General features: G+C 64.6%; 39 protein-coding genes and 2 pseudogenes. 17 read left to right on the top strand and 24 right to left on the bottom strand.

The features are described 5' to 3' along the window. From ACN0S5_RS20915 to ACN0S5_RS20890, 6 genes and pseudogenes are all read right to left on the bottom strand, one after another. Positions 1–282 (bottom strand): annotated as a pseudogene (locus ACN0S5_RS20915) (HNH endonuclease); the annotation flags it as partial. A gap of 210 nt (positions 283–492) precedes the next feature. After that, positions 493–1,008 (bottom strand): peptidylprolyl isomerase, encoded by a 516-nt coding sequence (locus ACN0S5_RS20910; protein ID WP_417210940.1) that lies wholly within the window; start codon positions 1,006–1,008, stop codon positions 493–495. Positions 1,009–1,254: 246 nt separating this feature from the next. After that, positions 1,255–1,938, bottom strand: a pseudogene (locus tag ACN0S5_RS20905) (trypsin-like serine peptidase); the annotation flags it as partial. Between the two features lie 249 nt (positions 1,939–2,187). Continuing rightward, positions 2,188–2,853, bottom strand: a complete 666-nt coding sequence (locus tag ACN0S5_RS20900) for an alpha/beta hydrolase (protein WP_417210937.1) — start codon at positions 2,851–2,853, stop codon at positions 2,188–2,190. Then, positions 2,850–3,497, bottom strand: coding sequence for a DNA-3-methyladenine glycosylase family protein (locus ACN0S5_RS20895; RefSeq protein ID WP_417210935.1), 648 nt, complete (start codon positions 3,495–3,497; stop codon positions 2,850–2,852). The genes ACN0S5_RS20900 and ACN0S5_RS20895 overlap by 4 nt, the downstream gene beginning before the upstream one ends. Then, positions 3,464–4,174: a precorrin-6A/cobalt-precorrin-6A reductase gene (locus ACN0S5_RS20890; protein ID WP_417210934.1), complete on the bottom strand. Its 711-nt coding sequence runs from the start codon at positions 4,172–4,174 to the stop codon at positions 3,464–3,466. Before ACN0S5_RS20890 ends, ACN0S5_RS20895 begins: the two co-directional genes overlap by 34 nt. Before the next feature lie 188 nt (positions 4,175–4,362). On the opposite strand from ACN0S5_RS20890, the gene ACN0S5_RS20885 reads away from it, so the two are divergent. Then, positions 4,363–5,577 (top strand): MFS transporter, encoded by a 1,215-nt coding sequence (locus tag ACN0S5_RS20885; protein WP_417210932.1) that lies wholly within the window; start codon positions 4,363–4,365, stop codon positions 5,575–5,577. Positions 5,578–5,581: 4 nt separating this feature from the next. On the opposite strand, the gene ACN0S5_RS20880 is transcribed toward ACN0S5_RS20885, so the two are convergent. The 5 genes from ACN0S5_RS20880 to ACN0S5_RS20860 form a co-directional block, all read right to left on the bottom strand. Beyond that, positions 5,582–6,358 carry a squalene/phytoene synthase family protein gene (locus ACN0S5_RS20880; protein ID WP_417210931.1) on the bottom strand — a complete coding sequence of 259 codons (777 nt, stop codon included), beginning with the start codon at positions 6,356–6,358 and terminating at the stop codon, positions 5,582–5,584. After that, the gene (locus tag ACN0S5_RS20875) at positions 6,355–7,080 is read right to left on the bottom strand and encodes a class I SAM-dependent methyltransferase (RefSeq protein ID WP_417210930.1); all 726 of its coding nucleotides are present in this window, start codon (positions 7,078–7,080) and stop codon (positions 6,355–6,357) included. The genes ACN0S5_RS20880 and ACN0S5_RS20875 overlap by 4 nt, the downstream gene beginning before the upstream one ends. Next, on the bottom strand, positions 7,080–8,705 hold the full coding sequence (gene cimA / locus ACN0S5_RS20870) for a citramalate synthase (protein WP_417210927.1): 1,626 nt from the start codon (positions 8,703–8,705) through the stop codon (positions 7,080–7,082). The genes ACN0S5_RS20875 and cimA overlap by 1 nt, the downstream gene beginning before the upstream one ends. Positions 8,706–8,793: 88 nt before the next feature. Then, positions 8,794–10,203, bottom strand: a complete 1,410-nt coding sequence (cysS, locus tag ACN0S5_RS20865; protein WP_417210924.1) for a cysteine--tRNA ligase — start codon at positions 10,201–10,203, stop codon at positions 8,794–8,796. A 202-nt stretch (positions 10,204–10,405) separates the two neighbouring features. Next, a complete protein-coding gene (locus ACN0S5_RS20860) occupies positions 10,406–10,783 on the bottom strand; it encodes a VOC family protein (protein WP_417210923.1) in 378 nt (125 codons plus the stop codon). Positions 10,784–10,877: 94 nt separating this feature from the next. Here ACN0S5_RS20860 and soxR point away from each other — a divergent pair, with 94 nt between their 5' ends. Beyond that, positions 10,878–11,342 carry a redox-sensitive transcriptional activator SoxR gene (gene soxR, locus ACN0S5_RS20855; protein WP_417210921.1) on the top strand — a complete coding sequence of 155 codons (465 nt, stop codon included), beginning with the start codon at positions 10,878–10,880 and terminating at the stop codon, positions 11,340–11,342. A gap of 517 nt (positions 11,343–11,859) precedes the next feature. On the opposite strand, the gene mltG is transcribed toward soxR, so the two are convergent. The 3 genes from mltG to ACN0S5_RS20840 all read right to left on the bottom strand — a co-directional run bounded on the left by mltG (position 11,860) and on the right by ACN0S5_RS20840 (position 15,297). Further along, positions 11,860–13,020 carry an endolytic transglycosylase MltG gene (gene mltG, locus ACN0S5_RS20850; protein ID WP_417210920.1) on the bottom strand — a complete coding sequence of 387 codons (1,161 nt, stop codon included), beginning with the start codon at positions 13,018–13,020 and terminating at the stop codon, positions 11,860–11,862. A gap of 6 nt (positions 13,021–13,026) precedes the next feature. Continuing rightward, the gene (gene fabF, locus ACN0S5_RS20845; protein WP_417210919.1) at positions 13,027–14,289 is read right to left on the bottom strand and encodes a beta-ketoacyl-ACP synthase II; all 1,263 of its coding nucleotides are present in this window, start codon (positions 14,287–14,289) and stop codon (positions 13,027–13,029) included. Between the two features lie 210 nt (positions 14,290–14,499). After that, positions 14,500–15,297, bottom strand: a complete 798-nt coding sequence (locus tag ACN0S5_RS20840; protein ID WP_417210918.1) for a glycosyl transferase — start codon at positions 15,295–15,297, stop codon at positions 14,500–14,502. Between the two features lie 236 nt (positions 15,298–15,533). Here ACN0S5_RS20840 and rsgA point away from each other — a divergent pair, with 236 nt between their 5' ends. The 4 genes from rsgA to ACN0S5_RS20820 all read left to right on the top strand — a co-directional run bounded on the left by rsgA (position 15,534) and on the right by ACN0S5_RS20820 (position 18,298). Beyond that, complete coding sequence (gene rsgA / locus ACN0S5_RS20835; RefSeq protein WP_417210917.1) at positions 15,534–16,577, top strand: ribosome small subunit-dependent GTPase A; 1,044 nt, start codon at positions 15,534–15,536, stop codon at positions 16,575–16,577. Positions 16,578–16,719: 142 nt separating this feature from the next. Further along, the gene (locus tag ACN0S5_RS20830; protein ID WP_417210914.1) at positions 16,720–16,935 is read left to right on the top strand and encodes a hypothetical protein; all 216 of its coding nucleotides are present in this window, start codon (positions 16,720–16,722) and stop codon (positions 16,933–16,935) included. 10 nt (positions 16,936–16,945) lie between these two features. Then, a complete protein-coding gene (locus tag ACN0S5_RS20825; protein ID WP_417210913.1) occupies positions 16,946–17,941 on the top strand; it encodes a nuclear transport factor 2 family protein in 996 nt (331 codons plus the stop codon). Positions 17,942–18,067: 126 nt separating this feature from the next. Then, positions 18,068–18,298, top strand: coding sequence for a DUF2934 domain-containing protein (locus ACN0S5_RS20820; protein ID WP_417210911.1), 231 nt, complete (start codon positions 18,068–18,070; stop codon positions 18,296–18,298). A gap of 52 nt (positions 18,299–18,350) precedes the next feature. Here the strand turns inward: ACN0S5_RS20820 and ACN0S5_RS20815 are convergent, their stop codons facing one another. From ACN0S5_RS20815 to ACN0S5_RS20790, 6 genes are all read right to left on the bottom strand, one after another. Further along, positions 18,351–19,517, bottom strand: a complete 1,167-nt coding sequence (locus ACN0S5_RS20815; RefSeq protein WP_417210908.1) for a M20 aminoacylase family protein — start codon at positions 19,515–19,517, stop codon at positions 18,351–18,353. 183 nt (positions 19,518–19,700) lie between these two features. Next, a complete protein-coding gene (locus ACN0S5_RS20810; RefSeq protein WP_417210905.1) occupies positions 19,701–21,044 on the bottom strand; it encodes an NAD(P)/FAD-dependent oxidoreductase in 1,344 nt (447 codons plus the stop codon). A gap of 106 nt (positions 21,045–21,150) precedes the next feature. Then, on the bottom strand, positions 21,151–22,311 hold the full coding sequence (argE, locus tag ACN0S5_RS20805; protein WP_417210904.1) for an acetylornithine deacetylase: 1,161 nt from the start codon (positions 22,309–22,311) through the stop codon (positions 21,151–21,153). Positions 22,312–22,351: 40 nt separating this feature from the next. Then, a complete protein-coding gene (locus tag ACN0S5_RS20800) occupies positions 22,352–23,224 on the bottom strand; it encodes an endonuclease/exonuclease/phosphatase family protein (RefSeq protein WP_417210903.1) in 873 nt (290 codons plus the stop codon). A 3-nt stretch (positions 23,225–23,227) separates the two neighbouring features. After that, positions 23,228–23,617 (bottom strand): hypothetical protein, encoded by a 390-nt coding sequence (locus tag ACN0S5_RS20795; protein ID WP_417210901.1) that lies wholly within the window; start codon positions 23,615–23,617, stop codon positions 23,228–23,230. A 15-nt stretch (positions 23,618–23,632) separates the two neighbouring features. Next, entirely contained in the window at positions 23,633–25,477 is a 1,845-nt protein-coding gene (locus tag ACN0S5_RS20790; protein ID WP_417210900.1) for an ABC transporter ATP-binding protein, read from the bottom strand. Between the two features lie 252 nt (positions 25,478–25,729). Between ACN0S5_RS20790 and ACN0S5_RS20785 the strand changes: the two genes are divergently transcribed. The 4 genes from ACN0S5_RS20785 to ACN0S5_RS20770 all read left to right on the top strand — a co-directional run bounded on the left by ACN0S5_RS20785 (position 25,730) and on the right by ACN0S5_RS20770 (position 30,874). Then, the gene (locus ACN0S5_RS20785) at positions 25,730–27,427 is read left to right on the top strand and encodes a peptide ABC transporter substrate-binding protein (RefSeq protein ID WP_417210897.1); all 1,698 of its coding nucleotides are present in this window, start codon (positions 25,730–25,732) and stop codon (positions 27,425–27,427) included. 96 nt (positions 27,428–27,523) lie between these two features. After that, positions 27,524–28,531 carry an ABC transporter permease gene (locus ACN0S5_RS20780; protein ID WP_417210896.1) on the top strand — a complete coding sequence of 336 codons (1,008 nt, stop codon included), beginning with the start codon at positions 27,524–27,526 and terminating at the stop codon, positions 28,529–28,531. Then, positions 28,524–29,528 carry an ABC transporter permease gene (locus tag ACN0S5_RS20775; RefSeq protein WP_417210894.1) on the top strand — a complete coding sequence of 335 codons (1,005 nt, stop codon included), beginning with the start codon at positions 28,524–28,526 and terminating at the stop codon, positions 29,526–29,528. Before ACN0S5_RS20780 ends, ACN0S5_RS20775 begins: the two co-directional genes overlap by 8 nt. Positions 29,529–29,824: 296 nt before the next feature. Next, on the top strand, positions 29,825–30,874 hold the full coding sequence (locus ACN0S5_RS20770) for a YeeE/YedE family protein (RefSeq protein ID WP_417210893.1): 1,050 nt from the start codon (positions 29,825–29,827) through the stop codon (positions 30,872–30,874). 105 nt (positions 30,875–30,979) lie between these two features. Here the strand turns inward: ACN0S5_RS20770 and ACN0S5_RS20765 are convergent, their stop codons facing one another. Both ACN0S5_RS20765 and ACN0S5_RS20760 read right to left on the bottom strand, forming a co-directional pair. After that, positions 30,980–32,287, bottom strand: a complete 1,308-nt coding sequence (locus ACN0S5_RS20765) for a DUF3422 family protein (protein WP_417210891.1) — start codon at positions 32,285–32,287, stop codon at positions 30,980–30,982. A gap of 143 nt (positions 32,288–32,430) precedes the next feature. Beyond that, a complete protein-coding gene (locus ACN0S5_RS20760) occupies positions 32,431–32,940 on the bottom strand; it encodes a DUF6314 family protein (protein WP_417210890.1) in 510 nt (169 codons plus the stop codon). A gap of 48 nt (positions 32,941–32,988) precedes the next feature. Here ACN0S5_RS20760 and purB point away from each other — a divergent pair, with 48 nt between their 5' ends. Both purB and ACN0S5_RS20750 read left to right on the top strand, forming a co-directional pair. Beyond that, the gene (gene purB / locus ACN0S5_RS20755) at positions 32,989–34,293 is read left to right on the top strand and encodes an adenylosuccinate lyase (protein ID WP_417210889.1); all 1,305 of its coding nucleotides are present in this window, start codon (positions 32,989–32,991) and stop codon (positions 34,291–34,293) included. Between the two features lie 131 nt (positions 34,294–34,424). Continuing rightward, positions 34,425–34,580, top strand: coding sequence for an adenylosuccinate lyase (locus ACN0S5_RS20750; protein WP_417210888.1), 156 nt, complete (start codon positions 34,425–34,427; stop codon positions 34,578–34,580). Between the two features lie 117 nt (positions 34,581–34,697). Here ACN0S5_RS20750 and ACN0S5_RS20745 read toward each other — a convergent pair whose 3' ends face one another. Then, positions 34,698–35,336: a response regulator gene (locus ACN0S5_RS20745; protein ID WP_417210885.1), complete on the bottom strand. Its 639-nt coding sequence runs from the start codon at positions 35,334–35,336 to the stop codon at positions 34,698–34,700. Positions 35,337–35,530: 194 nt separating this feature from the next. Between ACN0S5_RS20745 and ACN0S5_RS20740 the strand changes: the two genes are divergently transcribed. After that, positions 35,531–36,586, top strand: coding sequence for a flagellar motor switch protein FliG (locus ACN0S5_RS20740; RefSeq protein ID WP_417210884.1), 1,056 nt, complete (start codon positions 35,531–35,533; stop codon positions 36,584–36,586). Positions 36,587–36,701: 115 nt separating this feature from the next. Further along, positions 36,702–37,640, top strand: a complete 939-nt coding sequence (locus ACN0S5_RS20735) for a lysophospholipid acyltransferase family protein (RefSeq protein WP_417210883.1) — start codon at positions 36,702–36,704, stop codon at positions 37,638–37,640. Here the strand turns inward: ACN0S5_RS20735 and ACN0S5_RS20730 are convergent. Continuing rightward, positions 37,610–38,305, bottom strand: coding sequence for a DUF1223 domain-containing protein (locus ACN0S5_RS20730; protein WP_417210882.1), 696 nt, complete (start codon positions 38,303–38,305; stop codon positions 37,610–37,612). The two genes, ACN0S5_RS20735 and ACN0S5_RS20730, sit on opposite strands and share 31 nt — an antisense overlap. Positions 38,306–38,470: 165 nt before the next feature. Between ACN0S5_RS20730 and ACN0S5_RS20725 the strand changes: the two genes are divergently transcribed. From ACN0S5_RS20725 to ACN0S5_RS20715, 3 genes are all read left to right on the top strand, one after another. Next, positions 38,471–39,730 carry an AAA family ATPase gene (locus ACN0S5_RS20725; protein WP_417210880.1) on the top strand — a complete coding sequence of 420 codons (1,260 nt, stop codon included), beginning with the start codon at positions 38,471–38,473 and terminating at the stop codon, positions 39,728–39,730. Next, on the top strand, positions 39,727–40,566 hold the full coding sequence (locus ACN0S5_RS20720; protein ID WP_417210879.1) for a hypothetical protein: 840 nt from the start codon (positions 39,727–39,729) through the stop codon (positions 40,564–40,566). Before ACN0S5_RS20725 ends, ACN0S5_RS20720 begins: the two co-directional genes overlap by 4 nt. A gap of 124 nt (positions 40,567–40,690) precedes the next feature. After that, the coding region (locus ACN0S5_RS20715) for an aconitase family protein (protein WP_417210878.1) at positions 40,691–41,163 on the top strand (473 nt) is incomplete at its 3' end.

Genomic DNA, 41,163 nt, shown 5'->3' with positions numbered 1-41,163 from the left:
ATTGAAGCGCGTGAAGGCCACGCGCTTCTGCGGTTTGACGAAATCTTTCAGGACCACCACGCTGGGGATCCTGATCGACATACTCGGACTGCGCACCACCTCATCGTATTCCGCGACGATATCCACCCGGTCGAGGAACGAGGCCTTGATCGCGTCCTGCCATGTCCAAAGGCTTAGCGGATAATAGGAAAGTGGCCGATAATCCGCGTTCAGCACCAACGCGGGGTGATGCTTGAGCGCGCCCGGTTCGCGCACGAAATTGGTTCTGAACTCGGTATTCATGAGAGACTCGCCCTCTGCCCTGCCTGCTCGATCATTAAGCACCAGAGCGGGGAACCCGCCCCAGCTTGAAAATACTATATCTCGCGTTTGCGCTCTGGCAAGTCCCGCAAGATGCTGTGGTTGGACAGAGCCCTAGCCTGCCAACGTAATAGGCATGTGACAAAACACACCCGTCGTGACCGCAGCGCCGCGCGGGGGCGGCTGCCCGGCTCAGTCCAGAGCCGTGACCCGCACCATCCGGTCAGGCGTTCCGCGCACCGATCCATTGCTTTGCCGGTCGCCGCGCTTGATCGCGTCGACCACCTCCATACCGTGAATCACCCGCCCGATGGCGGTGTATTGCCCGTTCAGAAAAGGCCCGTCCTCGAACATGATGAAGAACTGCGAATTGGCGCTGTCGGGGTTCTGCGACCGCGCCATGCCAACCAGACCACGCTTGAACGCCACATCCGAAAATTCGGCCTTGAGATCCGCCAGATCCGATCCGCCCATTCCCGCGCGCGCCAGATCAAACGGCCCCGAATCTGTCGCGCCAAACTGCACATCGCCGGTCTGCGCCATGAACCCGTCGATCACCCGGTGAAAAACCACCCCGTCATAGGCCCCGGCGCGCGCCAGTTCGATCAGGCGTTCGGCATGGCCCGGCGCGATGTCCTCGAACAGGTCGATGACCACCGTCCCCTTGGCTTGCCCGGCCACTTCGATCCGCAGCCCCAGATCGCCCACGGCAAGGCCGAACCGACCGTCATCGGTGGCCGGTTTCGGCGCGTCCTTGGCAGTCTCGGCATCGGACCGCAGAAGGGCAAGCTCATCCGCCAGCCGCCTTGCCTCTGCCTCGGCCGCCTCGCGCGCAAGGGTTTCCGCCCGGAGCCGATCCCCCCCACCGTCATCGCCGCTGGCAACCGCAGCCTTAAGAACCGCGCTCTGCGCAAGGATATCCACCATCGGCACGGCAAAATTCACCTCACCCGCGCGCGATCCGGCATGATGCAGCGCAATCACCTGCTGCAATCCCGCGTCGATCACCGGAGAGCCGGAATTGCCCGGCAGGGTGTCGCAGGTATGGCGCAACCGCCCCGAGGCCACCGCCGGGCTGTCGGCCTGACATTTCTCGCGGCTGATGCGCTGCGCCTCGCCCATCGGATGGCCGATCACCCACAGCGGATCGCGGTCCGACGGTGTGGCCGCCGACAATTCCAGCGCGCCGAAGTCGGCATTTGCGTCGCCAATGACCCGCAGCACGGTGTAATCCAGCGCCTCGCTGGTCTCTACCGGCGTCGGATCGACGACAAAGCTTTTGACACCATCCTCGATCCCGTCGCGCACATAGCCCGCCTTGAACTGCACCGCGATGATGCTGTCGGCCCCTTGCGCCTTCATCTGCGGGTTGTTCAGGATTCCGGGCACACAGTGATGGTTTGTCACCAGCAGGTTGCCCTCGACCAGAAAGGCGGTGCAGGGCGCGTGGCCGACGTTGGTCAGAATATCCAGCCGCCCCACCGCGCGCCCGGTGCGGGCAAAGATCGACCTCGCCCCGTAGTTGGAAATGAACTCGTTGTTATACGCGCCGATTTGCGCCTCCAGCCGGGCATCGCCCAGCAGGGACTGGCGCTGAGGCAGCACGGTTTCCCCAAAGCTGGCCCTGTCGAACAGCATCAAATCCTGAGCGGGGGCCGCACCGGCCACGGCAAGCAGAAAAGAGACAGCGGCGGTCAGACGGGGCGCACTCATGAACGGGACTCTCCGGGCGACGGGATTCGCGCCGAAGAGTAACAGATGTGGCGCGCGGTCAGACACCGAATTTTGTCCGCGCCCGTCCGCAAACCTTTACGAAACGTAAAACCGTCTCTGCAACCCCTTGAAAAGATTACGCCGGGATGCGCGCCACATGTGGACAGCCGCAGATCAGAACCCGCATTTGTCCCGCAAAAAGGCCAGCGCCACACCCAGCCCGTCGGGCGCGATGCCATGCCCGGTGCCCTCCATGACGTGGGCAAAAACCTCCTTGAAGCCCGCCTCCTGCAAGGCCTCCGCCGCCTGCGGCAGCGATTGCACCGGCACCACATCGTCCTGATCGCCGTGGATCAACAGGATCGGAGGCTTGCTCTGCACCTCATCCGCCAGCGACTCCGGCGCCAGCAGCCGCCCCGAAAACCCGACGATCCCCGCCAGCTCCTCTTCGCGGCGCGGCCCCACGTGCAGGCTCATCATCGTGCCCTGAGAAAAGCCCAGCAAGGCGACCTGTTCGGGCAGCAGATCCTCATCCACCATCAACGCGTCCAGAAAGGCGTTCAGATCATCCACCGCGCGCGCCATGCCCGCCATCGATTCCTCTTCGGATGAGCCGTCGATCCACGGGATCGGGAACCACTGGAACCCCATCGGCGCCCCGGCGCAGGCCTCGGGCGCGTCGGGCGACACAAACAGCGTGTCAGGCAGATGCTCGCCCAGCGGATCGGCCAGGCCCAACAGGTCCGCCCCGTTTGCGCCATAGCCATGCAGGAAAACCACGCAGGACCGCACATCCCCCGATACCGGCTCTTTCCGCCCTGTCTGCAATACCCGTGTCACGCAATACCCTCCCGGCTTTTTTCAACGTGGTAGTAGGCCCAGAGCGCCCGCGCCGCAACCGATCTCCACGGGCTCCACGCCTCGGCCATCTGGCGCAGCGCCTTTTCCTTGGGGCGCTCGGGCAGATCGAACAGCAGCCGCGCCGCCTCTTGCAGGGCCAGATCGCCGGGGGCAAAGACATCCGCGCGGCCAAGGCTGAACATGGCGTAGATTTCGGCGGTCCAGATGCCGATCCCCTTGACCGCCACCAGAGTCGCGATGACCTGATCGGTGGGCATGTCGCGCAAGCCGTGAAAATCAATCCCCGCCGCGGCCAGCGCCTGCGCATAGGTGGCTTTCTGACGGCTCAGGCCAAGGCCACGCAAGCCGTCATGGTCCGTGGCCCGGATCGCCTCTGGCGTCACCATCCCGGCACCCTCCAGCTTGCCCCAGATCGCCCGCGCCGAGGCGACGCTGACCTGCTGGCTGACAATCGCGCTCAGAAGCTGGCCAAAACCGTCCGCCCGCAGGCGCAGCGGCAAAGGGCCCGTCTGGTCCAACGCCACGGCAAAGCGCGGCTCGCAGGTCACAAGCCACGCCGCCCCTTCGGCCACGCAAGCCTCACCGCGGATTATCCGCCCGACAGCGGGTGCAGGCTCAGCCATGCCATGGCCTCCTTGACGGTTGAAACGCGCGGCCCGCCGGGACGGCGAGGCCGGTCGATCATGGCGACAGGCAGGCGCAAAGCCCGCGCGGCGGCCAGCTTGGGCCAGCCGCCGGTCCCGCCTGCATTGCGCACCAGCAACCAGTCGATCCGTTCCTTGCGCAAAAGACGGATTTCATCGGCAACGGTGAATGGCCCTGCGCCGGTCAGAAAACGGCCCCTGCGCAACGGCAGCGGCTCCGGCGCGTCACCAATGCGGCGCATCAGCACCTCGGCCCGCAGGTTGCGCAAGCGGGGCAGCGCATCGCGCCCGGTGGCGACCAGAACGCGCGCGGCCGCCGGGATCACCGCTGCGGCCTCTTGCGGCTGTCGCAAGGGCACCCAAAGATCGCGGCGCGTGGCCCGCCAAGGCGGGCGCACCAGTTGCAGATGCGGCACCCCGACCGCCCGCGCGGCTCCGGCCACGGCAAAGGCCGTCGCGGCGTCACCGGGATGCGCGGCCTCGACCACCACACGCGCGCAGCGCAACGCCTCGGCGGTGATCGGCCCCACGGACACAGGACAGGGCCAGCGCCGCGTCACCCGCTCGGGCACCGGCAACAGAACCCGCGCGCCGCGCACCGTCTGCGCCAGCCGCATGGCCTCGACCGAGCCGCCGATGATCACAAGTCCATCCATCCCGGAATCCTTAGTTCAGCGCGGACCAAAGCGAAACCTCCCGGCGCGCCCGTGTTTCTTCTGTCCTGAAATATTCCCGGGGGAGTCGACCGCAGGGAGACGGGGGCAGCGCCCCCTTTCCGCCCTAACCCGCCGGGGCGACACAATCGCTCTTGCCCCGCCCCGCGCCGCCGCATACGCATCACATCATGAATACCGAACATGATGCCTCCGCCCGCCGCAACGTAGTGGTTCTTGTCTTCGCCCAGGCGATCCTTGGCGCGCAGATGCCGATGATCTTCACCATCGGCGGGCTGGCGGGCCAGTCGCTGGCCTCCAACGTCTGTTTCGCGACGCTGCCGATCTCGCTGATCGTGCTGGGGTCGATGTTGTCGGCCACGCCGGTCTCGGCGCTGATGCAGCGCTATGGCCGCCGCGCCGGTTTTTTTGTCGGCGCGGGGGCCGGCGCGCTGGGTGGCGCGGTCGGGGCCTACGGGCTCTACATGGCCTCTTTCCCGATCTTCCTGCTAGGGTCTCTGATCACCGGCACCTACATGTCCGCGCAGGGGTTCTACCGTTTTGCCGCCGCCGACACCGCCTCTGACGCATTCCGCCCCAAGGCGATTTCCTACGTCATGGCGGGCGGTCTGGCCTCGGCCATCATCGGTCCGCAACTGGTCAAGGCAACCTCGGACGCCTTTGTGGTGCCGTTCCTCGGCACCTATGCCGCCGTCATCGCGCTCAACCTGCTGGGGGCGCTGCTGTTTTTGTTCCTCAGGATCCCGCGCCCGCCACGCCCGGCCGAGGACGCCCCCAAGGGCCGGAGCAGGCTGGAATTGCTGACCACCCCGCGCATCGCCGTCGCGGTGATCTGCGCCACGGTGTCCTACGCGCTGATGAACCTTGTCATGACCTCAACCCCGCTGGCCGTGGTCGGCTGCGGGTTCGAGACAAACGACGCCGCCAATGTCGTCACCGCCCACGTGCTGGCCATGTTTGCCCCCAGCTTTTTCACCGGCCATCTGATCGCGCGCTTTGGCGTCGAAAAGATCATGGCCACCGGTCTGGTGATCCTCGCCGGTGCCGGGGTTGTCGGCCTGTCGGGCGTCGATCTGGAGCATTTCTTTGTCACGCTGATCCTACTGGGACTGGGCTGGAACTTTGGCTTTATCGGTGCCACCACAATGCTGGCCGGCGCGCATGAGCCGCATGAGCGGGGGCGGATGCAGGGCCTGAACGACCTGATCGTCTTTGGCGGCGTGACCTTTGCCTCGTTGGCCTCGGGCGGGTTGATGAACTGCTCCGGCGGCTCGGCGCAACAGGGCTGGACGGCGGTGAACCTTGCCATGGCCCCCTTCCTTGTGCTGGCGGGCGGGGCGCTGATCTGGCTGCTGCTGCGGCCCCGCGATGAGGTCGAAGCCTGAGATCTTACCCCAGCAGCAGGCGCCAACGCCGCTGGAATTCGCTCAGGCGCAGCCGCCCCTCGGCAACCGCTGCCGGATCCTGTGCGGCCCGTTGCAGCAGCGCCCTGCCTTGCGCGAACTCGCGCAGCGCGGCCCCCGCAGGCCCGTAACGCCGCCGCAGAGACCGCAAGGACGGCACCGCCCGCAAGTCGTCCAGCCGCGCCTTGGCCAGCGCCGCAATCGTCTCGGCCCGACCGTCGGGCAGCGGCAGTTTGCCGTGCGCTTCCAGTGCCGGAACCGCCTGTAGATAGCGCGCAAGTGCGGCGGCCTTTGCGTGGGCGCGCACCTCGGCCTGCCGAACATCGGCGGTACCCAGGGCGGCCATCGCGGCCACAGCCAGATGCCCCGCCGTCTGATCGAGATAGGCCATCAGCGCGCCTTCATCGGCAAAAGGCGCATGTTCAAGATCGGCCTCCCGTGCCTCGATCGCCGCCTGCAAAGGGGCCACGTCCACACCGGCCAATGCCTGCGCCAGAGGTGTCACCACCTCATGTCGGCGCACAAACCCGCCCGAGGTGATTTCCGCCAGCGCGTCCTGCCACCATTGCAGCCGCATCCGGGCGATCATCGGTTCCTGCGTCACCCAAGGGGCGCGCGACACCTCGACGTTGAAGGCATAGAGCGGGAAAAGCACCGTCCGCGCGGACACCGGCGCGGCCATCGCGGCGGCAAACCGCTCTGGATCGCCGCGCTCGACGATCTGCGCGCAGGCATACAGGTCGCTTCCGGGCTCAAAGCTCATGACAGCCGCCGCGCGACGGTCAGCAGATAGCCGGTTTCCGAACGCACCGCGCGCCAGTCCTCGGCCTCTTTGGCGCAGAGGTTCAGCATGTGGGTCAGTCGCGGATCACCGTCGGCCCGCAGCTTCGCAATGCGCGCCTCCATCGGTTGATAATAGGCCTGCCAGCCCGCGTCGGCCACATCGCGCGTGCCGAGGATCTCAAACCCCGCCGCCGAGACCGCCGCCGCAATCCCGGCCCGGTCGCGCGTCGGATACCCCTCCCAAAACGCACAGGCCTTGGGGCTGGGCGTCTCGGTGAAATAACAGGGTTCGGAAAAGGCCAAGACACCGCCCGGTTTCAACGCCCCGCGCAAAACCTCCAACCCGTTGTCCAGCCCGAGGAAATACAGCGCCCCGGCGCACCAGATCATGTCAAAGGGCGCTGTGGGCAGGCTGGCGATCTCTGCCAGATCGGCCTTTTGCACGGTCACATTGGGTGCGCCCGAAAACCGCGCCTGCATCTGCCCGACAAAGCCGTCGTTTTTGTCAAACGCCGACACCCGCGCGCCCGGCACAGACTGCGCCAGAGCCTCGATATCCGCCCCCGGCCCGGCGGCGGCGTCGCAGATCGCCGCCCCCTCGGGCAACCCGGCCAGAGCCGTGGCCCAGACCACATCCCCGGCCGTCCCCGGCCCCTCTCGCGGCAGGTCTTTGTGAACCTCGAAAAAGGCGCTCCAGTCCATCACGCGGCCCCGGTCTCGCCATCGCGGACCAGCTTCCAGCGGACTGCGTCCAGCAGCGCCTCGAACGAGGCATCCACGATATTGGCGCTGACGCCCACGGTGGCCCACCGCCGCCCCTGCCGGTCTTCGCTGTCGATGATGACGCGGGTCACCGCCTCTGTGCCGCCTTGGGTGATGCGCACCTTGAAATCGACCAACCGCATGTCGTCGATCGCCTCTTGGTAGCGGCCCAGATCCTTGGCCAGCGCCTTGGACAGCGCGTTGACCGGGCCACGGTCGTTGCCCGCCTCGTCCATCGATTCCGACACAGACAGCTTTTTCTCGCCATCCACCTTTACAACGACAACCGCCTCGGACAGTGACACCATCTTGTTGTACTTGTTCTTGCGCCGCTCCACCGTCACCCGGTAGCGTTTCACCTCAAAGAACTCGGGCAGCAGTCCCAGTTCGTCCCGCGCCAGCAGCTCAAAACTGGCCTGCGCGGTGTCGTAGGAATAGCCCTCGCTTTCCTGTTCCTTGACGCGGTCAAGGATACGCGCCAGCGCCGGATTGCTGCTGTCGACCTCCAGCCCCATCTCAGCCAACCGCTTGCGCAGATTCGACTGCCCCGCCTGATTGGACATCGGCACCACACGCCGGTTGCCCACCAGCGCGGGGTCGATGTGTTCATAGGTCGTCGGGTCCTTGAGGATCGCGCTGGCATGCAGCCCCGCCTTGTGCGCAAAGGCCGACGCGCCGACATAGGCCACCTGTTTCTGCGGCACCCGGTTCAGGATGTCGTCCAGCATCCGGCTGGTGCGGGTCAACCCGGCCAGCGCCTCATCGGTGACGCCAATCTCAAACATGTCTTTATAGGGCGCTTTCAACAGCAGCGTCGGGATCAAAGCTGTCAGATTGGCGTTGCCACAGCGTTCGCCCAGCCCGTTCAGCGTGCCCTGAACCTGTCGCGCCCCCGCCATGACCGCCGCCAAAGACCCGGCCACCGCGGTTTCGGTATCGTTGTGGGTGTGGATACCCAACCGCTCCCCCGGCACCCCGTTTTCGATCACATCGCGCACGATCTGCCCGATTTCATGCGGCAAAGTCCCGCCGTTGGTGTCACACAGCACGATCCAGCGCGCGCCCGCCTCCAGCGCCGCGCGCAGACAGTCCAGCGCATAAGGCGCATTCGCCTTGTAACCGTCAAAGAAATGCTCGGCATCAAACAGCGCCTCGCGCCCCTGCCCCACAAGATGGGACACAGAGGCCGCGATATTTGCGATGTTCTCCTCCAGCGTGATCCCCAGCGCCGTGGTGACATGGAAATCATGTGTCTTGCCCACCAGACAAACGGCGGATGTGCCCGCGTTCATCACCGCCGCCAGCACCTCGTCGTTCGCGGCAGAGCGCCCGGCCCGTTTGGTCATGCCGAAGGCGGTCATGGTTGCGCGGGTTTTCGGCACCTCGTCGAAAAAGGCACTGTCGGTCGGGTTCGCCCCGGGCCAGCCGCCCTCGATATAGTCAATGCCGAGGTTGTCCAGCGCCGCCGCGATCCGTAGTTTTTCGGCGGTGGAGAACTGGACGCCCTGCGTTTGCTGCCCGTCGCGCAGCGTGGTGTCGTAGAGGAATAGGCGTTCCTTGGTCATCCCCGCACCCCTGCCTTCTTCTGTCCAAAAATATCCCGGGGGTGTGGGGGCTGGCCCCCACGCTGACATCGCCGCCCGCACAGCCCTCTCATTCCAAAGCCTCCAGCTTGGCCGCATCAAAGCCCGCGCCCGGCACCAGTTCCACGCCCGCCTTGGACATGCGCACCTCGACCCCCGCCGCGGTCAACGCGGCTTTCAGCCTGTCGACCTCGGAGAAATCCTTGGTTTGCATGGCCTCGGCTCGCGCAGAGATCAATTGCGATTTCCAATCTTGCAGATCGAAAATAGCTTCGACTTGCCTGAAACGTTCATCCTCCCAATGCTCGCCGAAGCCCAACAAACTTAACCCGGCAAACAGTTGTTCGAGTTTCTTTTCCCTTGCCAATTCATGCAATCGGGCAATTGCGAGCGGCGTATTCAAGTCGTCGGCCAAAGCAGCCCAAACGCCATCGGGTAGCGCTACGGGCCTTGTGTCACTATCAACACCACTCAATAGATCGCGCCACCTGCGCAGGGTCGCCTCCGCCTCACGCGCCTTCTCCGCCGTCCAGTCCATCGGCTTGCGGTAATGCGTCGACAGCATCACAAAGCGGATCACCTCTCCCGGCACGCCCTGCTCCAGCAGATCCCGCACCGTAAAGAAGTTGCCCAAAGACTTGGACATCTTCTTGCCCTCGACCTGCAACATCTCGTTGTGCAGCCAAACGCGCGCGAAATCCCCCTCAGGGTGGGCACATTTCGACTGGGCAATCTCATTCTCATGGTGTGGGAAAGTCAGGTCATTGCCGCCGCCGTGGATGTCAAAACTCTCCCCCAGCAGCGCGTGGCTCATGGCCGAGCATTCGATATGCCACCCCGGACGGCCCCGGCCCCAAGGCGAGTCCCAGCCCGGCAACTCGTCCGTGGACGGTTTCCACAACACAAAATCCATCGGGTTCTTCTTGTAGGGCGCCACCTCGACCCGCGCGCCGGCGATCATGTCCTCGACAGACCGGCCCGACAGCGCGCCATAACCTGCGTAACTCTCGACCGAAAACAGCACATGGCCCTCTGCCGCATAGGCGTGGCCGCTGGCGATCAGTTCCTCGATCATCGCCACCATCTCGGCGATAAAGGCAGTTGCGCGCGGCTCATGCTCCGGTCGCAACGCGCCCAACGCGTCCATATCCGCGTGATACCAGCCGATCGTTTCATCCGACCGCTCGCGTACCAGTTCCTCCAAAGACCCTGCCGCCCCCGCCTCCTTGCGCGCCAGCGCGGTGGCGTTGATCTTGTCATCCACATCGGTGAAGTTGCGCACATAGGTGACGTGACCGGCACCATAGACGTGGCGCAGCACGCGGTAGAGCACATCGAACACCAGCACGGGCCGCGCGTTGCCCAGATGCGCGCGGTCATAGACCGTGGGGCCGCAGAGATACATCCGCACATTCGTCGGGTCGATCGGGACAAAGATGTCCTTCTTCCGGGTCGCAGAGTTGGTAAAGCGAATGTCCATGGCCTCGTCCTTCGCAAATGTTGCGGCGGGCCTAGCAACTCTGATGATGGATTGGAATAGAGGACCGTCCCGCCGTTGGTCGGGGGGACCCGACCGATGTCAGCAGATAATGCAGCAGGGGATATGTGCGGCGGTCGTCATGGCGCGGTGATAGCAGACCGCGGGCGGGACGCCAAGCCCCGCCTCACAGCCCTGTCCGGGGTCAGTCGTAACAGACCATCTCATATTCCACCGCATCCGGCCCGTCGAAATAGAACCGGCGGCCCGGCTCATAGTCGGCGTGGCTATGGGTCTCGAATCCCAGATCACGCACCCGCGCCTCGACCGCGTCCAGATCATCGACGACGATGCCGACATGGTTCAATCCCGCCTCGTTTCCATAGCGCGGAACAGCTGGGTCCACAGCTGTCTTGGGCGAATACAGCGCGAGGTAGCTGTCCTTTTCACCGACGTGAACGGAATACCCCTCGTTCAAAGAGGCCCCTTCCCAGCGGACATGCCAGCCCAGAAGCCGGGACAGAAAAGCCGCCGTCGCCTTGGCGTCGGGGACGGTGATGTTGACGTGTTCCAGTCGTGCCATGGATGGATCTTTCTCTCTTTGTTCAGACTGGCGCCAAGATCGCACCTCAAGTACACTTTAACTCAAGCATAAACTCTCAAGGCTTTTCAGACAGATGAACAAGACAGGCCTGACGATCGGCGAAATCTCGGCGCGCACGGGGCTCGCCCCCTCCGCGATCCGGCACTATGAGAGCGAATCCCTTGTCTTTCCCGACCGCACTGCGGGGGGACAGCGGCGCTACCAACGGGCCGACATACGGCGGCTGTCCTTCGTGATGATCGCGCAGGGGCTGGGTTTCACACTGGGCCAAATCCGGGCCGAACTGGACCGCCTGCCGCGCGACCGCGCGCCCACCAAGGCGGACTGGTCGCGCATCTCCCGCCGCTTCGGGCGGGTGCTGGACGCGCGCATCAAACGCATGACCGCCCTGCGCCAACGACTGGACAGCTGCATCGGCTGCGGCTGCCTGTCCTTGCAGAGCTGCGCGCTCTACAACCCGGAGGACCGCGCCATGCACAGCGGGGCGGGACCGCGTTACCTGCTGGGCGACCGCCCGCCCGACAATGATCCCGCATGAATCCACACGTCCGCAAACCGGCAATCGCATCCTGCCCAGCGCCGCCCCCCCATGTCCACCTCGCTTAGCCGCAGACGGGCCCGATCCTGTCGCACCGAAAGAACCGCGCGACGTGACGGAAACCGCTGACCGGACCGTGCCCGCCCTCACCAAAGGATCCAACGCGCCCGCAACACGGCGTGACCTCGATGGCCCCGCGCGGAGTGTCTGTTTCCCGGAGCCGCCCATCGCTGAGGCCGATCAGAGGCGCGCGGGCCCCCTCTGCAAGGGTGCGCAGCACCGCGCTTGCGCGGCTTGCCCTTGCGGAGGGGGACCGGGGGCCTCAGGCCTCGATCAGCGATGGGCGGATGCGGGAAACAGACACGGGGGGTGTGTCCTGTTTGCTGGTGAGCCTTGAAGCGCGACAAACGCCGTCAGGGCGCGTCCATCGCCCGACCAGAGGCCGCAGGCCGACGGGAGGGTCACCCTGCGCGCGCGCATGCACGCTCCACCGGATCCCCCCGTAGCCAACGAAACTCTACGGGTCGCGCTGCGCCTCCAGCGCCCGATAGGCCGCCACATTGGTGTTATGCTCATCCAGCGTGACCGCAAAGTTGTGCCCATCCGCCGGGTTCAGCGTTTTTGCCACGAAATAGATGTAATCCGTGTTCGCCGGGTCCAGCGCCGCTTCGATGCTGGCGCGGCCGGGGTTGGCGATGGGCGTCGGCGGCAAACCGTTGATCACATAGGTGTTCCACGGCGTTTCCTTGCGCAGTTCGGACTGCCGCAACCCCCGGCCCAGCACGCCCTGGCCCTTGGTGACGCCATAGATCACCGTCGGGTCGGTTTGCAGGCGCATGCCCTTTTCCAGACGGTTCACAAAGACGCTGGCCACCTCGCGCCGCTCCTGCGGGCCGCCGGTTTCCTTTTCGATGATCGAGGCAAGGATCAGCGCCTCTTCCGGGCTGTCCAGCGGCAGGCCAGAGGCGCGGTTCGACCACGCCTGCGCAAGGATCACCTCCTGCGCCTGCTGCATCCGTGCGATGACATCGGCGCGGGTGTCGCCTTTGCCGATTTCATAGCTGTCCGGCGCAAGGCTGCCCTCTGGCGGCACCTCGTCCAGCGCGCCCTCCAGAACGTCGATCTGTTTCAACTCCTCGATCACCTGCCAGCTGGTCACACCTTCGGCCAGCGCCACGCGGTACCGGGTGTCACCGGCCTCCTTGACGCGGGTATACGCCTCGGGGACATCGCCCTCGCCGGGGTCAAAACTGGCGCGCTCCTCATACCTGCCCGTCGCCGGGTCGATCTCGCGCACCTGCACCGTCGCGCGGGTGATCCCGATCCGGTACACCACCTCTGTGCCGCAGGTCGAGGCCCCGCCGCGGGTGACGATATCGGTGATCTCGGACATCGAGGCGTGTTCGGGCACCAGATAGCTGCCCGCCTTCAACGCTTGTGTCTTGTCGGTGTAATCCGCGCCAAGGCGAAAGATCATCGCGCTGGAGACCGCGCCCTGCTTGGACAGATCCTCGGACACCGCGCGCATATTGGTGCCGCGCGGCACCTCAAGGCAGATCGGCGCGTCCAGCGGACCTTCGGCGGAATACTCGGACTGGCCCCAGATCAGGACGCCGCCGAAAAGAAACAGCGCGACAACCAGAAAGGTCAGCGCGTTCGAGGCGATACTGCGCCACATGGGGGATTACTCCGGTTTGCCGAAGATCACGCTGGCGTTGGTGCCGCCAAAGCCGAAAGAGTTCGACAGCGCATAGGTGATCTTGCGTTCACGTTTGGCATTGGGCGCAAGGTCAATCGGAGTCTCGACCGCCGGATTGTCCAGATTGATGGTCGGCGGCGCGACCTGATCGCGGATCGCGAGGATCGAAAAGACCGCCTCGATCGCGCCAGCCGCACCCAGCAGGTGCCCCGTGGCCGACTTGGTCGAGGACATGGTGACCTTGGACGCCGCATCGCCCAGCAGACGCTCTACCGCGCCCAGTTCGATGGTGTCCGCCATGGTCGAGGTGCCATGCGCATTGATGTAATCCAGCGCGTCCGGCGTCAGCCCCGCATCCTTCAGCGCCGCCCGCATCGAGCGTTCGCCGCCCTCACCGTCCGAGGAGGGCGCGGTGATGTGGTAGGCATCGCCCGACAGGCCATAGCCGCAAACCTCGGCATAGATATTGGCGCCGCGCGCCTTGGCGTGCTCGTATTCCTCCAGCACCACAACGCCCGCGCCTTCGCCCATGACAAACCCGTCGCGGTCGATGTCATAGGGGCGGCTGGCGGCCTTGGGGTCGTCGCCGCGTTTGGTCGACAGCGCCTTGCAGGCGTTGAAACCGGCAATGCCGATCTCGCCGATGGCGCCCTCGGCCCCGCCCGCGATCATCACATCCGCGTCGCCGTATTTGATCAGCCGCGCCGCATCGCCGATGGCATGTGCGCCGGTGGAACAGGCGGTCACAACCGCGTGGTTCGGCCCTTTGAATCCATAGCGGATCGACACATTGCCGGAAATCAGGTTGATCAGCGCGCCGGGAATAAAGAAGGGCGACACCCGGCGCGGACCCTTGTCACGGATCAACAGCGCGGTTTCGGCGATGGAATTCAGCCCGCCGATGCCCGACCCGATCATCACGCCGGTGCGCAGGCGGCTGTCCTCATCCTCGGGCGTCCATCCCGCGTCCTGAACCGCCTGTTCGGCCGCCGCGATGCCAAAGCGGATGAACTCATCCACCTTGCGCTGTTCCTTCTTGTCCATGTAGGCGTCAGGATTGAAGGTGCCGTCCGTGCCATCGCCATAGGGCACTTCGCAGGCATAGGTGGTGGCCAGATGGCTTGCATCGAACTTGGTGATCGTGCCCGCGCCGGACTGCCCGTCCAGCAACCGCGACCATGTTTCTTCCACTCCGGAGGCCAGTGGCGTGACCAGCCCCAGCCCGGTGACAACTACGCGACGTGTCATGCGCCTGCCCTTTTCGGTTCGCTCTTTCCTTCGCTCTTACCGCGCCTTGACACACGGGGGCAAGTGCGGCGGCCCGCGTGAGTGCCGCCTGCCCGGCGGTCAAAGCGGGATTTCGCGGACCAATTCCGCGTCCGCTGTCGGCGGGCCTGTGGCCGGGGACGGTGGGCGGGGCGATTTTCGGCATAGCCGAAAGAGCGCCGCAGCCGTCCCTCAGGTCCAGTCCGCGCCAAGATCCGCCCGCGCCCGGTCGACCCAGTGATCCTGCAACCAGCCGCAGGGGCGGGCATAGCGGATCAGCGAGCCGCTGTAGCCTGCGATGGCCTCGGGCATCTTGGGGCGACCGTGAAAACAGACGACGCGGGCATCTTCCGGCAGTCGCGGCGCGCGGAAGTAATTGCCCGGAAACGGGTTGCAGTCATACTTGAACGACACCACCCAAGGATCTGGAATATAGGTGAAAACACCGCGCTCCATCGCCTTGTGCGAGGTATAGCGCTGTTCCGATCCGCGCGCCTCTTCGACTTCGGCATAGGGGTTGGCGGCCAGATCCCCATAGAGAAACCCGTGATGCGCCGGATCAAACCGGAACACCGATCCATGCCCGGTGGGCCGCCCCTTGCGCTTTTCCGTCCAGTCGTGGCGCATCGCCACCGTGCCGGGGGCAAGGTCGTGGATCTCGTCCAGCGATCCGGTGATCACCACATCCAGATCGAAGCCCAGCACCGGCCCGTCGAGGTCGGGCACCAGACCGGGCCGAAAGAGCGAGGTCTTGCGCATCGCCCCCTGCCGGTTCGCCACCGCCAGCGCCGCGTTCATCGGCTCGGCAAAGGGTTCCAGCGGCAGGTCCAGCACCTCGATATCCGGGTGCAGCCCCGCGCCATGTTCGGTCATGCAGAAAAACCGCACCGGGCGCGACAGGTTGCGCCGCACCCCGGAATACAGCCGGTTGACGTATTCGGGACCAAACAGCGTCCCCCATTTGATGCACATGACGTTGATCGGTGACATCGCGCGTCCCTGCCCTTGTTGTTGCGCGGCAGATAGCAACGCCAGCCCCGAAATACCAGCGCTTGCGGCAGAGGCCCGGCCCGTCTAGACATGTGCCAGACCCTACTGGACGGAGGACAAGATGGAGATTGCATCCCCCCTCCGGGCCGCGCGCTGACCAAAAGCCCGCCGCCCGTGCACGCACACCGGGCCGCTTTCGGCGGACCCAATTGCATGTCTGAACGGGACTTACAAAATTGACCGATGACACACTGACCGGCCTTGGATGGTCGGACCATTTTGCGCGACAACTGACACCAGAGGATGCGGCGCTGACCCCCGCCCGCCTTGCCGAGGTTCACCGCGACCGCATGCGCGCGGTAACGCCAACCGGCCAGATCGAGCTGTTGCCGACGGAATCCACCGGGGCCTATGCCGTGGGAGACTGGGTGCTGAGCGACGGCACCCATGCGATCCGCCGGCTGGACCCGACGTCGGACATCACCCGCCGCGCCGCAGGACGTGACGTCCGGATTCAGCGCATCGCGGCGAACGTCGATACGCTTGGCATCGTCACCAGCTGCAACGCGGATTTCAACGTGGCGCGGCTGGAACGCTTTCTGGCGTTGGCGCATTCCGGCGGTTGCCTGCCGCTGATCATCCTGACCAAGGCGGACATGGCCGAGAACGCCGACAACTATCTGAAACAGGCGCAGCGACTGTCGCCGCTTGTCTCCGCGATCAGCCTGAACGCCCGCATTCCCGAAGAAGTCGCGCGCCTGACGCCCTGGTGCAAGAACGGGCAGACGCTGGCGTTGGTCGGGACGTCGGGTGTGGGCAAGACCACGCTGCGGAATGCGCTGACGGGCGAGAACGCCGCCGCAACCGGCAGTATCCGCGAGGATGACGCAAAAGGCAGGCACACCACGACCAATCGCAGCCTGGTGCCGACAAAGGCGGGCGGGTGGCTGATCGACACGCCGGGGATGCGCGAATTGCAGCTTGCCGATGCCGGGGAGGGAATCGAAGCCGTCTTTGACGACATCGAAGAATTGGCCCTGACCTGCCGGTTCCGCAATTGCGCCCATGAGGGCGAACCGGGTTGCGCCGTTCAGGCGTCCATCGCCGCCGGGAATCTGGAGGCTGACCGACTGGCCCGCTGGGACAAGCTGCGCCGCGAAGACCGCCACAACTCCGAGACGGTGGCCGAATCCCGTGCGCGTGGCAAAGCCTTCAACCGCATGGTCAAAGAGGCCATGTCCAAGAGCAAGCGCAAGCGCGACCCCGGCGGCCCCGCCTGACGGGACGCTGAATGGCTACCTTCTGCGGACGGGCAGATCATGCCTGTCCGCAGTTTCTGACCGATGTGGTCACTCCGCATGACAAACCCGCGGCCCCTGATGCGGCATCCTGAACCGGACCAGTCCCGAACAGGAGCGCACCATGGACCCGACACTGACCCTTGCCCGCATCCCGCCCTTGGGCGACCGCGATCACCGCCCGGACAGCCGCGAGATGGATGCGTTTTACCAAATCCACGGCAACGCCGCGCTGGCTGAGGCGCGCATTGGCTGGCGACAGATGGCAGCAGCCTTCGCCCAATTGATAAAGCCGCGCAGACGTGTCGCCGGGTTTGTCGCGTTGCTCCGAAAGGTCTAGACTGATGCGTATGGACTCCGCCCTTCACGCCCTGCCCTCCAGCGACCCGGCTGACGATGACCGCGCGGCCATCGCCGCGACGATCCGGGCCGAGACGCTGGCCTTTCAAAACCGCGACTATGACGCCTGGGCCCGGTGCTTTGTGCAGGATGAGCGCACGCAGGACATCTATGTGACAACCACCTCCGGGCTCTCTGTGCAAAGCGGTTGGGCCGAAGTCTCGACCTACATGAAACATGTGCTGGACAATGGATTGGGCTGTCCCAAAGTGCCGTTCGGACAGGACAACATGCGCATCAGCGTCACCGGGGACAGCGCATGGGTGGTGTTTGACAGCTGGGCCGAAGCACCCGGCGAAGGCCGCACCGAAAGTTTCGAGACCCGCATCCTCCAGCGTGAGCACGGTCAATGGAAGATCGTCTATGCGTCGTTCATGATGCAGCGCGACGCGCCAGAGGGGAACGGGTTGGTTTCTGTCGACAGCGCGGGCCGGTTGCTCTGGGCCGGTCCCGGTATGCTGGAACGCTTGAAGGACCACCCGGTCCTGACCCTTTCGGCGGGGCGTTTGCGCGCGCACCGGCGCGATTGGGACCGCGTCTTGCAAGAGGCATTGCAACGGGCTGCCCAGTTCCACGGACACTTTGAGCTGCACCGCTTTGCGCAGGAAACCGGCGGCCCGTTCCGCTATCCCGCCATCCTTGGCGATACCGACGACGGCGGTCTGGCGATTGTGCATGTGTCCGTGCGCGATTGCGTGACCTACATTCAGATCGACGGCGATGCCCGCATCGACCGCCGCCTTGCCGTGGCGCAGGCGGTCTACGGCCTGTCGGACGGCCAGTTGCGGATCGCCCGCCATATCGCCGATGGCGATGGGCTGAAATCAGCCGCCGCCGCGCTGGGGATCAGCGTCAACACCGCGCGCACACATCTGGCCCGCCTCTACGACAAGACCGGGGTGAACACGCAGACCGCCCTTGTGCGCCTGCTCCTGAGCGTCGGCTGAGACAACGTGCCGGCCGCAGTGATGCGGCAAGGCCACGGGACCGGATCGCTGCAGCGCAGCGTATTGCGCAGTTACAGCATTCTCCGATATCACGTTAGCGCTAACTTGGATACGACCGGAGACCACATGAGCACCCCGCAACCCGACACTGCCAAAATCGCCGAAGCCGCCTTTTACCTCTGGCTGGACGAAGGCCGCCCCCAAGGTCAGGACCGCGACCATTGGTTCCGCGCGACGCAGGCGCTGACCGCCGCCGCCAAACCGGCCCGCAAACCGCGCGCAAAGACCGCCGCCAAACCAAAGGCGGCCGCGAAACCCGCAGCCGCCCGGAAGCCCCGCAAAAAAGCGGAAAGCTGAATGCCTGAAGGGGCGGTTGGCAGACCGTCTACCGTCCCGCCCTTTGTCCCGATCAGGACGCGACCGGCATCCGCCGTTCGACAACCTCTGCCCACCAGGAACATCCCGCCGGGATCGCCTCGTCGTTAAAGTTGTACTCGGGGTGATGGACCATCGCGGTGTCGCCATTGCCCACAAGGATATAAGCGCCGGGCCGCTCTTCGAGCATAAAGGCGAAATCCTCTCCGCCCATGACCAGCGGCGCGTCGTCAACACCACCCGACACCGCACGGGCCACGTCACGCGCAAATTCGGTCTGCTCGGGGTGGTTGACCATCACCGGGTAGCCAAGGTGATAGGTCACCTCGGCGGAGCCGCCAAAGGTTGCGGCCACACCAGCAGAAATCTCCTTGATCCGCTTTTCCGCAAGCGCACGCATCTCGGTCGACTGGGTGCGGACCGTGCCCTTGATATGCACACGCTGCGGAATCACGTTGAACGCCTTGGACGAGGTTTCAAAGCTGGTGACAGAGACCACCACCTGATCCACCGGGTCCGCATTGCGCGACGCGATGGTCTGCAAGGCCAGCACCAGAGTGGACGCCATCACCGTGGTGTCCACCGTCTCATGCGGCTTGGCCGCGTGACCGCCCAGCCCTTCGAGGGCAATCTCGAACTGGTCGGTCGCCGCGAAAAAGGCCCCTTCGCGGATCGCAAAGCTGCCCACCGGTTTGCCCGGCCAGTTGTGCATCCCGTAGACTTCTTGAATGCCCCAGCGGTCCATCATGCCATCGTCGCACATCTCCTTGCCGCCGCCGCCGCCTTCCTCGGCGGGCTGAAAGATCACCACAACCGTGCCGTCGAAATTGCGCGTCTCGGACAGGTATTTCGTCGCGCCCAACAGCATCGCGGTATGGCCGTCGTGACCACAGGCGTGCATAGCACCGTCGGTTTTCGAGGCATAGTCCAGCCCGGTCTGCTCATGAATCGGCAGCGCGTCCATGTCGGCGCGCAGCCCGATCACCTTGCCGGATCCATTGGCGCGCCCCTTGATCACCCCAACGACGCCGGTGCGGCCAATGCCGGTCACCACCTCGTCGCAGCCGAATTCCTTCAGCTTTTCGGCCACCATCGCAGAGGTGCGATGGGTCTCGAACAGGATTTCCGGGTTTTCGTGCAGATCGCGGCGCCAGGCGGTGATCTCATCCTGCAATTCGGCGAAGCGGTTCTTGACGGGCATGGGGTTTCCTTTTCCGGTTTCAGGTCTGGGCCGCAGGCCGCTCTCCCGGATCGGGTGAGACGGCGTTTGCGGAAAACATCGGGCGAAGTGGATCGCGCCGGGGCAGCGCCGCCCCGGCGGTCGGTCGCGCTGCGCCGGAGAATACGCCTCACACCGCCGGGTTCAAGACCGTAGCGGCGGGATTCACAGGTTCGGTCCCGGACGCAGAACGCTGCCGTCGTCAAAACGTGTGATGCGAAAGCGGCCCAGATCATGGCCCGGATCGCCCCCGGTGGCCAGATCCAGCGCCACCCGGCCAAAGCCCGGACCGGCGCCAAAGCCATGCCCGCACATGCCGGTGCAAACCGTCAGGCCGGGCAGATCCGGCACCCGGTCCACCACCGGCACCACGTCCGGCATCACATCAATCATGCCGCCCCACGCCGCCTGCACCTCGATCCGGCTGAGGTCGGGATATTGCGCGCCGAACCGCTGCGTGACCTCGGTCAGCGTCTTCGCGTTCGGTCCGGGATCAAGAATGCGCATCCTCTCGAACGGGCTTTGCTCCGCGCCGCTCCAGTGACGCGGTGTCGAAAACGCATCCGGCCAGTGCGCCGGCTGCGGGCGGCGCAGATGCACGTCGAATTCCCCCGACATGGCCAGCGGCAGATAGTGCCGCAGGTGCCGCAGCGCGTCCGGTCCAAGATTCAGCTCGGCAAAGGCAGAAGGCGCCAGCGTATAGCCGCCGTCGGCGCGCGGGCGAAAGGCAAGCCGGTCATCGACCGCCGCCGTGTCGACCACCCGTGCCAACGGCTGTGTCGCCAATGCGGTCGAGCGCACCGAAAGCTGCGGAATATCCACGCCGTGTCGGCGCAGGAACAGCGACGACCACGCCCCGCCCGCAAGGACCACGGCACCGGTCTTGATCCGCCCGGCCTCGGTGATCACCCCGCTGACGCGCCCCGCCTGCCGGTCCAGCCCGCGCGCGGCACAGCGTTCGATGAGCGTGGCCCCCTCGGCACGCGCCAGACGCGCCAGTTCCGGCACCGCCTGCCACGGCTCTCCGACCATGTCGGTCGGCGTGTGCAGCGCGCCCTGCCATGCGGCGCGGGGATAGCCCAGATGCCGCAACATCGCGGTCCGGTCCAGCATCCCGCTGGACACGCCCAGCGGCCGCGCCTCTGCCAGCCAGCCCTCAAAGGCCGCCATCTCGGCGTCGGTCCGCGCCAGATAGGTCACACCGGTGGTCCGCGTCCCCAGTCGCCCCTGACAGGTGGCATCCAGATCCCGCCACAGGCCCTGCGCCTCCAGCGCGATGGGGATCTCGGCCAGATCGCGGCCCTGCACCCGGATCCAGCCCCAGTTGCGCGAACTTTGCTCCGCCGCGATGCGCCCCTTTTCCAACAGGACAACCGACAGCCCGCGCCGCGCCGCAAACAGCGCCGCGCTGACCCCGATCACCCCGCCGCCGATCACCACCAGATCCGCCGCCTCGGGCAAGGGTGCGGCAAAGCCGACAGGGCCTTCATCGCGGAACGGGAATGCCATTGTTACACCTCGGTTGCCCATTGCACGGACCTACAGCTTCTTCTTTGTCAAAATACCGCCGGGGGTGAGGCCAAAGGCCGAGGGGGCACCGCCCCCTTTGCCCGCCTCAGGTCAGCCGCTCCAGCAACTGTTCCATAAACGCCTGCCCGGCCCGAAACTGGGCAAGCGTGATGTATTCATCCGGCTGATGCGCCACGTTGATGCTGCCGGGCCCGCAGACCACCGCCTTGTATCCCGCCTGCTGGAAATGGCTCGCCTCGGTGCCGTAGCTGACAAAATTCTCCGAGTTGTCGCCGGTCAGCGCACGCACCAGCGCCTCGGCGGTGTTGTCCTCGTCCGGGGCAAAGGGCGGCAGTTCGAACTTCTCGATCAGTTCAAATCCGGTATCCGGGCGGATGTTCTGCATCTCGGCGCTCAGCGACGCGCATGTTTCCTCGGTCAGGCGGCGCCACTGGTCCAGCGTCTCGCCCGGCACCACCCTGTAGCCAAGCCCGAACTCGCAGTCCTTGGCGCTGATGTTATGCGCGGTGCCGCCGTGGATCATGCCGACGTGGACATTGGTGTAGGGCGGATCGAACAGGCCCGCCATGCCCACAGGATCGCCCGCTTGCAGATCGGCATTCAGCCGGTTGGCCCAGTCGATCATCTTGGCCGCCCACATGATCGCGCTGACGCCGGTGTGCAGGAGCGAACTGTGCACCTCAAAGCCATGCACATGCACCCAGTAATTCACCCCGCCCTTGTGGCCGGTGACCGCCTTCATCATCGTGGGTTCCCCCACGATCACATCCGTCGCACGCGGCAGCACCTGCATCGCCTCGATCAGCGGCGGCGCGCCGGTGCAGCCAATCTCTTCATCGTAGGACAGCGCGATCTGCAACGGACGGGTCAGGCCGCGCCGCTTGGCCTCGACCAGCGCCCAGATCGCCAGCGCATCAAACCCCTTCATGTCGGTGGTGCCACGCCCATACAGCTTGCCGTCCTGCTCGGTCACGGCGAACGGCTCGAAATGCCAATCCTGCCCGTCCACCGGCACCACGTCGGTGTGCCCCGACAGGATCACCCCGCCCGCCTGATCCGGTCCGACATGGGCAAACAGCGCCGCCTTGTGCGGATCGTCGGATTTGACGTGGCGCTGCGCGTCAATGCCGTGGCTGGACAGATAGTCCTGCACCCAGTCGATCAGCGGCAAGTTGGTATCGCGGCTGACGGTGGGAAACCCCACCAGTTTTTCCAGCAGCGCGCGGGGGGACAGCACCTCGGCCAAAGGGAACCTCTTTGTGTTGTGGGCAGACGGCCCATGCCTGTCACGGAAGCGACAGGTCCGCAACCACCGGGTAATGATCCGACGCCCAGTCCCCCGCCCGTTTGCCATGAATGGCCCAAGGACGCGCCGAAAGGGTCAAGCCTTCGGTATGGGCAAAGCGGTCAATGGGTCCGAACAGGTGCAGCCCACGGTCAAAGTGAAAGCTGGCGGCATCCGGTTCGACCGTGGACAGCCCGCCCGCCCGCAGGATGTTCACCGTGCGCCAACGCGACAGGGCGTTCATGTCGCCCATGACCAGCACAGGCACGCCTTGTTTCAACGCAGGGGCCATATGCGCGAGGACCGTCCGCGCCGCGTGCCGTCGCCGCGCCGCTCTGTGGAAATGGAAATGCACGTTGTAGACCCGCAAGGACCGCCCGCGCCTGTCCTCGAAATCCGCCCAGGACGAGTAATACAGCCAGAAACCGCGCGCCTTGCGCTCTTGCGCGACAACGTCGGGCGGCTCATGCAGGAACCACCCCTGATCCACCAGACGCAGCCTGTCGGTGCGGTAAAAGATCGGCTGCCGGGTGGGAAAGCTGCGCCAGTCGCCGCTGGCCGCCACCGCGTAGCCGGGATTGCGCGCCAATAGCCAGTCGCGGGCAAGGTTCACGCTGCGGTCGGCATCGGGGCCAATGCTCACCATCTCCTGAAAGGCCATGAGGTCGGCGTCCGCCTCTTTGAACACTGCGTCCAGCGCGTGTTTGCGGGCCTCCCAATCGGTCACGGACCACGCGCCGCGCTGCCGGTTCAACCGGATGAAATGCACGTTGTGGCTGGCGACCCGCAGGCTGTCCGGGGGCCGTTCCGGCGCTGCCGGGGGCTGCCCGCAGCCGATCAGGAGACCCGTCAGAATGCCCAGCAGCGCGCGCATGGCTTACACCTCCGGCGCAGGGGTCTGGCGCAGCCATTGCCCGTCGAACCAAGAGTTGTTCCAGTCCGGGTGCTCTGCCTCTATGGCGCGCGGACAGCGGGCCGCCGTGCCGTAACCGTCCAGCGCCAGACGGATATAGCCGTTGTCGCGGGACGGCCTCAGCACCGGCATCTGAAACCCGCCCTGCCGGGCAAAGCCGTTGCCCTGCGCACTCCAGCGAATGCCGGGCGCATGGCGCGCAAACACCGCGCGGACCTCTGGCGCAGGGCCGAAAGGCAGGCCGGGGTTTCCGGCCCGCAGTCCCGTCAGGCCGGGGCTGTCGTCAAGGCAGGGATCATCGGGCGAGACCGGCGGCGGGCCGTCAAATCGGTAGATCCGGACACCCCCCGCCATCTGTCTCCCCCGGTGTCAGTATCCGCTGTCAGTGGTCAGCACCATATGGCCGGGGCTGACCTCTTCGTAGACCGAAGGCGCGGCCTCATAGTCCGCCGAGTGGATCGGAGAAGGGATCGGTTTGAAGTTCAGGTCCTTTTCGGACTTGCGGCGGCGCGGGTCGGCGATGGGCACCGCCTTCATCAGGGCCTGCGTATAGGGATGGCGCGGGTCCTCGAACACCGCGCGGCGGGGACCCAGTTCGACGATCCGGCCCAGATACATCACGCCGACGTTGTGGCTGACCCGTTCGACCACCGCCATGTCGTGACTGATGAACAGATACCCCAGCCCCATGTCGGCCTGCAATTCCATCATCAGGTTGATCACCTGCGCCTGCACCGACACGTCCAGCGCGCTGACCGCCTCATCGGCGACGATCAAACGGGGCCGCAGCGCCAGCGCGCGGGCAATGGCGATCCGCTGACGCTGACCGCCGGACAGTTCGTGCGGATAGCGGCGCATGAAACTGCGCGGCAGTTCCACCCGGTCGAACAGGCCCGCCACGTGATCCATGACCGCGCTGCCCTTTTCCATACCGTAGTTATGAATCGGCTCCGCCACCTGATCGGCCAGCTGGATTTGCGGGTTCAACGAGGCAAAGGGATCCTGAAAGATCATCTGCATGTCGCGCCGCGCCTCGCGCAGACCGCTGGGCGACAGGCCCATGATGTCCTTGCCATCAAGGTCGATAGAGCCCTTGAGCGGTTCGACCAGCCGCAGGATCGACCGCCCGGCGGTAGACTTGCCGCAGCCGGATTCCCCGACAAGGCTGAGCGTCTGCCCCTTGTTCAAGGTGAAAGACACATCCTCGACCGCGTGGACATTGGCGACGGTGCGGCGAAAGAAACCGCCCTTGACCGGAAAGCGCGTGGTCAGGCCCTTGACCGTCAGCAGGCGCTCATTTGTGCCGGGGATCGGTTTGATCTGCTGATTGTCGTGGCCGACCAGCTTCATCGGCTCGGGCAGATCGGTGCCGGTCATCTCTCCCAGCTTGGGGACCGCCGCCAGCAACGCCTTGGTATAGGGATGCTGCGGGTTCTCGAAGATCTCTTCGACGGTGCCTTCCTCGACCTTGTTGCCGCGGAACATGACCACAACCCGGTCCGCCATCTGGGCGACCACGGCCATGTCATGGGTGATGAACATCACCGCCGTGCCGGTTTCCCGCTTGAGACGGTCCATCAGGGCAAGAATTTCTGCCTGAATGGTCACGTCCAATGCGGTGGTCGGTTCGTCCGCGATCAACATGCGCGGCTTGCAGGCCATGGCCATGGCGATCACCACCCGCTGCCGCATCCCGCCGGACAATTCGTGCGGATACTGGGTCAACCGGCGTTCGGGTTCGGGGATGCGCACCTCGCGCAGCAATTCGATGGCGCGCGCGTCGGCCTGTTTGCGGGACATGCCGCGATGCACGCGCAGGCCCTCTGTCAACTGCTTGCCGACAGTGAACACCGGGTTCAGGGCGGTCATCGGCTCCTGAAAGATCATGCCGATCTCATTGCCGCGAATGTCGCGCATCTTGCGCTGGTCCATGGTGCGCAGATCGACCGAGCCGCCCTCCTTGCGGTCGAACATCAGCTTGCCGCCCGCGATGTCGCCGCCGCCGTATTCCACCAGCCGCATCAGCGCCAGCGAGGACACCGACTTGCCGGACCCGGACTCACCGACCACGCAGACCGTTTCCCCCGGACCGATGTCGAAACTGACGTCCTCGACGCCCACCACCGGGCCGTCCTTTGTCTGGAACTCGACCCGCAATTTCTCGATCCGGGCGATCGGTTCCTTGGTGGCTGTGTCCGGTGCCGTATCCAGCATTTTGCGCGCTCCCCAGCTTCTGGTTGCCGAGGCTATGGGCTGGGCGCGCGCCCTGTAAAGACCCACTGTGCTTTTACGTTAGGCAAAGCTTGCATTTTGTTCATCTTCTGCTTTCGATGGGGACGGAGTGGGGTTTCCGGCGTATCGTTTGCAGATCTGCGGTTGCATTGGTCGCTGCGGCGTGCCGATTATCCCACCACAAACAAAGGGACCGGAGGAGACATCCGGTTCCGACCAACATGGAGTGACATTATGAAACTCAAGTCTCTATTGCTTGGGGCTGCTGCCGCAATGGCGCTGGCCCCTGCTGCATTTGCCGAACGGGCATCGGACGGCGACGTCAAGATCCTCTATTGGCAAGCGCCCTCGATCCTGAACCCCTTTCTGTCGGGCGGCACCAAGGACGTGGAATCGGCCTCGATGATCATCGAGCCTCTGGCGCGCTACAACGAAAACGGAGAGCTGGTTCCCTGGCTGGTCGAAGAGATCCCGACGGTCGCAAACGGCGGCGTGTCCGAGGACCTGACCCAGATCACGTGGAAGCTCACCCCCGGCCTCAAGTGGTCGGACGGCTCTGCCTTTACCTCGGCAGATGTGCATTTCACCTATGAATACTGCACCCACCCCGAAGGCGGCTGTGCGCAGCTGACCAAGTTCGAGGGCGTGACCTCGGTCGAGACACCGGATGAGACCACCGTCATCGTCACATTCGACTCGCCGACCCCCAACCCCTATGGCCCCTTTGTCGGCGGTGAGAGCCCGATCCTGCAAAAAGCCCAGTTCGAAAGCTGCATGGGTGCCGCCGCATCGACCTGCACCGAGCAGAACTTCAACCCGATCGGCACCGGCCCGTTTGTCGTCACCGAGTTCAAGCCGAACGACGTGATCACCCTTGTCGCCAACGACAACTACCGCGATCCGGCGAAACCGGCCTTTGCCAGCGTGACCTTCAAAGGGGGCGGTTCGGCGGCTGCGGCGGGCACCGCCGTGATGGAAACCGGCGAATTCGACTACGCATGGAACCTGCAACTGGCCCCCGATGTCATCGCCAAGATGGAAGAGGGCGGCAAGGGCGTGCCCGTGGCTGGCTTTGGCCCGCTGCTGGAACGCATCATGCTGAACAACACCAACCCCGATCCAGCGCTTGGCCCGGATGAGCGTTCGGTGATCCGTCCGCACCCGTTCCTGTCCGACCCCGCCGTCTACAAGGCGATGTCGATGGCCATCGACCGTCCGCTGCTGGTTGAGATCGGCTATGGTCAGGCCGGTCGCGTGTCCTGCTCCTGGGTGCCCGCACCTGCCGCCTTTGCCGTGGATATCGAAGGCTGCGACGTGCAGGACCTCGACGGGGCCAAGGCCATGCTGGACGCCGCAGGCATCGTCGACACCGATGGTGACGGCATCCGCGAAAAGGACGGCGTGCCGCTGTCGATCGTCTACCAGACCTCTGTCAACGCTGTCCGTCAGGACTTTCAGGCGCTGATCAAGGATTGGTGGGAACAGATCGGCATGGAAGTCGAACTGCGGTCCATCGACGCCTCGGTCTTCTTTGGCGGTGACGCGGGCTCACCCGACACCTTCCAGAAGTTCTATGCCGACGTCGAAATGTACGCCAACACCTTCAACGGCACCGACCCGCAGGCCTATCTGGGCAACGGTCTGTGCGACAAGGCACCGCGTCCCGCGACCCAGTGGCAGGGTGAGAACATCAGCCGCTTCTGCGACGAGGAATTCGACGCGCTGCACAAGCAACTGTCCGAAACCGCCGACATGGCCGAGCGTTCGCGCATCGGCAAGGAACTGTCGCGCATGGCGTTCGAGCGCGGTTCGATGATCCCGCTGGTGCACCGTGGCCGTCTTTCGGCACATTCCAACAGCCTTGGCGGCGTCAAGCTGAACGTCTGGGACTCTGAGCTGTGGAACGTGGCCGACTGGTACCGGATGGACTGATCCTGTGAACCGGGGCGCAGCCTGCGCCCCGCCCGCAGGCCGGGTATGATCCCGGCCTGCCCCCCCGGCCCTGTGCCGCAATAAACTGAGGCGCCGATGCTCTCATTCGCGACGCGACGTCTGATCCTAACGATCCCGACGCTTCTATTCATCAGCTTTATCATCTTCATGCTGCTGCAACTCGCCCCCGGAGATCCGATGGCGAACGTGCCCCTGACCGTCCCCGACGAGGTCAAGCAGAAGATGCGAGAGGCCCTTGGACTGGGCGAGCCGCCCCTTGTGCAATACTGGAAATGGCTGGTGCAGGTTTTCTGGGTCGAGCCGCGTATCTTTCTCGACTGGATTCTTGGCACCAACATGACCGAGGGTGTCCAGCGGGTGATCTCGTGGCAGACCCGGTCGCCGGTGATGGACATCATCATCCAGCGCATTCCGCAGACGCTCTGGGTTGTGGGCACCGCCTATATCGTCGCCATCCTGATCGCCCTGCCCGTCGGCATCTATTCCGCCTACCGGCAATATTCGGTCTTTGATCAGGCCGGCACCTTTGTGACGATGATCGGGTTTTCGATCCCGCCCTTCTTCACCGGGCCGCTGCTGATCGTGATCTTTTCGGTCCAGCTGGGCTGGTTTCCGTCGATCTATGACACCACCCATACGGTCACCGACTGGGCCAGCTTCAAGGTGCAGCTTGGCCAGATGATCATGCCGGTGCTGGTGCTGGCGCTACAGATCACGGCGCAACTGTCGCGCTACATGCGCGCCTCGACGCTGGACAACCTCAATCAGGACTATGTCCGCACCGCCCGCGCCAAGGGCCTGTCAGAGGCGATTGTCGTCAATGTCCACGTGGTCCGCAACTCGATGATCCCGGTCGTCACCGTGATCGCGCTGGGGATACCGTCGATCTTTGGCGGCGCCATCATCACCGAAAACGTGTTCAAGGTGAACGGCATCGGCCAGCTTCTGATCACCGCGCTCAGCGCCAATGACCTGCCCATGGTCATGACACTGACCTTCATCTTTGCCGTGCTGATCGTTCTCTTCAACCTGATCGCTGACGTCCTCTACGGCCTGCTCGACCCGAGGATCCGCTATGACTGACAGCCCGCAAAACGATGTGATCGTCACCAAGGACATGCCGCTTCAGGCCATCGAGGCGCTTCAGGACAAGGAACCGTCGAAGCCGCCAAGATCGCGGGGCAAGGACGTCTGGGACCAGTTCAGCAAACACAAGGGCGCGATGTTCGGCCTTGGCTTTCTGGTCTTCATCACGCTGGCCGTGCTGGTCGGCCCTTGGGTCTATCAGGTCGATCCGCAAAAGATCGACATCCGCAACAAGGACTTTCGCCCGATCTATGTCGCGCTTTGGGATTCCGGTGCCAAAACCGGCTGGCTCAAACCCTTTGGCTCTGACCAGCTGGGCCGTGACCAGCTGGCGCAGATGATCGCCGGCGGGCGCGCCTCGATGGCGGTCGGCTGGGCGGCGATGATCCTCAGCCTTGTGATCGGCACCGCCGTCGGTGTGGCGGCGGGCTTTTTCAAGCGGCTGGACGGGTTCCTGATGCGGACCACCGACCTGTTCCTGTCGCTGCCCATCCTGCCGCTGGTGCTGTTGGCGGTGACCTTGTTCCGACAACCGCTGCGGGCCAACTTTGGCCCCGAGGGCGGCATGTTCATCCTGATCGTGACGATGATCGCCATCACCTCATGGATGCCGACCGCGCGAATCGTGCGCGGTGACATTCTGGCCATCAAGGAACGCGAGTTCGTGCTGGCCGCCCGCTCTATCGGCACCACCCCGCTCAAGATCATCCGCCGCCACCTTTTGCCCAACGTGCTGTCGCCGATCATGGTCTCTGCCGCACTTGGTCTGGCGACGGCGATCATCACGGAATCGGCGCTGTCGTTCCTTGGGGTCGGCTTTCCGTCGGACTTTCCCACATGGGGCAAGATGCTGGCCGACGCCGTGGTGCGGATGGAGGAATTCCCGGAACGTGTGCTGCTGCCCGGCATCGCCATCTCGCTGACCGTCTTGTCGGTGAACTACGTGGGCGATGGGTTGCGCGACGCGCTGGATCCGCGAATCCGGGGCCGCTGAGTCGGCCATCACAGGGGAACGACCCTGACAAAGGGCGGCCATGACGGGCCGCCCTTTTTCGTTCCTGCGACGGCTGAACCCACTGCATTGCCAAAAAAGGATGACCCCGCGCCCCGGTTCGTCACCCGCCGAACACTGACCCGCGCTCCCGCGACCCGCACGGTCAAACCATTCCAGCGTGTAGGGCCATATCGGGAAACTGTCCTTTGACCAAAACCGGGCCTCATAGGGGATGTGCTTGCCAAGCTTCTCCGCACCCCTCATTTGGAACAAAATTCCTGTTTCCGGAGGCTGACATGTTTGAATCGCTGGGTTTCGAAGACCTGACCGCGCCGCAGGTGGTGGTCTGGTTCGCGCTGATCCTTGGGGGCGGTTTCGGCCTGCTGGCCGAACGCACACGCTTTTGCCTGCGCCGGGGCCTTGTCGGTGAGGACCGTCGCGCGGCGCTTGGCGTCTGGCTGACCGCGCTGGCCTTTGCGCTGCTGGGCACGCAGGGCGCCGTGGCGATGGACTGGATCAGCTTTGGCGACCACCGCTTTCTGGCGGCCGACCTGCCGGTGGCGGCGGTCCTTGTGGGCGGCGCGCTGTTCGGCGCGGGCATGGTGCTGACCCGTGGCTGCGTTTCGCGCCTGACGGTGCTGACCGCCTCCGGCAACCTGCGGGCGCTGACCGTTCTGGCGGTCTTTGCCGTTGTCGCGCACGCCACGCTGAAGGGCATCCTTGCCCCGATCCGCACCACACTGGCCGAAGTGACCGTGCCGCTGGGCGAGACCACCAGCCTTGCCGCCCTGCCCGGCGGTGCGACGCTGTGGACCGCGCTGCTGGCGGCGGCGGCGCTGGCCTATGCGCTGCGTTCGGGCAACCGCTGGCAGGCGCTGACCGGAGCCGCGCTGATCGGCCTGCTGGTGCCGCTGGGCTGGGTCGGAACCGGGTTCATCCTGTATGACGATTTTGACCCGATCGCGATGGAAAGCCTCGCCTTCACCTCGACATGGTCCGACACGCTGTTCTGGACCGTCGCCTCGACCTCGATCCCGGCGGGCTTTGGCGTCGGACTGGTCGGCGGCGTTCTGGCGGGGGCCTTCGTCTCGGCGCTGACAGCGGGCCGGTTCCAGTGGCAAAGCTTTTCCTCCCCGTCAGAGACCGGCCGTTACCTTGCGGGCGCAGCGCTGATGGGTGTCGGCGGCGTGTTGGCGGGCGGCTGCACCGTGGGCGCGGGCCTGTCGGGCGTGCCGACCCTGTCCATCGCCGCGTTGCTGGCGCTGGCGGCCATCGCCGCCGGTGCGCTGCTGACCAATATCGTGCTGGCGGGCGCCCCACGGGCCGCCCTGCACCCGGCCGAGTAACCCTCGGCTGTCGACCTCCGAGAGGAGGCGGAAAAAGGGCATTGCCCGCGCCACCACTCCCGGCGCCGGCGATGCCCTTTTTTTCATGTTCTCAGGCGGCGGCGGTCACAGGTCCGGCCCGCTGGTCTCACCCTCGGCATGGTGACGGATGCGCCGGATCATCAAGTAGACCACCGCCACCACGGGCACAGTCACAAGCGCCGTCAGCATCCCTTTGCTGATCCCCAGCATCTCACCGACCGGATACAGCAGATATCCCGCCAGCGAGACCGCGTAATAACTGATCGCGACGACGGACAATCCTTCGACCGTTTTTTGCAGTTGCAACTGCAATTCGGCGCGTTTGTTCATGCTTTCCAGCAGTTGCTGGTTCTGCGCCGAGCGCCCCACCTCAACCCGTGTGCGCAGCAGATCGGCGGCGCGGGTCGCCCGGTGGGTCATGCTTTCCAGCCTGCGTTCCGCGCTTTTGACCGTGCGCATGGCCGGATCGTAGCGCCGCATCATGAATTCCGAAAACGTCTGCCGCCCCTGAAAGCGTTCCTCGCGCAGCACTTCGATCCGCTGCCCAACGATGGCCTCATAGGCCCCCGTCGCGCCCAGCCGAAAAGACGTGCGGGCTGACAGGCTTTCCAGTTCCGCCGAGACGCTGAGCAGCGATTTCAGCGTTGCCTCTTCCTGCCCGCCGTCCTCTGTCATGATATGCATCAGGCGGGTCAGTTCGGCGTCGATCTGGCCCATCCGGGGCGAGATTTCGCGCACGCGGGTAAAGCCCAGCATCGACATCGCCTTGTAGGTTTCGATCTCGCACAGACGCTGCACGATCCGCCCCACCCGGCGCTGCCCGATGCCCTGACAGACAAAGGCGGCGAACCGTTGATGCCCGGCGGGATCAATGCGGAAATCCCCGGCGATCACCGCGTCACGGTCGATCACCTCGCTGACCGCGATGCTATCAGGGACCATCCAGTTGTTCAGATTGCGACTGATGTCCTGATCATCGTCGGGCCGTCCCTCGATACGGATCATGGCAGAGGTCACGCGAACCCCCGGCGCGTTGTCCAGCCAGTCCAAGGGAAAGACATCGAAATCCGCCGGATCGAAGGGCCGTTCGCCCAGCCCCGGCATGAAGACCGTGTAGGTCACAAATTCGGTGTGCTGCTCCCACTTGAGCATGTGCTGCCCGATCTGGCCCTGATAATGGGTCGCGCCGGGCTGCGGATGCGGGGTGTCGTGACGATCAAGCAGGTCGATCAGATGCGCCAGATCCAGACTGCGATCGCGTGAGGCCGCATCCCGTGGCTGTTTGATCGCAAGATAGATCGCCCGGCACGGGGCCGTCAGCGACGGAAAGGGTCGCGCGTGCAGTTCATTGGCCAGCTTGTAGCGCAGCGGGTGGTCCTGGATGGGGGGCATGGAGCGGCTCCGGTCAGTTGACGCAATATGGAATGCTGCGGGTGCAAAGTAAAGACGGAAAGACGCGCATTTTCAACACCTTATGTGGATACCACGGCATACCGTTCCGCCCGGCGGGCGGCGGGGTCGTCCGAATCAGCCGGTCACGTCCCTGCCCGAGTATAGGTGGTGGAACTGACATAGGCCTTGCGCGGTCCATCCACGCGCCATGTCACCTGCCAGACAGGCCAGCGCGCAAAATCATAGACACCGTCATACTGGTCGGGCGGACACCAGTGGGCAACCTCTCCGCCCTGTGGCGGGACGTGATGAAAAAAGCGCCCGTCCTCAAAGAAAACCTGTAGGTCCGTGGCCCAGCGATTGCTGCGTTCCGCCAGAAACGGCCCCTGCCCGCCCAGCCAGACCTGACCGGTTTCGCGATACAGCGCGCCGCCCGCCTCTGGCCGCCACTCTGCGGTGCCCTCGAACCGGCCTTCGACGCCGTCGTCCTGCCGGATGGACCGTTCCACCCGCCAGACGCCCAGAAAATCTGTCAGCCTGCGCAGGCTCACCGGACGATACCGAACCGCAGCATCGCAACGGCACAGGTCAAAAGCATCCGGATCAGGGCAATCCGTCTCATCGCGTGCTCCTTGCAGGACATGTACAGCCATCGTAAAGGCAGCACTTTGCCAGAGACAATGCACGAAAGGGTTTGCGCCATGATCCCCCGTTACTCCCGCCCCGAAATAGTGGCCATCTGGAGCCCCGAAACCAAGTTCCGCATCTGGTACGAGATCGAGGCCCATGCCTGCGACGCGCAGGCCGAGCTGGGAGTGATCCCCAAGGCCAACGCCGAGGCGGTCTGGAAAGCCAAGGATGTGCAGTTCGACGTCGCCCGCATCGACGAAATCGAGGCCGTGACCAAACACGACGTCATCGCCTTTCTGACCCATCTGGCGGAAATCATCGGCAACGACGAGGCGCGCTTTGTGCATCAGGGCATGACCTCTTCGGACGTGCTGGACACCTGTTTCAACGTGCAACTGGTGCGCGCGGCGGACATCCTGATCGCGGATCTGGAGGGCCTTCTGGCCGCGCTCAAACGGCGCGCGCTGGAACACAAGGACACGGTGCGCATCGGGCGCAGCCACGGCATCCACGCCGAACCCACCACCATGGGCCTGACCTTTGCCCGCTTTTATGCCGAGATGGACCGCAACCTCAGCCGGATGCGCGATGCCCGTTCCGAGATTGCCACCGGCGCGATTTCCGGCGCGGTCGGCACCTTCGCCAACATCGACCCGGCGGTCGAGGAACATGTCTGCGACAAGCTGGGTCTGGTGCCGGAACCGATCAGCACGCAGGTCATCCCGCGCGACCGCCATGCCGCGTTTTTTGCCACGCTGGGTGTGATCGCCTCTTCGGTTGAAAACATCGCCACCGAAATCCGCCACATGCAGCGCACCGAGGTGCTGGAAGCGGCGGAATTCTTCTCCATGGGGCAAAAGGGATCGTCCGCCATGCCGCACAAGAAGAACCCGGTGCTGACCGAGAACCTGACCGGCCTTGCCCGCCTTGTACGCATGGCGGTGGTCCCGGCGATGGAGAACGTGACCCTCTGGCATGAGCGCGACATCTCGCACTCCTCGGTGGAACGCAACATCGGCCCCGACACCACCATCACGCTGGATTTTGCCCTGTCGCGGCTGACCGGTGTCATCGACAAGCTGCTGGTGTATCCGCAGAACATGCTGGACAACATGAACAAATTCCCCGGATTGGTGATGTCCCAGCGGGTGCTGCTGGCGCTGACGCAGGCCGGTGTCAGCCGTGAGGACGCCTACCGTCTGGTGCAGCGCAACGCGATGAAGGTCTGGGATCACCGCACCGATTTCCGCGAGGAATTGCTGGCGGACGACGAGGTGCGCGCCGCCCTGTCCGAGGAAGAGATCAACGAGAAGTTCGACCTTGGCTATCACACCAAACACGTCGACACGATCTTTGCCCGCGTTTTTGGCGACTGACGTCAATGGCCCGCCCAACAGGCGGGCCATTTGCTTTCTGACCGGTACAGCGCGTTCTACGCAAGTTTGTTTTGGTTCCCTCCCGCCGCCATGTTACCTTTTGCGGCATTCGCAACAGGAGGACCAAGAAGATGACGCTGAAGACCCTGCTCGCCGCAGCCGCATTGGCCCTGTCCCCGGCGCTCGCGATTGCTGCCTGCTCTGACCACGCCGAACAGGTTTTGACCTGTGCCGACGGCACCACCTATGACGCCACGACCAAGACCTGCGTGGTCATGTCCGGCTGATTTGCCGCGCGTCGTGACATGGTGATGTCCCGGAGGCGAGAAACCCCAACAAAACGGGCGGCCAACGTGGCGGCCCGTTTTCATTTGAGGGGTGTCTTGACGGTGTCGCGGATGCCCTTACGCCTCTGGCGCCGGTCGGCGGTGCTGGACACCGCCGCAGACAACCTCTGACATGGCAATGAGCATTTCCTCAAGCTTGTCGAGTTCGTCGATCGCCTTTTGCGGATCGCGACGGGCCACCCGCGCGCGCGACATGCGCAAGGTCCGCAGCATCCGCGCCATGCCCGGAGCCAGGCTTTCACCCATCTGGTCGCCAAAATCCGCCACCAGTTGCGCCTTTTCGGACGACCGCAGGATTTCACGTTCGGCCAGAAAGCCGCTGACCATGTCCCAGATTGTCCGCGTCGACAGCCGGTCCTTGGACAAGGCGGCAATGTCGGAATCGAGACTGCGCAGATCGTCGCCGGTCACCACGCAAATCACCGCGTCCGCCATCCGGCTGTCATTGCGCAGTTCCTGCGCGTAATCGGCCCCCAGGCCGTCGGGCAGCCGATTGTCGATCAGGATCAGATCGGCGCTGGCCTGATCCAGAAAATTCCGCGCCTCGGACAGGGTGGCGCATTCGAACAGACGCATGTCCGGCCGCTCTCGTCCGACGCAGCGTTTGATCATGTGACGGTCAAATGTATCGTCGTCGATCACAAGACAGGTTGAAACCGCCTTGTCCGCGTTGTCGCCCTGTGTCGCCAATTGCATCTGCTTACCTCACCGTCCATCACTAGCCGCCAGCCTGCGTGGTGAACCCTAACGGGAGATGAATCGCGGGTTGAAATTTATGTGCAATTGCAATCGTTTCGGGCGGGCTTTCTGGCCATCGGGCTTAACGGCCCGGAAACCTTGTCACGCTACCTCTGTCCTTCGTAGCCAACAATATGGTCGAGAAATACCGGATGTCAGCCCTTGCCGCCCTGCCCGCCCCCGCCGCCGTCCGCCCCGGCAAACCGCCGCTCAGCCGCAAGGCAAAGGCCGCCATCATCGTGCAGTTCCTGCTGAACGAAGGGGCCGATGTGCCGTTGTCGGCGCTGCCCGACGAATATCAGGCCGAACTGACGATGCTGCTGGGCAATATGCGCTACGTGGACCGCGAAACCCTGAACACCGTGGTTGAGGAATTCTCGAACGAACTCGAATCGGTCGGCCTTGCCTTTCCCGGTGACATGGCTGGCGCGCTGAACGCGCTGGACGGCAAGATCAACGCCCATACCGCGCACCGTCTGCGCAAGGAGGCCGGGGTGCGCCAGACCGGCGATCCGTGGCAGCGGATCAACGCGCTGGATGTGGACCGGCTGCGCGCGCTTGTGACCTCGGAAAGCACGGAAATCGCCGCCGTCATGCTGTCCAAGATCGACGTTGGCAAGGCCGCGCAGGTGCTGGCCAAACTGCCCGGTGACAAGGCGCGGCGGATCTCTTACGCGGTGTCGATGACCACCGGCGTCACCCCCGACGCGGTGGACCGGATCGGGATCAGCCTTGCCGCGCAGATCGACGCCGAACCGCTCAAGGCCTTCAAGGCGCGCCCGGACGAACGGCTGGGCGCTATCCTGAACTATTCCAACACCGCCATCCGCGAAGAACTGTTGCAAAACCTCGAACAGGAAGACGCGGACTTCGCCGAGGCCGTGCGCAAGGCAATCTTTACCTTCGCCAATATCCCGGAACGGCTGAACGCCATCGACGTGCCCAAGATCACCCGCGACGTGCCGCCGGACGCGCTGGCGATGGCCATGGCCGCCGCCTCGGCGGGATCGGATGAGGAAAAGAAAGCTGTCGAGTTCCTCTATGACAACATGTCCAAACGGCTGGGCGCGAACATCCGCGAAGAGGCCGCCGCCCTGGGAGAGGTGAAGCCCAAGAACGGTGAGGCCGCCATGTCGGCGGTCGTCGGCGCGATCCGCGATCTTGTCACCGTGGGTGAGATAGAACTGCGCAATCCCGACGACGAATAGGGCCACGGCACCGCCGACCCCGGCGCGGGCCATGGCCGGGCTTGCGGGGGGCCCCCTCTTGCCGCCCAAGGCCCCGCCGCCTAGGTACGGAACAGGCTTGGTTTCGGGACGGCAGATGGGCAAGAACCGCAAGAGGAAAGACGCGCCACGACACGGCGGTTGGCAGGACCGGCTGTCCGACATGGCGCTGCGCGGGTTCATCGGAACGGTGAACCTGCTTCCGGTGCGCAGTCGGCTTGCGCTGGTCGGCTGGACCGTGCGTCACCTCATCGCGCCGCCCTTGGGATGGTACGCACGGGCCGAGGCGAATATCGATCATGTCTGGCCCGGCACCCCACCCGACAGGAAACGCGCCATCGCCGGGGCCGCCATCGACAACCTCGGCCGGGCCCTGATCGAGAATTACGATCCTCAGGAAATGCTGCGCCGGGGCGCGGCCTATCCGGTCTCCGGTCCGGGCCTGCCCGCGCTGGAGGCCGCCCGCGCCGAAGGGCGTCCGGTGCTTTTGCTGTCGGGGCATTATGGCAACCCGGTCTGCGCACGCTGCGCGCTGGTGGCGCGGGGCATTCCGGTGGGCGGCTTTCTGCGCCCGCTGTCAAACCCCTATTCGAACGCGCGCTATATCCAGAATTACCGTGACGTGGCCGACCCGGTCTTTGTGCAGGGGCGGCGCGGCTTGATGGACCTGCTCAAACACATCCGCGACGGGGGCATCGCCGCCATGGCCTTTGACGTGTTCGAAAGCTCGGGCCCCGCCATCGACTTTCTGGGTCAGCCCGCGCCGACCACCCTGTCACCCGCCGAAATCGCTCTCAAGACCGACGCCCTGCTGATCCCCTACTTCGGCATCCGCCGCGCCGACGGCTATGGCTTTGACTGCATCGTCGAGGAACCGATCGCGCATGGTACGCCGCTGGACATGATGCGTGAGGCCACCCGTCGGCTGGAGGCGCGGATCGATGCGGACCCCGGTCAATGGATGTGGACGCACCGGCGCTGGAAACCCAAGCGCCAGAAGAAACGTCAGCGCAAGCGCGCCGCCGCCACGATGTGACCGTCTTCCGGGTCCTGCACCAGCACGACCACCGGCGCTCCGGCCCCCACCTTGACCTTGCCCTCGTAAAGGCTGCGCCCGTCCCAGCGCGCCACAACATCCCAGCTGCGCGCGATGTTGGAATAGGTCAGCGTCCGGCCCGCGTTTTCACCCCGGACAATCTGTACCTGTTCCTGCGGCGTATACCGCACCACGTGGATATCGCAGGGCCGCAGCCCGCCCTGCGCCTCGGCGCGGATCGCGATATATTCGCCGTCCCGCGTCAGCGTCAGCGCCACGTGCGAAGGCATCGCGGCATGTTTGCGGATCAGCTTGTTCAGCTTCATCGGGCGCGAGCCGACCACATCGTCGACCCCGTTGACCACCATCTGCGGCGTATAGATCATCTTCCAGCCGCCGGTGCGGGCATAGGCCTTTTGTCGCCCGGTAAAGGCGTGTTGGGCAAATTCGTCTTTCCAGCCGATGTAGTCCCAATAATCGACGTGCAGGGCCAGCGGGATCACATCCTCGCGGTCGCTCAACTCGGCAAGGATGTCGTCGGCGGGCGGACAGGACGAACACCCCTGAGAGGTGAACAGCTCGACCACGACAGGGTTGTCCTGAGCCGCAACCGCCCCGGCCAGCGCGATCCATCCCGCCGCCATGTATCCCGCAACTCTGTGCATGAAATCCGTGCCCTTGTCCGTTATCCCCAACCCCGGTCTATCCAAGCGTGTTCCGGAACACCAATCAAGGTTTTGGGAGATAACGTGACAGAAAGTGCCCGCCTTGCCTAACCTGTCGTCCTGCCGCAAGCTGTGGGCGCTGGCAGTCGAAAGGGCCCGTTCGCCATGTACCTGCGACACCTGAGGTTGACGGACATCCGCTGTTTCGCGGACGTCGAGATCGATTTTGATATCGAGGGCGCGGACAACCGCAAATGGACGGTCCTGCTGGGCGAGAACGGGTCCGGCAAATCCACCGTGCTGAAGGCCATCGGCGCGGTGATGGGCGGGTCGGACGCGGTGATCGAACTGGTCGGCAACAGTGACACCTGGATTCGCAGAGGTGCCGAAACCGGTCGGATCGAGGCGGTGATTTCGACCAAACACGACGACGCGCGCAAGATCGCGCTGGAGTTTCATCGCGGCGAAGGACCGACCGCCTTTATCGCCCGCTCGCAAAAGACGCTGCGGCGGCTGAATGAGGCGCTGGCCCATACCCCCCGCAACTACCCGATCTTTGCCTATGGGGCATCGCGTCGGCTGGCCTCGGGCGGGCGGTTCGACAGTGACGCGCGGTTCCGCCATCCGCGAGCGCGGTCCATGGCCTCGCTCTTTGACCGCAACGCCCAGTTGAACCCGCTGGAACAATGGGCGATGCGGCTGGACTATGCCTCGGACGGGGAACGGATAGAGGTGGTGCGCCGGGTGCTGGATGACTTCCTGCCTGACCTCCACTTCGCCCACATCGACAAGCAGGCGGAAACGCTGATGTTCCGGACGCCCGACGGGCTGGTGCCGCTGGATCAACTGTCGGACGGCTATCAGAATGTCGCGGCGTGGATCGGCGACCTTTTGTACCAGATCACGCTGGTTTTCGACGACTACCAGCAACCGCTGCACGCGCGCGGACTGCTGGTGATCGATGAGGTCGACCTGCACCTGCATCCGAAATGGCAACGCCGCCTGTTGGCCTTTCTGGACCAGCAACTGCCGCATATGCAGCTTGTCGTGACCACTCATTCCGTTGTCACCGCCCAGCAGGCCCCCGAAGGCGCGCTGCACTACTGCATCCGCCGCAACGGGCGCGCCCCCGAGATCGAACAGTTCAGCGGCGATCCCGGCACCTTCCTGTTGAACCAGTTGATCGTGACAGAGGCCTTTGGCCATGTCAGCGACGAATCGATGGAACTGGAACAAGAGAAAGACCGCTATCGCAGTCTTGCGCGGCAGCCCGAACGCACCGCCGAGGACGCCGCCGAAATGCAGCGCATCGCCAGCAAGGTCGGGTCGGTCCCCGACGATCCGGTCGAAACGGCGCATCTGTCCCCGCGCCAGCAAGAATTGCTACGCAGCATGCTGGCCGCCAAGGGGGAGACCTCGGAATGATCCGGCTGGCGCGCGACCGGCGGGCCGAGGCGATCCATCGGGATTTTCGCGGTGACGAACCCCTGAACCGCCTTCTCACCTTGCTGGGGGAGGTGCGTGAACAGGTGGCCGCGGGCGATCCCGTCAAACCCAAGATCCCGTCGAAATGGAAGGACAGCAAGGACCAGCTCTTGCGTGAAAGCCAAGGCAAATGCGCCTATTGCGAAACGCAGGTCACGACGACCTATTACGGCGATGTCGAACACTACCGCCCGAAAAAGGTCTACTGGTGGCTGGCCTATGTCTATGACAACTATCTCGCCTCCTGCGCGATCTGCAATCAGCGCTACAAAGGCGCGGATTTCGCCATCTCCGGCCCGCAGATGCCCGGCCCGGTTCTGACCGGCGCGGAAACCCCGGATGACCTGGCCGCGCTTGCGCGCCGCTTTGCCCCTGACCCGCTGGACCCGTTGGCGGTGTCGGCCTTTGAGGCGGCGCACCGGGCCGAGGCACCGCAAATCCCCAACCCCTATATCGACGACCCCGAGCAGGTCTTTGCATGGGAGGTCTTCGAGGGGATCGAAGAGGTCCTGCTGATCCCCCGTCCGGGTGTGCCCGGTGCCGCCGACATCGTGGCGGCCAGCGAACGGATCTTTGGTCTGAACCGCCCCGATCTGAAGCGGCAGCGCTATAACCAGTGGGAAAACTACCGCCTTGCCGTTTCCGTGGTCGAAGATGCCGGAGCCAGCGCCGCAGTCCGCGCCTTGGGCCAGGAATTGATCGACAGCCTTGTGACTTCGGATAGTGTTTACGCAGGGATGGTGCGTTATTTCGAAGCGCAACGGGCCATATCCTGAGCTTTGCCCGCTTAATTGTGTGCGACGGTATACAAAAACGACGCACCCCCCTTGATAGACTCGCCGGGTTTCGGCATGAGGGGCGCAAGCAACCCTTTTCGTCACCCCATCGGAGGCATTTCCCATGACCATCACCGTAGGCCATGACAGCGCCAAGACGCGCAAGACGCTAGAGGCCGGCGGCCAGTCCGTCGCCTATTACTCGATCCCCGCAGCCGAGGCCGCAGGACTGGGCGAGTTTTCCAAACTCCCCGCCGCGCTGAAGGTGGTGCTGGAAAACATGCTGCGCTTCGAGGACGGCAAGACCGTCACCGTCGACGACATCAAGGCGTTTTCCGACTGGGCCAAGAACGGCGGCAAAGGCGACCGTGAACTGGCCTACCGCCCCGCCCGCGTGCTGATGCAGGACTTCACCGGCGTTCCCGCCGTGGTCGACCTTGCCGCGATGCGCGATGGCATCAAGGCGCTGGGGGGCGACGCGCAAAAGATCAACCCGCTGAACCCGGTTGATCTGGTCATTGACCACTCGGTCATGATCGACGAATTCGGCAACCCGCGCGCCTTCCAGATGAACGTGGACCGCGAGTATGAGCGCAA

It is taken from the genome of Antarctobacter sp., from assembly GCF_048262615.1.
Classification (GTDB): domain Bacteria; phylum Pseudomonadota; class Alphaproteobacteria; order Rhodobacterales; family Rhodobacteraceae; genus Antarctobacter.
Note: the sequence above shows the minus strand (reverse complement) of the source record. Positions and strands in the feature narration are given on the sequence as shown.

Bases quoted from the DNA above. Each gene is read 5' to 3' on its own strand.
- ACN0S5_RS20830 (WP_417210914.1), top strand. From the start codon at position 16,720: ATGGACCCGACACTGACCCTTGCCCGCATCCCGCCCTTGGGCGACCGC.
- ACN0S5_RS20860 (WP_417210923.1), bottom strand. From the start codon at position 10,783: ATGGCACGACTGGAACACGTCAACATCACCGTCCCCGACGCCAAGGCG.
- fabF (WP_417210919.1), bottom strand. From the start codon at position 14,289: ATGACACGTCGCGTAGTTGTCACCGGGCTGGGGCTGGTCACGCCACTG.
- ACN0S5_RS20790 (WP_417210900.1), bottom strand. From the start codon at position 25,477: ATGCTGGATACGGCACCGGACACAGCCACCAAGGAACCGATCGCCCGG.
- ACN0S5_RS20890 (WP_417210934.1), bottom strand. From the start codon at position 4,174: ATGGATGGACTTGTGATCATCGGCGGCTCGGTCGAGGCCATGCGGCTG.
- ACN0S5_RS20840 (WP_417210918.1), bottom strand. From the start codon at position 15,297: ATGTCACCGATCAACGTCATGTGCATCAAATGGGGGACGCTGTTTGGT.
- ACN0S5_RS20730 (WP_417210882.1), bottom strand. From the start codon at position 38,305: ATGCACAGAGTTGCGGGATACATGGCGGCGGGATGGATCGCGCTGGCC.
- ACN0S5_RS20785 (WP_417210897.1), top strand. From the start codon at position 25,730: ATGAAACTCAAGTCTCTATTGCTTGGGGCTGCTGCCGCAATGGCGCTG.
- purB (WP_417210889.1), top strand. From the start codon at position 32,989: ATGATCCCCCGTTACTCCCGCCCCGAAATAGTGGCCATCTGGAGCCCC.
- ACN0S5_RS20875 (WP_417210930.1), bottom strand. From the start codon at position 7,080: ATGGACTGGAGCGCCTTTTTCGAGGTTCACAAAGACCTGCCGCGAGAG.
- ACN0S5_RS20885 (WP_417210932.1), top strand. From the start codon at position 4,363: ATGAATACCGAACATGATGCCTCCGCCCGCCGCAACGTAGTGGTTCTT.
- cimA (WP_417210927.1), bottom strand. From the start codon at position 8,705: ATGACCAAGGAACGCCTATTCCTCTACGACACCACGCTGCGCGACGGG.
- ACN0S5_RS20780 (WP_417210896.1), top strand. From the start codon at position 27,524: ATGCTCTCATTCGCGACGCGACGTCTGATCCTAACGATCCCGACGCTT.
- ACN0S5_RS20795 (WP_417210901.1), bottom strand. From the start codon at position 23,617: ATGGCGGGGGGTGTCCGGATCTACCGATTTGACGGCCCGCCGCCGGTC.
- ACN0S5_RS20735 (WP_417210883.1), top strand. From the start codon at position 36,702: ATGGGCAAGAACCGCAAGAGGAAAGACGCGCCACGACACGGCGGTTGG.
- ACN0S5_RS20720 (WP_417210879.1), top strand. From the start codon at position 39,727: ATGATCCGGCTGGCGCGCGACCGGCGGGCCGAGGCGATCCATCGGGAT.
- ACN0S5_RS20745 (WP_417210885.1), bottom strand. From the start codon at position 35,336: ATGCAATTGGCGACACAGGGCGACAACGCGGACAAGGCGGTTTCAACC.
- cysS (WP_417210924.1), bottom strand. From the start codon at position 10,203: ATGGACATTCGCTTTACCAACTCTGCGACCCGGAAGAAGGACATCTTT.
- ACN0S5_RS20770 (WP_417210893.1), top strand. From the start codon at position 29,825: ATGTTTGAATCGCTGGGTTTCGAAGACCTGACCGCGCCGCAGGTGGTG.
- ACN0S5_RS20820 (WP_417210911.1), top strand. From the start codon at position 18,068: ATGAGCACCCCGCAACCCGACACTGCCAAAATCGCCGAAGCCGCCTTT.
- ACN0S5_RS20815 (WP_417210908.1), bottom strand. From the start codon at position 19,517: ATGCCCGTCAAGAACCGCTTCGCCGAATTGCAGGATGAGATCACCGCC.
- soxR (WP_417210921.1), top strand. From the start codon at position 10,878: ATGAACAAGACAGGCCTGACGATCGGCGAAATCTCGGCGCGCACGGGG.
- ACN0S5_RS20810 (WP_417210905.1), bottom strand. From the start codon at position 21,044: ATGGCATTCCCGTTCCGCGATGAAGGCCCTGTCGGCTTTGCCGCACCC.
- ACN0S5_RS20880 (WP_417210931.1), bottom strand. From the start codon at position 6,358: ATGAGCTTTGAGCCCGGAAGCGACCTGTATGCCTGCGCGCAGATCGTC.
- ACN0S5_RS20765 (WP_417210891.1), bottom strand. From the start codon at position 32,287: ATGCCCCCCATCCAGGACCACCCGCTGCGCTACAAGCTGGCCAATGAA.
- ACN0S5_RS20740 (WP_417210884.1), top strand. From the start codon at position 35,531: ATGTCAGCCCTTGCCGCCCTGCCCGCCCCCGCCGCCGTCCGCCCCGGC.
- ACN0S5_RS20725 (WP_417210880.1), top strand. From the start codon at position 38,471: ATGTACCTGCGACACCTGAGGTTGACGGACATCCGCTGTTTCGCGGAC.
- ACN0S5_RS20895 (WP_417210935.1), bottom strand. From the start codon at position 3,497: ATGGCTGAGCCTGCACCCGCTGTCGGGCGGATAATCCGCGGTGAGGCT.
- ACN0S5_RS20775 (WP_417210894.1), top strand. From the start codon at position 28,524: ATGACTGACAGCCCGCAAAACGATGTGATCGTCACCAAGGACATGCCG.
- ACN0S5_RS20825 (WP_417210913.1), top strand. From the start codon at position 16,946: ATGGACTCCGCCCTTCACGCCCTGCCCTCCAGCGACCCGGCTGACGAT.
- ACN0S5_RS20800 (WP_417210903.1), bottom strand. From the start codon at position 23,224: ATGCGCGCGCTGCTGGGCATTCTGACGGGTCTCCTGATCGGCTGCGGG.
- ACN0S5_RS20750 (WP_417210888.1), top strand. From the start codon at position 34,425: ATGACGCTGAAGACCCTGCTCGCCGCAGCCGCATTGGCCCTGTCCCCG.
- ACN0S5_RS20760 (WP_417210890.1), bottom strand. From the start codon at position 32,940: ATGGCTGTACATGTCCTGCAAGGAGCACGCGATGAGACGGATTGCCCT.
- mltG (WP_417210920.1), bottom strand. From the start codon at position 13,020: ATGTGGCGCAGTATCGCCTCGAACGCGCTGACCTTTCTGGTTGTCGCG.